The 56,506-nt window shown below is 72.2% G+C and carries 49 protein-coding genes, 1 tRNA gene and 1 pseudogene (2 of these 51 running past the window's edge); 13 read left to right on the top strand and 38 right to left on the bottom strand.

What is annotated here, in order from left to right; genetic code table 11:
* Window positions 1–899 carry the 3' portion of a PTS transporter subunit EIIC gene (locus ACZ6A9_RS21435; protein ID WP_468987676.1) on the top strand. Its footprint begins 352 nt before the window's first position, so 899 of the gene's 1,251 nt are visible here — the last part of the coding sequence; the start codon falls outside the window, past its left edge; it ends in the stop codon at window positions 897–899.
* Between the two features lie 73 nt (window positions 900–972).
* Here ACZ6A9_RS21435 and ACZ6A9_RS21440 read toward each other — a convergent pair whose 3' ends face one another.
* Entirely contained in the window at window positions 973–1,725 is a 753-nt protein-coding gene (locus ACZ6A9_RS21440; protein ID WP_468987677.1) for an MBL fold metallo-hydrolase, read from the bottom strand.
* Between the two features lie 202 nt (window positions 1,726–1,927).
* Here ACZ6A9_RS21440 and ACZ6A9_RS21445 point away from each other — a divergent pair, with 202 nt between their 5' ends.
* Entirely contained in the window at window positions 1,928–2,119 is a 192-nt protein-coding gene (locus tag ACZ6A9_RS21445) for a hypothetical protein (RefSeq protein ID WP_468987679.1), read from the top strand.
* 58 nt (window positions 2,120–2,177) lie between these two features.
* Here the strand turns inward: ACZ6A9_RS21445 and ACZ6A9_RS21450 are convergent, their stop codons facing one another.
* From ACZ6A9_RS21450 to clpS, 7 genes are all read right to left on the bottom strand, one after another.
* The gene (locus tag ACZ6A9_RS21450; protein ID WP_468987680.1) at window positions 2,178–3,128 is read right to left on the bottom strand and encodes a PLP-dependent cysteine synthase family protein; all 951 of its coding nucleotides are present in this window, start codon (window positions 3,126–3,128) and stop codon (window positions 2,178–2,180) included.
* Between the two features lie 6 nt (window positions 3,129–3,134).
* Window positions 3,135–3,467, bottom strand: a complete 333-nt coding sequence (locus ACZ6A9_RS21455; RefSeq protein WP_468987682.1) for a MoaD/ThiS family protein — start codon at window positions 3,465–3,467, stop codon at window positions 3,135–3,137.
* Between the two features lie 103 nt (window positions 3,468–3,570).
* Window positions 3,571–3,666: a putative leader peptide gene (locus ACZ6A9_RS21460; RefSeq protein WP_356079428.1), complete on the bottom strand. Its 96-nt coding sequence runs from the start codon at window positions 3,664–3,666 to the stop codon at window positions 3,571–3,573.
* A gap of 122 nt (window positions 3,667–3,788) precedes the next feature.
* Window positions 3,789–4,211: a M67 family metallopeptidase gene (locus ACZ6A9_RS21465; RefSeq protein WP_468987684.1), complete on the bottom strand. Its 423-nt coding sequence runs from the start codon at window positions 4,209–4,211 to the stop codon at window positions 3,789–3,791.
* Between the two features lie 169 nt (window positions 4,212–4,380).
* The gene (locus ACZ6A9_RS21470; RefSeq protein WP_468987686.1) at window positions 4,381–5,916 is read right to left on the bottom strand and encodes an alanine/glycine:cation symporter family protein; all 1,536 of its coding nucleotides are present in this window, start codon (window positions 5,914–5,916) and stop codon (window positions 4,381–4,383) included.
* A gap of 365 nt (window positions 5,917–6,281) precedes the next feature.
* On the bottom strand, window positions 6,282–6,884 hold the full coding sequence (locus ACZ6A9_RS21475) for a DUF2017 domain-containing protein (RefSeq protein ID WP_468987688.1): 603 nt from the start codon (window positions 6,882–6,884) through the stop codon (window positions 6,282–6,284).
* 55 nt (window positions 6,885–6,939) lie between these two features.
* A complete protein-coding gene (clpS, locus tag ACZ6A9_RS21480; RefSeq protein WP_468987690.1) occupies window positions 6,940–7,248 on the bottom strand; it encodes an ATP-dependent Clp protease adapter ClpS in 309 nt (102 codons plus the stop codon).
* Window positions 7,249–7,354: 106 nt separating this feature from the next.
* Between clpS and ACZ6A9_RS21485 the strand changes: the two genes are divergently transcribed.
* On the top strand, window positions 7,355–8,707 hold the full coding sequence (locus tag ACZ6A9_RS21485) for a nicotinate phosphoribosyltransferase (protein ID WP_468987692.1): 1,353 nt from the start codon (window positions 7,355–7,357) through the stop codon (window positions 8,705–8,707).
* Between the two features lie 122 nt (window positions 8,708–8,829).
* Window positions 8,830–9,423, top strand: a complete 594-nt coding sequence (locus tag ACZ6A9_RS21490) for an isochorismatase family protein (protein WP_468987694.1) — start codon at window positions 8,830–8,832, stop codon at window positions 9,421–9,423.
* An 87-nt stretch (window positions 9,424–9,510) separates the two neighbouring features.
* Here ACZ6A9_RS21490 and ACZ6A9_RS21495 read toward each other — a convergent pair whose 3' ends face one another.
* Both ACZ6A9_RS21495 and ACZ6A9_RS21500 read right to left on the bottom strand, forming a co-directional pair.
* Entirely contained in the window at window positions 9,511–9,843 is a 333-nt protein-coding gene (locus tag ACZ6A9_RS21495) for a hypothetical protein (protein WP_468987696.1), read from the bottom strand.
* A 133-nt stretch (window positions 9,844–9,976) separates the two neighbouring features.
* A complete protein-coding gene (locus tag ACZ6A9_RS21500; RefSeq protein WP_468987697.1) occupies window positions 9,977–12,331 on the bottom strand; it encodes an immune inhibitor A domain-containing protein in 2,355 nt (784 codons plus the stop codon).
* 390 nt (window positions 12,332–12,721) lie between these two features.
* Between ACZ6A9_RS21500 and ACZ6A9_RS21505 the strand changes: the two genes are divergently transcribed.
* Window positions 12,722–13,027 carry a hypothetical protein gene (locus ACZ6A9_RS21505; RefSeq protein ID WP_468987698.1) on the top strand — a complete coding sequence of 102 codons (306 nt, stop codon included), beginning with the start codon at window positions 12,722–12,724 and terminating at the stop codon, window positions 13,025–13,027.
* Between the two features lie 22 nt (window positions 13,028–13,049).
* Here the strand turns inward: ACZ6A9_RS21505 and ACZ6A9_RS21510 are convergent, their stop codons facing one another.
* The 3 genes from ACZ6A9_RS21510 to ACZ6A9_RS21520 form a co-directional block, all read right to left on the bottom strand.
* Complete coding sequence (locus ACZ6A9_RS21510; RefSeq protein WP_468987700.1) at window positions 13,050–13,745, bottom strand: RDD family protein; 696 nt, start codon at window positions 13,743–13,745, stop codon at window positions 13,050–13,052.
* 99 nt (window positions 13,746–13,844) lie between these two features.
* A complete protein-coding gene (locus ACZ6A9_RS21515) occupies window positions 13,845–15,296 on the bottom strand; it encodes an RDD family protein (RefSeq protein ID WP_468987701.1) in 1,452 nt (483 codons plus the stop codon).
* 113 nt (window positions 15,297–15,409) lie between these two features.
* Window positions 15,410–16,828, bottom strand: coding sequence for an FAD-binding oxidoreductase (locus ACZ6A9_RS21520; protein ID WP_468987703.1), 1,419 nt, complete (start codon window positions 16,826–16,828; stop codon window positions 15,410–15,412).
* Window positions 16,829–16,932: 104 nt separating this feature from the next.
* Here ACZ6A9_RS21520 and ACZ6A9_RS21525 point away from each other — a divergent pair, with 104 nt between their 5' ends.
* On the top strand, window positions 16,933–18,330 hold the full coding sequence (locus tag ACZ6A9_RS21525) for a tetratricopeptide repeat protein (RefSeq protein WP_468987704.1): 1,398 nt from the start codon (window positions 16,933–16,935) through the stop codon (window positions 18,328–18,330).
* 113 nt (window positions 18,331–18,443) lie between these two features.
* Here ACZ6A9_RS21525 and hppD read toward each other — a convergent pair whose 3' ends face one another.
* Complete coding sequence (gene hppD / locus ACZ6A9_RS21530; protein ID WP_468987706.1) at window positions 18,444–19,592, bottom strand: 4-hydroxyphenylpyruvate dioxygenase; 1,149 nt, start codon at window positions 19,590–19,592, stop codon at window positions 18,444–18,446.
* 122 nt (window positions 19,593–19,714) lie between these two features.
* On the opposite strand from hppD, the gene ACZ6A9_RS21535 reads away from it, so the two are divergent.
* Genes ACZ6A9_RS21535 through ACZ6A9_RS21555 form a run of 5 tightly spaced genes read left to right on the top strand, consistent with a single transcriptional unit; the run spans window position 19,715 to window position 23,964 of the window.
* Window positions 19,715–20,185 carry an Lrp/AsnC family transcriptional regulator gene (locus ACZ6A9_RS21535; RefSeq protein ID WP_189561365.1) on the top strand — a complete coding sequence of 157 codons (471 nt, stop codon included), beginning with the start codon at window positions 19,715–19,717 and terminating at the stop codon, window positions 20,183–20,185.
* Window positions 20,186–20,215: 30 nt separating this feature from the next.
* Window positions 20,216–20,863, top strand: a complete 648-nt coding sequence (locus ACZ6A9_RS21540; RefSeq protein ID WP_468987709.1) for an ABC transporter permease — start codon at window positions 20,216–20,218, stop codon at window positions 20,861–20,863.
* Window positions 20,856–22,127 carry a betaine/proline/choline family ABC transporter ATP-binding protein gene (locus ACZ6A9_RS21545; RefSeq protein WP_468987711.1) on the top strand — a complete coding sequence of 424 codons (1,272 nt, stop codon included), beginning with the start codon at window positions 20,856–20,858 and terminating at the stop codon, window positions 22,125–22,127. The genes ACZ6A9_RS21540 and ACZ6A9_RS21545 overlap by 8 nt, the downstream gene beginning before the upstream one ends.
* Window positions 22,124–22,990 carry an ABC transporter permease gene (locus ACZ6A9_RS21550; protein WP_468987713.1) on the top strand — a complete coding sequence of 289 codons (867 nt, stop codon included), beginning with the start codon at window positions 22,124–22,126 and terminating at the stop codon, window positions 22,988–22,990. Before ACZ6A9_RS21545 ends, ACZ6A9_RS21550 begins: the two co-directional genes overlap by 4 nt.
* Window positions 22,987–23,964: a glycine betaine ABC transporter substrate-binding protein gene (locus tag ACZ6A9_RS21555; RefSeq protein WP_468987715.1), complete on the top strand. Its 978-nt coding sequence runs from the start codon at window positions 22,987–22,989 to the stop codon at window positions 23,962–23,964. Before ACZ6A9_RS21550 ends, ACZ6A9_RS21555 begins: the two co-directional genes overlap by 4 nt.
* Window positions 23,965–23,975: 11 nt before the next feature.
* On the opposite strand, the gene ACZ6A9_RS21560 is transcribed toward ACZ6A9_RS21555, so the two are convergent.
* From ACZ6A9_RS21560 to ACZ6A9_RS21585, 6 genes and pseudogenes are all read right to left on the bottom strand, one after another.
* Window positions 23,976–24,767, bottom strand: coding sequence for a S16 family serine protease (locus tag ACZ6A9_RS21560; protein ID WP_468987717.1), 792 nt, complete (start codon window positions 24,765–24,767; stop codon window positions 23,976–23,978).
* Window positions 24,768–24,821: 54 nt separating this feature from the next.
* The gene (locus ACZ6A9_RS21565) at window positions 24,822–25,463 is read right to left on the bottom strand and encodes a helix-turn-helix domain-containing protein (RefSeq protein ID WP_228970148.1); all 642 of its coding nucleotides are present in this window, start codon (window positions 25,461–25,463) and stop codon (window positions 24,822–24,824) included.
* Between the two features lie 280 nt (window positions 25,464–25,743).
* Window positions 25,744–27,546 carry a DEAD/DEAH box helicase gene (locus tag ACZ6A9_RS21570; RefSeq protein ID WP_468987826.1) on the bottom strand — a complete coding sequence of 601 codons (1,803 nt, stop codon included), beginning with the start codon at window positions 27,544–27,546 and terminating at the stop codon, window positions 25,744–25,746.
* 124 nt (window positions 27,547–27,670) lie between these two features.
* Window positions 27,671–28,038 (bottom strand): annotated as a pseudogene (locus ACZ6A9_RS21575) (type II toxin-antitoxin system death-on-curing family toxin).
* Complete coding sequence (locus ACZ6A9_RS21580; protein ID WP_215207059.1) at window positions 28,038–28,235, bottom strand: hypothetical protein; 198 nt, start codon at window positions 28,233–28,235, stop codon at window positions 28,038–28,040. The pseudogene ACZ6A9_RS21575 and the gene ACZ6A9_RS21580 overlap by 1 nt, the downstream one beginning before the upstream one ends.
* Before the next feature lie 33 nt (window positions 28,236–28,268).
* Window positions 28,269–29,729 carry an MFS transporter gene (locus ACZ6A9_RS21585; protein WP_468987719.1) on the bottom strand — a complete coding sequence of 487 codons (1,461 nt, stop codon included), beginning with the start codon at window positions 29,727–29,729 and terminating at the stop codon, window positions 28,269–28,271.
* Window positions 29,730–29,973: 244 nt separating this feature from the next.
* Between ACZ6A9_RS21585 and ACZ6A9_RS21590 the strand changes: the two genes are divergently transcribed.
* Window positions 29,974–30,045 (top strand) — tRNA-Cys (locus ACZ6A9_RS21590).
* A gap of 43 nt (window positions 30,046–30,088) precedes the next feature.
* Here the strand turns inward: ACZ6A9_RS21590 and ACZ6A9_RS21595 are convergent.
* The 7 genes from ACZ6A9_RS21595 to ACZ6A9_RS21625 all read right to left on the bottom strand — a co-directional run bounded on the left by ACZ6A9_RS21595 (window position 30,089) and on the right by ACZ6A9_RS21625 (window position 40,285).
* On the bottom strand, window positions 30,089–31,273 hold the full coding sequence (locus tag ACZ6A9_RS21595) for an SUKH-4 family immunity protein (protein WP_468987720.1): 1,185 nt from the start codon (window positions 31,271–31,273) through the stop codon (window positions 30,089–30,091).
* 232 nt (window positions 31,274–31,505) lie between these two features.
* Window positions 31,506–33,812, bottom strand: a complete 2,307-nt coding sequence (locus tag ACZ6A9_RS21600; RefSeq protein ID WP_468987722.1) for a xanthine dehydrogenase family protein molybdopterin-binding subunit — start codon at window positions 33,810–33,812, stop codon at window positions 31,506–31,508.
* The gene (locus ACZ6A9_RS21605; protein WP_468987724.1) at window positions 33,809–35,740 is read right to left on the bottom strand and encodes a (2Fe-2S)-binding protein; all 1,932 of its coding nucleotides are present in this window, start codon (window positions 35,738–35,740) and stop codon (window positions 33,809–33,811) included. The genes ACZ6A9_RS21600 and ACZ6A9_RS21605 overlap by 4 nt, the downstream gene beginning before the upstream one ends.
* The gene (locus ACZ6A9_RS21610) at window positions 35,737–36,630 is read right to left on the bottom strand and encodes an FAD binding domain-containing protein (protein WP_468987726.1); all 894 of its coding nucleotides are present in this window, start codon (window positions 36,628–36,630) and stop codon (window positions 35,737–35,739) included. The genes ACZ6A9_RS21605 and ACZ6A9_RS21610 overlap by 4 nt, the downstream gene beginning before the upstream one ends.
* Window positions 36,631–36,950: 320 nt before the next feature.
* Window positions 36,951–38,612, bottom strand: a complete 1,662-nt coding sequence (locus ACZ6A9_RS21615) for a beta-N-acetylhexosaminidase (protein ID WP_468987728.1) — start codon at window positions 38,610–38,612, stop codon at window positions 36,951–36,953.
* A gap of 782 nt (window positions 38,613–39,394) precedes the next feature.
* Window positions 39,395–39,682, bottom strand: coding sequence for a DUF3039 domain-containing protein (locus tag ACZ6A9_RS21620; RefSeq protein WP_468987729.1), 288 nt, complete (start codon window positions 39,680–39,682; stop codon window positions 39,395–39,397).
* Window positions 39,683–39,712: 30 nt separating this feature from the next.
* Complete coding sequence (locus ACZ6A9_RS21625) at window positions 39,713–40,285, bottom strand: YqgE/AlgH family protein (RefSeq protein ID WP_468987733.1); 573 nt, start codon at window positions 40,283–40,285, stop codon at window positions 39,713–39,715.
* A 256-nt stretch (window positions 40,286–40,541) separates the two neighbouring features.
* Here ACZ6A9_RS21625 and murA point away from each other — a divergent pair, with 256 nt between their 5' ends.
* Window positions 40,542–41,888: a UDP-N-acetylglucosamine 1-carboxyvinyltransferase gene (gene murA, locus ACZ6A9_RS21630; protein WP_468987735.1), complete on the top strand. Its 1,347-nt coding sequence runs from the start codon at window positions 40,542–40,544 to the stop codon at window positions 41,886–41,888.
* A 166-nt stretch (window positions 41,889–42,054) separates the two neighbouring features.
* Here murA and ACZ6A9_RS21635 read toward each other — a convergent pair whose 3' ends face one another.
* From ACZ6A9_RS21635 to ACZ6A9_RS21685, 11 genes are all read right to left on the bottom strand, one after another.
* Window positions 42,055–42,336, bottom strand: a complete 282-nt coding sequence (locus ACZ6A9_RS21635) for an HU family DNA-binding protein (protein ID WP_345623372.1) — start codon at window positions 42,334–42,336, stop codon at window positions 42,055–42,057.
* Window positions 42,337–42,734: 398 nt separating this feature from the next.
* Window positions 42,735–44,144: an NAD-dependent malic enzyme gene (locus ACZ6A9_RS21640; protein ID WP_468987737.1), complete on the bottom strand. Its 1,410-nt coding sequence runs from the start codon at window positions 44,142–44,144 to the stop codon at window positions 42,735–42,737.
* A 381-nt stretch (window positions 44,145–44,525) separates the two neighbouring features.
* Complete coding sequence (locus ACZ6A9_RS21645; RefSeq protein ID WP_468987739.1) at window positions 44,526–46,823, bottom strand: HelD family protein; 2,298 nt, start codon at window positions 46,821–46,823, stop codon at window positions 44,526–44,528.
* Between the two features lie 60 nt (window positions 46,824–46,883).
* Window positions 46,884–47,645, bottom strand: coding sequence for an anti-sigma factor family protein (locus tag ACZ6A9_RS21650; RefSeq protein WP_468987741.1), 762 nt, complete (start codon window positions 47,643–47,645; stop codon window positions 46,884–46,886).
* A gap of 74 nt (window positions 47,646–47,719) precedes the next feature.
* A complete protein-coding gene (locus tag ACZ6A9_RS21655) occupies window positions 47,720–48,304 on the bottom strand; it encodes a sigma-70 family RNA polymerase sigma factor (protein ID WP_004930798.1) in 585 nt (194 codons plus the stop codon).
* Between the two features lie 293 nt (window positions 48,305–48,597).
* Entirely contained in the window at window positions 48,598–49,191 is a 594-nt protein-coding gene (locus ACZ6A9_RS21660; protein ID WP_468987743.1) for a CGNR zinc finger domain-containing protein, read from the bottom strand.
* A gap of 107 nt (window positions 49,192–49,298) precedes the next feature.
* Window positions 49,299–50,453, bottom strand: a complete 1,155-nt coding sequence (locus ACZ6A9_RS21665) for a uroporphyrinogen-III synthase (RefSeq protein ID WP_468987745.1) — start codon at window positions 50,451–50,453, stop codon at window positions 49,299–49,301.
* Window positions 50,454–50,583: 130 nt separating this feature from the next.
* A complete protein-coding gene (locus tag ACZ6A9_RS21670) occupies window positions 50,584–51,942 on the bottom strand; it encodes a nitrate/nitrite transporter (RefSeq protein WP_468987747.1) in 1,359 nt (452 codons plus the stop codon).
* A gap of 176 nt (window positions 51,943–52,118) precedes the next feature.
* Window positions 52,119–53,000 (bottom strand): hypothetical protein, encoded by an 882-nt coding sequence (locus tag ACZ6A9_RS21675; protein ID WP_468987749.1) that lies wholly within the window; start codon window positions 52,998–53,000, stop codon window positions 52,119–52,121.
* A 93-nt stretch (window positions 53,001–53,093) separates the two neighbouring features.
* Window positions 53,094–54,341 carry an acyltransferase family protein gene (locus tag ACZ6A9_RS21680; RefSeq protein WP_468987751.1) on the bottom strand — a complete coding sequence of 416 codons (1,248 nt, stop codon included), beginning with the start codon at window positions 54,339–54,341 and terminating at the stop codon, window positions 53,094–53,096.
* A gap of 75 nt (window positions 54,342–54,416) precedes the next feature.
* A protein-coding gene (locus tag ACZ6A9_RS21685) for a polysaccharide deacetylase family protein (RefSeq protein WP_468987752.1) crosses the window boundary here: on the bottom strand, window positions 54,417–56,506 show its 3' portion. It continues 58 nt past the right edge of the window; only the last 2,090 of its 2,148 coding nucleotides appear in the window; the start codon falls outside the window, past its right edge; it ends in the stop codon at window positions 54,417–54,419.

Raw genomic sequence — 56,506 nt, forward strand, 5'->3', positions numbered from 1 at the left:
AGGCGAAGGTGCAGGCCGGCGAAGACATAGCCGCGACCTACAACAACCCCGGTGTGCTCGGCGGCATCCTGATGGGTCTGCTGGCGGCAGTGCTGTGGCAGCGCTACCACCGCAAGAAGCTGGTCGACTGGCTGGGCTTCTTCAACGGCCGCCGGCTCGTCCCGATCATCATGGCCTTCGTCGGCACCCTCATGGGTGTGTTCTTCGGCCTGGTCTGGGAGCCCATCGGCGAGGTCATCTCCGACGCGGGCGAGTGGATCACCGGTCTCGGTGCCGCCGGTGCGGGCCTGTTCGGTCTGATCAACCGTGCGCTGATCCCCATCGGCATGCACCAGTTCGTGAACACCGTGTCCTGGTTCCAGATCGGTGACTTCACCAACGCCGCGGGCGAGGTCGTCCACGGTGACCTGAACCGGTTCTTCGCCGGTGACCCGGACGCCGGTATGTTCATGTCTGGCTTCTTCCCGATCATGATGTTCGGTCTGCCGGCCGCCGCGATCGCCATCGCGCACGCCGCCCGCCCGGAGCGCCGCAAGGCCGTGATGGGCATGATGGTCTCGCTCGCGCTGACGTCCTTCGTGACCGGTGTGACGGAGCCGATCGAGTTCGCGTTCATGTTCATCGCCCCGGCGCTGTACGTGATCCACGCGGTGCTGACCGCCCTCTCCATGGCGATCACCTGGGCGCTCGGGGTGCACGCGGGCTTCACCTTCTCCGCGGGCTTCATCGACTACGCCCTGAACTGGAACCTGGCGACCAAGCCGTGGCTGATCATCCCGATCGGTCTGGTGTTCGCGGTGATCTACTACGTGGTCTTCCGCTTCGCCATCGCCAAGTTCAACCTGCCGACCCCGGGCCGTGAGCCCGAGGAGGAGGTCGAGGACCTCACCAAGGCGTGAGCGGTCCCCGCACCGCGTGAGGGCCCCGGAACCGGTTCGGTTCCGGGGCCCTCGTCGTGCACGGCCGGCGTGCTCAGATCTCGTACGTCGCCCCGCGCGAGGCCAGGCCCACCGGGCCGGAGTACACCGCGCGGGCGTCGGTGAGGTTGATCTGCGGGTCGGTCCACGGGGCGATGTGGGTGAGGATCAGGCGGCGGGCGCCCGCGCGGGCGGCCGTCTCACCCGCCTCGCGGCCGTTGAGGTGCAGGTCCGGGATGTTCTCCTTGCCGTGCGTGAAGGCGGCCTCGCACAGGAAGAGGTCGGCGTCGCGGGCGAGGTCGTCGAGCGCGGGGGTCACGCCCGTGTCACCGGAGTAGGTCAGCGTCTTCCCGCCGTGCTCGATGCGGATGCCGTACGCCTCGACCGGGTGCGCGACGCGCTCGGTGTGGACGAGGAACGGGCCGATCTCGAAGGTGGACGGCTTGACCGTGTGGAAGTCGAAGACCTCGCTCATGGAGGAGGCCGAGGGGGTGTCGGCGTAGGCGGTGGTCAGCCGGTGTTCGGTGCCCTCGGGTCCGTAGACCGGGAGGGGCTCGCAGCGGCCTCCGTCGTGCCGGTAGTAGCGCGCGACGAAGTAGCCGCACATGTCGATGCAGTGGTCGGGGTGCAGGTGGCTGAGGAAGATCGCGTCGAGGTCGTAGAGACCGCAGTGGCGCTGCAGCTCGCCCAGGGCGCCGTTGCCCATGTCGAGGAGCAGCCGGAAGCCGTCGGCCTCGACGAGGTAGCTCGAGCAGGCCGATTCCGCGGACGGGAAGGACCCCGAGCAGCCGACGACGGTGAGCTTCATGAAGCAGAAACCTCCGCTGGCGGGTGTGGAGAGACGGGGGTCGTGCGGTTCGTCGAGCGTAAGGCGCGAAACCTGCGGTCGCTCCTCCACCAGGGGCTGTTGTGGGCGAACTCACCTGTGCTGTCACCGGTTCGGCTGGAAGCGGTGCACGCCGGTGACGGGAAAGGGGGGCGGGGCCGGCCCGCGCCGGTACGGTCTGGGCATGGACACGGCTTGGTGGCTCGCGCTCGTCGCGGTGGTGCTGCTCGCGTTCGTCACGGCGCTCGTCGACGGGTGGGGGCGGGGGCACCGGCCCCGGCGGCGGCGCGGGGCCTGGAGCCGTGGCGGGTCCGGCGGCCGCGGTGGGCGGGACTACGGCTCCCGCGGGCGCGACCACGGTTCCGAGGACGGGTGAGGGGCCGGAGGCGATGGTCTCCGGCCCCTGGTGACGCGTGAGGTGACACGCCGTGGTGTCACGCCCAGAGCTGGCCCTGGAGGGTGTCGATGGCCTCTTCGGTGGTGGCGGCCGTGTAGACGCCGGTCGAGAGGTACTTCCAGCCGCCGTCGGCGACGACGAAGACGACGTCGGCGCTCTCCCCCGCCTTGAGCGCCTTGTTGGCGACGCCGATCGCCGCGTGCAGGGCGGCGCCGGTGGAGACGCCGGCGAAGATGCCCTCCTGCTGGAGGAGTTCCCGGGTGCGGGTGACGGCGTCGGCGGAGCCGACGGAGTAGCGGGTGGTGAGGACGGAGGCGTCGTAGAGCTCGGGGACGAAGCCCTCGTCGAGGTTGCGCAGGCCGTAGACGAGGTCGTCGTAGCGCGGCTCGGCGGCGACGATCTTGACGTCGGGCTTGTTCTCGCGCAGGTAGCGGCCGACGCCCATGAGGGTGCCGGTGGTGCCGAGGCCGGCCACGAAGTGGGTGAGGGACGGCAGGTCGGCGAGGATCTCGGGGCCGGTGGTGGCGTAGTGAGCGCCGGCGTTGTCCGGGTTGCCGTACTGGTAGAGCATCACCCAGTCGGGGTGTTCGGCGGAGAGTTCCTTGGCGACGCGCACGGCGGTGTTGGAGCCGCCGGCGGCCGGGGAGGAGATGATCTCCGCGCCCCACATGGCGAGCAGGTCACGGCGTTCCTGAGAGGTGTTCTCGGGCATGACGCAGACGATGCGGTAGCCCTTGAGCTTGGCCGCCATGGCGAGGGAGATGCCGGTGTTGCCGCTGGTCGGTTCGAGGATGGTGCAGCCGGGGGTGAGCCGGCCGTCCTTCTCCGCCTGCTCGATCATGAACAGGGCGGGGCGGTCCTTGATGGAGCCGGTGGGGTTGCGGTCCTCGAGCTTCGCCCAGATGCGGACGTCGGCGGACGGCGAGAGCCGCGGCAGGCGCACCAGGGGGGTGTTGCCCACCGCGGCCAGCGGGGAGTCGTAGCGCATCGGCTATCAGGCCGTTCCCACCCGTCGCCCGGCCGCCACCCCGACCGGACGCGGCTCCGCCGCGGCAGCGCCTCCCGCGACGGCCGGCAGGATCGTCACGCTGTCGCCGTCGGACAGCTTGGTGTTGATGCCGTCGAGGAAGCGGACGTCCTCGTCGTTGAGGTAGACGTTGACGAAGCGGCGCAGCTGCTCGCCGTCGACGATGCGGGCGTGGATGCCCGTGTGCCGGGTCTCGAGGTCGGTGAAGAGCTCGGCGATGGTGCTCCCGTTGCCTTCCACCGCCTTCTGTCCGTCGGTGTATTGGCGGAGGATGGTCGGGATGCGGACCTCGATGGCCATGGCTGAGGGCTCCTGTCGGATGTGTCTGTCGTGGGTTCGGGAAGGGCGCGCGGCGGCACGCCGCAGCCCGCCGCGGCTCTCGGCCGTACGGCGGCGGCGGGGATCAACAGATGGCGCTGTTCAGCCGGCACAGGTCGATGTGCAGCCGCGCCACGAGCAGCGTGCCCGGCGCCGTGTCACTCACATCGAGAAGAACCATGGGGTCATCGTATCGATTCCCGGGCGGGCTTCCGGAGTGTGATCTCACTGTGCGGACACCTCGCTTCCGTGATACGGGACGGGCTGGGGGTTGCGCTGTGGGGACCGGGGCCCGGGCGGGGGTCAGTAGGACTCGACGACCTTGACCTCCTCCTCGGTGATCTCGCCCTCGACGATGCGGAACGAGCGGAACTGGAACTCGCCGGCGTCGTCGGTGTCGGCGGTGGAGACGAGGACGTAGTGGGCGCCTGGCTCGCCCGCGTAGGTGACGTCGGTGCGGGAGGGGTAGGCCTCGGTCGCGGTGTGGGAGTGGTAGATGACCACGGGTTCCTCGTCGCGGTCGTCCATGTCCCGGTACAGCTTCAGCAGGTCCTGGGAGTCGAACTCGTAGAAGGTGGGTGAGCGGGCGGCGTTCAGCATGGGGATGAAGCGCTCGGGGCGGCCGGAGCCCACCGGGCCCGCCACCACGCCGCACGCCTCGTCGGGGTGGTCCTCGCGGGCGTGGGCCACGATCTGGTCGTACAGGGCCTGGGTGATGGTCAGCATGGGGCCCAGGATAGGCAACGGGCCGTTCCGTACCGAGGGGTGGTACGGAACGGCCCGTATGCCGGACGCCTTGAGCGGATGGCCGCGGTGAGCACCACGAGTGCTCCCCGCGGCCGGCGTCCTGGGGTGGGGGGTCGGCCCCCCGGCTCCTCGGGTCCGGACGGTGCCGCTAGGGCGCGTCGGTGACCTTGACCTCGGCCTTCTCCGCCTCGGCGCCGGCTCCGGTCCCGCGGGTCCGGACGAACTCCAGGAAGGAGTTGAGCTCGCGCTTGACCACGGGGGCCAGCAGGTAGAGGCCGATGATGTTGAACACCGCGAGCAGGAAGAGCGCGGAGTCGGCGAGGCTGATCAGCGAGTCGAGGGAGAGCAGGGAGCCCGCGATCACGAACACGCTCCAGGTCGCCTTGAAGGTCATCTCGCTGGCCTTGCTCCGGCCGAAGAGGTACGTCCAGGCCTTGAGGCCGTAGTAACCCCAGGTGAGGATCGTGGAGAAGGCGAACAGCAGCACCGCGACGGTCAGCAGGTGCGGGAACCAGGGCAGGACGGTGGCGAAGGCGTCGGAGGTGATGGTGACGCCGCCGATGTTCTCGCCCTCGCGGGCCTCGCCCCAGCTGGCGGGGTTGGCGATGACGATGGTCAGGGCGGTCATGGTGCAGACGATGACCGTGTCGATGAAGGGCTCGAGCAGGGCGACCAGGCCCTCGCTGGCGGGGTGCTTGGTCTTGACCGCGGAGTGGGCGATGGGCGCGGAGCCGATGCCGGCCTCGTTGGAGAAGGCGGCGCGCTGGAAGCCGACGATCAGGGCGCCGATGATGCCGCCCGCGACGCCGTCCGCCTCGAAGGCGCCCTGGAGGATGCTGCCGATCGCGTCGGGCACGGCGGTGACGTTCGTCAGGATGACGACCAGGCAGGCCAGGACGTACATGATCGCCATGGCGGGGACCAGACGGCTGGTGACGGAGGCGATGGAGCGGATGCCGCCGAGCAGCACGAGGCCGACCAGGGTGGCCACCACGAGACCGAAGAGCACGGCGCCCGCGGAGCTGGCCAGGAAACCGTCGTCGCCGCCGAAGGTGGAGGAGATCTGCGCGTAGCTCTGGTTGGTCTGGAAGAGGTTGCCGCCGAACAGACCGAAGAAGAGGATCATGGCGGAGGCCAGGACGGCGAGCACCTTGCCGAGCTTGGCGCCGCCGCGGCCGAAGCGCTCGGCGAGGCCCTTGGGCAGGTAGTGCATGGGGCCGCCGGAGACGGTGCCGTCGGCGTGCTCCTCGCGGTACTTCACACCGAGGGTGACCTCGACGAACTTGGTGGCCATGCCGAGCAGGCCGCACAGGATCATCCAGAAGGTGGCTCCCGGGCCGCCGATGGAGACGGCGACGGCGACACCGGCGATGTTGCCGAGGCCGACGGTGCCGGAGACCGCGGCCGTCAGCGCCTGGAAGTGGCTGACCTCGCCGGGCGCGTCCTTCTCGTCGTACTTGCCGCGGACGACGTCGAGGGCGAGTTTCAGTTTGCGGGCCTGGACGAGACCGAACCAGCCGGTGAAGACCAGGCCGGCGATCACGAGCCAGGCGACGATGAGCGGAAGATCGGCGTCACCGACCGGGACGGTGTAGAAGACGATGTCGCCGACGGTGGTCGCGACGGGGTCGAAGAAATCACTTACGGCGTCGTCGATTTTTTGCGTGATGGAGTCGAGTGACATCGAACTTCCTCAGATGGCGCGGGGACGTGCTGGCGTGCGCAGCAGAGCGGGTGACGGTGGGCGGGGCCCACGTCCCGTTCGGCGACGGCGGCGGGCGGCGGGCCCGGTGGACCGGGGCCGTCGACCTCTTGTCGTGCTGGTTCCTCCACGCCGGCGGTGGCCGGCTTTCTTGCTCACAGCTGGGGGTGGGCCGCAAGCGAGTTGCCGATTCTTACCACGCTGTTTACCTCGTTGCGAGTGACGCAGATCACGCGAAAACGCCCCTGCGCGGTAAATACGCAAGGGCGGTGGCGGGATCGTTATCCGGACTTGAGGTTCCTCTGAGCGAACGGATCAGGGGATTTTTATGGATGTATGGGGCATGTTTATGGCATGAGCGTCGAGACGAGCGTCTCCTGCAGTCCCCCCAGCCACAGGTAGGCCATCACCATCGGCTTGCGCGGGTCCTCGTCGGGCAGGCGGAAGAGGAGGTCGCTGTCGTCCTCGTCGCTGATCTCCAGCCGGGAGCCGATCGCCAGGCGCAGGTCGTTCAGCGCGCCGAGCCACTGGCGGGACTCGTCGGCGGACAGCTTGAGCACCGCGCCGTCCCGGCCCGCCGGGGTGAGCGCGTCCAGGGAGCGGACCACCGCGAGGGCGTTGTCGCGCTTGCCGGCCCGCAGGTCGTTCTCGGTGTAGCGGCGGAACTCGGCGGAGTGCGCCCGCTGCTCCTCGGCCTCCGCCGGCTGCGGGGTGCCCCCGGGGTCGCTGTAGGCGTCGGGGAAGAGGCGGCGCAGCACGGGGTCGGAGGGCGGTTCGCTCGGGCCGTCGGCGAAGAGGTCGGCGAGCGGGTCGCCGGAGGCCTCACCGGCGGTCCCGGGGCCGATGAGCTCCATCATCTGCACGGCCAGCGAGCGGATGATGGAGATCTCGACGTCGTCGAGGGCGACGGCCGCGCCGCCGCCGGGGAGCGGTTCGAAGGTTCCTGGCATGGCGGCGATCGCTACTTCCGGTCCTGCGGGCGGGGTCGGGTCATGTCCGGCTCGGTCACTTCCGGTCGTGCTGCAGGGTGGCCCACAGTCCGTAGCCGTGCATGGCCTGCACGTCGCGTTCCATCTCCTCGCGCGTACCGCTGGAGACGACCGCCCGGCCCTTGTGGTGGACGTCCATCATCAGCTTGGTGGCCTTGTCCTTGGAGTAGCCGAAGTACGACTGGAAGACGTACGTCACGTAACTCATGAGGTTGACCGGGTCGTTGTGGACGATGGTGACCCACGGGAGGTCGGGCTCGGGTACGGCGAAGACCTCCTCCGCCGACTCGGTGCGTTCGATCTCCAGGGGTGCGGGTGACGTCACATCCCCATGCTGCCACCGCAGGGGGGTGGTCGCACAAACCGGCCCGCTGTTCCGGCCCCCGGAACCTAAATCGTCAAACTGACGAAATGGGGGTAGCATTCCCGCCATGACCACAGCAGACCTTGGGCGTGGCCGACGGGTGGGCGTGCCCTCGACGGCGCTTTTCACGGACCAGTACGAGCTGACGATGCTGCAGGCGGCGCTGAAGGCCGGTACGGCCGGACGGCGCAGCGTGTTCGAGGTCTTCACCCGGCGGCTGCCGAACGGGCGCCGCTACGGCGTGGTGGCCGGCACCGGGCGGGTGCTGGACGCGGTGGAGAACTTCCGCTTCGAGCCGGACGTCCTCGCGTTCCTGCGCGAGAAGGACATCGTCGACGGGGCGACCCTGGACTGGCTGGCCGGCTACCGCTTCTCCGGTGACATCTGGGGCTACCCGGAGGGGGAGGTGTACTTCCCGGGCTCGCCGATCCTGCGGGTCGAGGGCAGCTTCGCGGAGTGCGTGCTCCTGGAGACGGTGATCCTGTCGATCCTCAACCACGACTCGGCGATCGCGGCCGCGGCGTCCCGGATGGCGTCGGCCGCCGGCGACCGGCCGCTGATCGAGATGGGCGCCCGGCGCACCCACGAGCTGGCGGCGGTGGCGGCCTCCCGGGCCGCCTACATCGGCGGTTTCTCCTCCACCTCCGACCTGGCGGCCGGGTTCCGCTACGACATCCCGACCGTGGGCACCTCCGCGCACGCCTTCACCCTGCTGCACGACAGCGAGCGGGACGCCTTCCGCGCCCAGGTGGACTCCCTCGGCGGCGGTACGACACTCCTGGTGGACACCTACGACGTGGCCGAGGCGGTCCGTACGGCCGTCGAGATCGCGGGGCCGGATCTCGGCGCCGTGCGCATCGACTCCGGGGACCTGCTGCTGGTGGCGCACCGGGTGCGGCAGCAGCTCGACGAGCTGGGCGCCACCGGTACGAAGATCACCGTGACCTCGGACCTGGACGAGTACGCCATCGCCTCGCTGGCGGCGGCGCCGGTGGACGCGTACGGGGTGGGGACGCAGCTCGTGACCGGCTCGGGGCACCCGACCGCCTCCATGGTCTACAAGCTGGTCGCCCGCGCCGAGTCCGCCGATCCCGCGGCGCCGCTGGTGCCGGTGGCGAAGAAGTCCACCGGCGGCAAGACCTCCGTCGGCGGCCGCAAGTGGGCGGCACGGCGGCTGGACGAGCACGGCGTCGCCGAGGCGGAGGTCGTCGGCACCGGCGAGGTCCCCGGGGAGCTGGCCGGACAGGCGTTGCTGGTGCCGCTGGTCGAGGGCGGCGAGGTGCTCGTCCGCGAGCCGCTGGACGTGGTCCGCGACCGGCACGCCGCCGCGCGTGCGGGACTGCCGCTGTCCGCGACGCAGTTGTCCCGGGGGGAACCCGTGCTTCCGACGGAGTACGCGCACGGGCCGTCGGGTAGCTAGAAGCGGTGCCCCTCACCGCGCCCCTGTCCGTGTCGTCCCCCGTTGCCTAGGCTCAGAAGCAGATCCGGGCGGGCCCCCTCCCCCACCCCACCCGACCGACCCCCTCATCGAAGGACACCGCCATGCGCCGCGCACTGATCGTCGTCGACGTGCAGAACGACTTCTGCGAGGGCGGCAGCCTCGCCGTGACCGGCGGGGCGGATGTGGCCGCCGCCATCACCGAGCTGATCGGCCAGGCCGCTTCGGCCGGCGGCTACCAGCACGTGGTCGCCACCCGCGACCACCACATCGCGCCCGGCGGGCACTTCGCCGACAACCCCGACTACGAGCGGTCCTGGCCCGCGCACTGTGTCGCCGGGACGGAGGGGGTCGGGTTCCACCCGAACTTCGCTCCCGCGGTGACGTCCGGGGCGATCGACGCGGTGTTCGACAAGGGCGCGTACGCGGCCGCCTACAGCGGGTTCGAGGGGACGGACGAGAACGGGACGCCGCTCGCTCGATGGCTGCGGGAGCGGGAGGTCGAGGAGGTGGACGTGGTGGGGATCGCCACGGACCACTGCGTGCGGGCCACCGCTCTGGACGCGGCGCGGGAGGGGTTCCGGACGCAGGTGCTGCTGGATCTGACGGCGGGGGTCGCGGCGGGGACGACCGAGCGGGCGCTGGAGGAGCTGCGCTCGGCGGGGGTGGAGCTGACCGGGAAGCCCGTCGTGCAGTGAGCACCGGCCCGGCCGGTGCGGTGAGCACCGGCCCGGCGCCGCGGGCCGCAACGCCCCCGGCCCACCCCCGCTCCGGGTGCGGACCGGTTATGCCTGGGCCCCCGTGGGGCGTCTCAGCAGGGCCTTGATCGGGTGCCAGAGTTCCACCGTCAGGGGGTCGGCTTCCGGTGCCGTGCGCCATATGAGGCCGTCGGGGTGGTGCAGGACCGCGGTGATCTCGTCGGGCGTCGGCGGGGCCGCGTTGCCCCGCAGGTAGATCGCCCGCAGGCCCAGGTTGCGCAGCCTGGTCAGGGCTCGGGCGCGGTTCTGGGCGTGGACGAGGACGCGGACCCCGGCGGGCGCGTCGGCGGCGGGGCTGGGCAGGTTCAGCGCCACGACCACCGTGCCGTTCGGCAGCTTGCAGAAACCTCCTGCGGCCATGCGGTCACACCCCCGTGTCAGCCGGTGTCGGGACAGGTGTCAATAAGAGAGTCACAGGAGGCACCTAAACACGGATCGGCGGTGACCCGCCAGGGGTCACCGCCGATCATGTTCTGACCTGCGAGGATGCTATTTACCTGCCGGCCGGTCCGACCTCGAGCTCGATCGTGGAGCCGTTCTTGGCCTCCTTGACGATCTTGATCTTGGTGTTGGTGTCAGTGACCTTGACACCGGCGGTCGGGTTCGACTCGTCGTAGTAGGTGTGGGTGCGGTCGTTGAAGACCGGCACACCCTTCGACGAGGGGATCCACGTCGCCACGCCCGCCTTGTGCAGCGTCAGCGAGTCGGTGCGGTACGTGCTGAACGGCGCGTCGTAGGTCTGGATGCGGTTGCGCATCAGCGTCCCGTCGGACCACTTCAGCTGGGCCGGGTGCGAGTCGATCGGCAGGAGCAGACCGGTACCCGGGTGCACGCTGGTGTTGTTGTCCTGCTGGGAGGTGTCCCACTTCCAGATCAGCAGACCGTTCTGGTACGGGAAGTGCTCCACCCAGTCCGGACGGCTGTTGGCGAACCCGAAGTTGTACGGGCCGACCTTCAGCGTCTTGTCGTACGACTCGTACTGCCGGTTCTCGGCGATGTAGTACTGCGCGTAGTCCTTGGTGAAGGAGCCGCCGATGCGGGAGAAGCCCTTCGCCGTCCAGGCGTCGTCGGCGGTCTCGGCGTTGTCCGTGAAGAGCGCGGTGCCGTCCGCCGTCACCGTGATCCGGTCGGCCGCGAAGCCCTTGAGGGCCACACCGCCGTCGGTCTGGTAGCGGAAGCGCAGGTCGATCTTCTTGCCCGCGTAGGCGTCCAGGGAGTACGCCAGCGGCTTGAAGCCGTCGACCGTGCCGTGCAGGGCCGGCTTGTCGCTGCCGTCGCGCGGGATCGGCTGACCGTCGACCGTGCCGTCCAGGGCGGTCCAGTTGGCACCGCCGTCGGTCGACGCCTCGGCGTAGAGGAAGTCGTAGTCGGCCTCGATCTCGTACCAGCCGTCGAGGGTCAGCTCGGCCGACGCCTTGCCGGTCAGGTCGACGCTGCGCGTCAGCGTGTTCCGCAGGTCGTCACCGCTGCCGCTCCACCACTGGGTCCGGCCCTCGGCCGGGGCGACCACCTCGGTGGTGACGGCCTTCTTCGGGAGCTGGACGACCAGCGCCTGCTTGTGCTTGGTGTTGTACTCGGCGAGGCCCAGCTTGTGCCAGGAGTTGACGCCGGCCTTGGCCGTGTCGTAGTTCAGCCAGCCGAGCTGCAGCTTGTCCCAGGCGGTCATGTCGCCCGGCAGGTCGCCGATCTCGTTCTTGCCTGTGCCCAGCCAGGAACCCGAGGACATCAGCGTCCAGAACCCGGTGGAGTTCTCGCCGCCCTGGGTGTCGTAGTGGTCCGGCAGGCCGAGGTCGTGGCCGTACTCGTGGGCGAAGACGCCGAGTCCGCCGTTCTCCGGCTGGATGGTGTAGTCGCCGACCCAGATGCCGGTGTCGCCGATCTGGGTGCCGCCGAGCTTGTTGTTCTCGGGGCCGGTGGCGCCGGCGTCGGTGCCGAAGGCGTACCAGCGGTGGGCCCAGATGGCGTCCTCGCCCTGGGCGCCGCCGCCCGCGGACTCGTCCTCGCCGGCGTGCACGATCTGGAAGTGGTCGATGTAGCCGTCGGGCTCGTTGAAGTCGCCGTCGCCGTCGAAGTCGTAGCGGTCCCACTCGTCGTACTGGGAGAGCCGGGCCTTGATCTGGGCGTCGCTCTGGCCGGCGGCCTTCTGCTCCGCGGCCCAGGCGGTCACGCCGTCCTGCACCGCGTACCAGGCGCAGTTGTCGGGCACGCACTTGTTGGAGCCGTAACGAGCCTCGTTGTAGGGCACCTTGACCCAGTCGGAGACCTCGCCGTCGACCGAGTAGCGGCCGGAGGACTGCTTCTCGAAGTACGTCTTGACCGAGTCGACGCCCTTGCCGGAACCGAAGTACAGGTCCTCGAAGTGCTGCTGGTCGTAGTCCTCCTGCCAGGCCGTGGAGTTGTCCACCTTGCGGTCCGGCTTGGCGATCTGGTTGTGCAGCGGGCCCGGGGTGCCGCCGTAGCGGCTGTCGATCTGGTCACCGAACTCGACCAGGATCGTGAAGATCTTGTCCGTCTTCTCGCGGCCGAGTTCGACGTACTTGGAGTCGCCCTTCTTGCCCTTGAGCTGGACGACCTTCGAACCCTCGCGGTCCTTGACCGAGGCTTTACCGGATATGACCTGGTTGAGGGCTTCCTCTCGCTGGGCCGCCTGCGTCTTGGAGAGCGGCCCCTCGAGGTCGTGCTCGACGTGGTGGCGCTCGGCCGGGTCGTGCCGTTCCACGGCGCCGGGCCGGTCGGCCTGGTCAGCCGTGTCGGCCTGTGCCACGGTGAACGCAGAGCAGGTGGCGGTGACCGCCGCGAGTGCCACGCCTGTCGCGGCCGCTCTGAACGTCCAGGGTCTACTGGTCACTTGAGATCCCCTCCCGCGTGCGTACGCGCGGCCGTAGGAGGTTCCGTCTGTGGAAGGTCCCGCACGCACGTGATCAACGCGTGTAGTCAAGTGACGACATTTGACTAGAGGTTCGGCAGAAAAAACAGACCTTGACTTGAACAAGTCAAGTGCACTATGCGGAGGCCCGGTTCGCTTACCGGACACGTCCGCGCGCACCCGGGCGGGCGCGTACGACCGTCCACGTGGTGGACGTCATGACTCCGTGCGCCCCCTGTGCACCGGCCCTGTCGGTCAGGTCACGCTTACCGCGCTTTCCGCTCGGGCACCCTCGCGGTTAGAGTCGCTTGGCGCAACGCCCTTGAACCGGCGGAAAAGCCAGGCCGACAGCCCCCGACTCCCGAGGACACGATGGCCATGCCCCGTCCTACTGTGGCTCAGTTCGCTTACGGCTCGTGCACCGTGATCTTCTCCACCCTCGCCATGCTGCTGTTGTCCGGCGCCAGTTCGGGCGCGGGCGTCGCGGTGGTCGCCGTGTCGGCACTCGCCCTGGGACTGCTGGTCGCCGTGACCGCCCCGCTGCCGGTGCCCCGGCGCTCCGCGGCGGTGGTACGGCCCGCGGCCCCGGCGCCGGTACGGGCCACCGTCCCCGCTCCGGCCCGCGGCCCGGTACGGGAGTCGGTGCGCGAGCCGGTGCGGGAGCGGGCCGCGTCCTGACCGGTTCTCCCGGCCGCCGGCGTCATCCGGTGCTGACCACCACGGTCTTGGCCGCCTTGTCGTGCAGGCCCTGCTTGTAGGGCCGGTCGAAGTAGCTCCAGCCGCCCGCGATGATGGTCCAGACGCAGGCGCAGCAGAACGCGAACGGCAGCCACAGCACGGCGGCCCGCATCAGCGAGGTCTGCACGGACGGGTTGGAACCGTCGGAGAGGTCGGCCACCCGCAGGTGCATCAGCCTCTTGCCCAGCGTCTGGCCGGTACGGGCGGTCAGGACGGTGTCGTAGGCGATGTAGAGCGCGGCGGCGACGGCGGACTGCACGAAGCCGTTGCCGACGTTGACGTTGTTGCCGTCGACGTTGTACTCGTTGACGCCGAACGGCCAGGTGAGCAGGAAGACGACGATGCCCACGAGGATCATGTCGATGATCCGGGCGAGCGTGCGCTTGGCGCTGTCGGCGAGCGGGGGCATGCCGGCCAGGGGGTCGGAGGGGCCTCCGGGGGCGCCCCCGTAGGGGCTGCCTCCGCCGAACGGGCCGCCTCCCGGAGGGCCGCCGTACGGGGAACCGCCACCGCCGTAGGGGTCGCCGCCGCCCGCGGGGCCGCCGCCGTACGGGGAGCCGCCGTACGGGGAGCCGGGGCCGCCCGGCGGGGGGTGCTTCTTGAACGGGTCGTCGTCCGGCGGCTGCTGACCGGAGCCGGGGGGCGGTTCGGTGGTCATGCACCCGAGTCGACCGCGAACCCCGCCGCCTCGCATCCGGCGAGCCGCCGTCCGGAGTACCGGACGTGGCGCGCGCCTCCCGGCGGACCGGTCCGCGGATCAGCCGGCGACGAACGTGTGCGCGGCCTTGTCGTGCCAGCACTGCCGCCACGGCTTGTCGAACAGGCACCACAGGACGCCGACGACACCGATGACGAGCAGCCCGGGAACGCTGTAGACGAGCCAGCGGCGCAGGGCCGCGCCGAAGCCGGGGGCATCGTGGCCCTCGATGTCCCGCACGTCCAGGCCCAGCAGCTTCTTGCCCAGGGTGCGCCCCCACTTGACGGTGGGCAGCACCTCGTAGAGGACCCCGGTGAGCAGGAGGACGGCGAGGACGATGCCGAGGTGGACCGAGGTCGTGCCGTCGAGGAGCCAGACCCTGACCGTCTCGCCGGACAGCTTGGCCGCCTCGATCTTCGCGTCGATGTGGTCCATCGCGGCCATGCCGAGCGGCACGGCGGCCGCGGCGGTGACGGCGCCGACGACGAGTGTGTCCAGCAGCCGGGCGGCCAGCCGCTTGCCGAGCGCGGCGGGGCGGGCCTCGGCCTGGCGGCGGGCGGCGGCCTGGAACGGGTCGTCCACCGGCGGCTTCCACGGCGTGACCGGCGGATCCTCGCCCCCGGCGAGCCGGTGCACCTGCTGCGCCCAGGAGGACTGACCGCCGCCGGAGCCGCTCGTCAGGGGCGCGGAGCCGGACGCGGGGGCAGGGGCGGCGGGGGTGGGAGCGGGGCCTGCGGGAGCGGCTGCGGCGGGAGCCGCCGTCTGCGGGGGGACGGCCGGTGCGGTGGCCCGCTGCGGTCCGGAGTGGGCCGGGGCGGCCGGGGCGGCGGCGCGGGCGGCCGCGGCCTTGCCGGCACCGAAGCCGGGGCGTGCGGAGGCGGTGCCCTGTCCGCTGCCCCGCCCCTGGTTCCGCTCGCCCGCGCGCGGGGCGACGGCCCGGAAGGTCATCGTGCCCTCGTCCTCGGCACCGGCGCCGGCCGCCTGCCGGTCGCCCGCACCGGGCCTGCGGAACACGAAGGTGCCCGCGCCGGACGGTCCCGTGCCCGGGTCCGGGGTGTCCGCGGCCGGGGCTTGCGGGGCGGACGGCGCGGCCGGGTGCGGCACGCGCGGGTCGGCGCCCCAGGAGACCCTGCGGTCCTGGTCACCGCCGAAGCCGGACTGGTGGGAGCGGTCCGCGCCCCAGGCCGAGGCGGGTTCGGGCCGGCTGCCGTGCTGCGCCTCGGCCGGGGACGCGGCGGCGGGCGGGAACGGAGCGGCGGCGGGCGACGGGTGCGCCGGTTCGTCCACCGGGTCCTCGTCGAAGAAGTGCGGGCCGGTCTCCTCGACGGAGGGCGGCACCGGGGCCGCGCCGGAGGGCGCCGCGAGCGGCTCGCCGTCCTCGGGCGCCGGGCGGCTGGTGCCGGGGACCCAGGAGGCGCCGTTCCAGTACCGGACATATCCGGGGATGGAAGGGTCCGGGTAGTACCCTTCGCGGGGCCTGTCGTCACCGGGGGCCGGGGTTGGGGCACTCATTCCGTCGTCCCGTATCTGCTCGATGGGGTGGGTCGGGGGGACCACATCTATCAGACGGGCGGCGCCCTGACCGCCCGTCCGGCCGGACCCCACCCCTTTCGGGCACCTTCGGGTCAGAAGAGCTTGCCCGGGTTCAGAATGTCGAGCGGATCGAAGACCTTCTTGACGGCCCGCTGCATCTCCACGCCCACCGGGCCGAGTTCACGCGCCAGCCACTCCTTCTTGAGCACGCCCACGCCGTGCTCGCCGGTGATGGTGCCGCCGAGTTCCAGACCGAGCGCCATGATCTCGTCGAAGGACTCCCGGGCCCGGCGCGACTCCTGCGCGTCGGTGGCGTCGAAGCAGACCGTCGGGTGCGTGTTGCCGTCGCCCGCGTGCGCGACGACGCCGATGGTCAGCCGGTACTTCTCGGAGATCCGCTCCACGCCGTCGATGAGTTCGCCGAGCTTCGAGCGGGGCACGCACACGTCGTCGATCATCGTGGTGCCCTTGACCGCCTCCAGCGCGACCAGCGACATCCGCCGTGCCTGGAGGAGCAGTTCGGACTCGGCGGCGTCCTCGGCCGGGACGACCCGGGCGGCCCCGGCCGCCTCGCACAGGGCGCCGACGGCGGCGAGGTCCGCCGCGGGGTCGGTGGTGTCGAAGGCGGCCAGCAGCAGCGCCTCGGTGGACTCCGGCAGGCCCATGCGGGCCATGTCGTTGACCGCCTTGACCGTCGTGCGGTCCATGAGCTCGAGGAGTGAGGGCACGTGGCCGCCCGCCATGATGCGGCACACGGCGTCGCAGGCGGCGGCGCCGGAGGAGAACTCGGCGGCCAGCACCAGCCGTGCGGGCGGCTTGGGCCGCAGGGCGAGGACCGCGCGGACGACGATGCCGAGGGAGCCCTCGGAGCCGACGAACAGACGGGTCAGGTCGTACCCGGCGACGCCCTTGGCGGTGCGGCGGCCGGTGGACATCAGGCGGCCGTCGGCGAGGACGACGTCCAGGCCGAGGACGTACTCCGCCGTCACGCCGTACTTCACGCAGCACAGCCCGCCCGACGCGGTGCCGATGTTGCCGCCGATCGTGCAGGTCTCCCAACTGGAGGGGTCCGGCGGGTAGTACAGGCCGTGCTCGCCGACGGCGCGGGCGAGGGCGGCGTTGACCACGCCGGGTTCGACGACGGCGATCCGGTCGACCGGGCTGATCTCCAGGATGCGGTCCATCCGGGTCAGGGAGAGCACGACGCAGCCGTCGGTGGCGTTGGCGGCGCCGGACAGTCCGGTGCGGGCGCCCTGCGGGACGACCGGGACGCGCAGTTCGGTGGCGGTGCGCATGACGTGCTGGACCTGTTCGACCGTGCGCGGCAGCACGACCGCCGCGGGGCTGCCGGCCGGGCAGAAGCTCGCCATGTCGTGGGCGTAGGAGGCCGTGACGTCGGGGTCGGTGAGGACGGCGTCCGCGGGCAGTCCGCCGAGCAGCCGGTCGACGAGGGGGCTGCCGGCCGTCACCGTGTCTGCATCGCTTCGCGCTTCGATACGGCTCATGATCACAGCGTGGCACCCGGGGCCATCGGTGTGAACCCCGTGTACGGCAGCCGCGTCACCTCGGGGTGTGATCATCGTACGTACGCGGGGTGTGACGCACAGTGTGCTCCATGGACGACAAGCCGTGTGAGCCCCGCCGGCGGGCGCGCCGCCGGGCACTGCTCGCCTCCGCCGCAGGATGTGCCGCGCTGGGCGGGGTGCTGGTGCTGCTGCCGTGGGGCGGGACCACGCCGCCCGAGCAGACCCCCGAGGCGCGGGCGCTGGCCGCGGTGAACAGCGGGGTACCGGCCGCTCTGGCGGACCTGGAGGCGCTGGCCGGGGACCGGGAGCGGCGCCTGAAGCGGCACCCCGGGGACGCCGCGGCCTGGGCGGAGCTCGGCTCGGCCCGGGTGGCACAGGGACTGCGGCGGGCGGACCCGGCGTACTGGTCACGCGCCGAGAAGGCGCTGCGCACCTCACTGGAACTGCGGCCGGAGGGCAACGCCCCGGCGCTGCGGGGGCTCGCGGCGCTGGCGAACGCGCGGCGGGACCACGCCGGGGCGCGCACGTGGGGCGAGGCGGCGCGGAAGCTGGAGCCGGCGCGGTGGACGACGTACCCGCTGCTCATCGAGGCGTCGGCGGGACTCGGGGACGACGAGGAGACGGGGAAGCTGCTGGAGCGGCTCACCGGGCTGCGCACCGGTCCCGCGGTGATGGCGCGGGCGGCGGCCGTCTACCGGGACCGGGGCTGGCGGGAGGACGCGGCGGCGAAGCTCGCGGACGCGGCCTCGGCCGCCGGGGAGCCGGCCGAGCGGGCGGCGTACCTGGAGCGGGCCGGGCAGCTCGCCTGGGAGCGCGGCGACCGGGAGGACGCGCTGCGGCACTTCCGGGAGGCGGTGCGGACCGACCCCGACCAGCGGGCGGCGCAGGCCGGCCAGGGCAGGGCACTGGCGTCACTGGGGCGGATGTCGGAGGCGCTGAGCGCCTACCGGACGGCGCTGGCGAAACAGCCGCGACCGGAGTACGCGCTGGAACTGGGCGAGCTGTACGAGTCGCTGGGGCTGAAGCAGGCGGCCCAGGTGCAGTACCGGGTGCTGCGGGAGCGGGTGCGGGCGGCAGCGGCGCACGGGGCGGACGAGTCGCTGGTGCTGGGGCGGTTCGAGGCGGACCACGGGGACGCGGCGGGTGCCGTGCGGCGGCTGCGTGCGGCGTGGGAGCGGGGGCCGTCGACGGAGGTGGCGGACGCGCTGGGGTGGGCGCTGCACCGCGCCGGGGAGCACGAGGAGGCGCTGCCGTTCGCCGTGCGGGCGACCGAGGGGACTCAGGGCGGGGGCGTGCGCAGTGCGCTGTACGTGTTCCACCGGGGGATGATCGAGCGGTCGCTGGAGCGGTACGGGGCGGCGCGGCGGCATCTGAAGGAGGCCCTGCAGATCAACCCGTGGTTCTCCCCGCTGGGCGCGCCCCGGGCGGAAGCCGCGCTGGCCCGCCTGGGCGAACCCGCCCTGCAGGCGGGACCCGAGTCCTCCTGACCCCCGCGGCCCGAGCGAAGCCGAGCGGGGGCGGGCGCGACGCCGCCTTGTGAGCGCCGAGCCGCGCAGCACCCCCGACGGTGTCGCCGGGGGTGGGTGGCGCAGGGGTGGGGTTACAGGTTGCCGCGCTTGGCCTGTTCGCGTTCGATCGCTTCGAACAGGGCCTTGAAGTTGCCCTTGCCGAAGCCCATGGAGCCGTGGCGTTCGATGAGTTCGAAGAAGACCGTCGGACGGTCCTGGACCGGCTTGGTGAAGATCTGCAGCAGGTACCCGTCCTCGTCGCGGTCGACGAGGATCTTCAGCTCGCGCAGCGTCTCCACCGGCACCCGCGTCTCCCCCGCCCACTCGCCGAGGGTGTCGTAGTACGAGTCGGGGGTGTCCAGGAACCGGACGCCGGCCGCGCGCATCTGGCGGACGGTCTGCACGATGTCGTTGGTGTTCAGCGCGATGTGCTGGACGCCCGCGCCGCCGTAGAACTCCAGGTACTCGTCGATCTGGGACTTCTTCTTGGCGATGGCGGGCTCGTTGATCGGGAACTTGACCTTGAGCGTGCCGTCGGCGACCACCTTCGACATCAGCGCGCTGTACTCGGTGGCGATGTCGTCCCCCACGAACTCCTTCATGTTCGTGAAGCCCATGACCTTGTTGTAGAACTCCACCCACTCGTTCATCCGGCCGAGCTCGACGTTGCCGACGCAGTGGTCGACGGCCTGGAAGGAGCGCTGGGCCGGCGGCTCGACGATCGGGTCGGCGGCCACGTAACCGGGCAGGTAGGGGCCGTCGTAACCGGAGCGGTCGACCAGCGTGTGGCGGGTCTCGCCGTACGTGGCGATCGCGGCCAGGACGACGGTGCCGTGCTCGTCCTTCAGCTCGTACGGCTCGGCCACCGAGCGGGCGCCGTGCTCGACGGCGTAGGCGTAGGCGGCGCGCGCGTCCGGGACCTCGATGGCGAGGTCGACCACGCCGTCGCCGTGCGCCGCCACGTGGCCGGCGAGGAAGGCGCCCCACTCGGTGGACTGCTTGATCACCGAGGTGAGGACGAAGCGGGCGGAGCCGCTCTCGAGGACGTAGGAGGCGGTCTCGCGGCTGCCGTTCTCCGGTCCGGAGTAGGCGACCAGCTTCATGCCGAAGGCGGTGGAGTAGTAGTGCGCCGCCTGCTTGGCGTTGCCCACGGCGAAGACGACCGCGTCCATTCCCTTGACCGGGAAGGGGTCGGCCTGCCGGGCGGTCGCTGCGGGAGTGTGGTCTGTGGTCTGCGTCATAGGTGCAGGGTGGGCCAGCCCTGCAAGGTGCGCAATAGTTTGCCTGTTCGCTGGGCAATGTGTTCAGCCGTACGCCCGCCCGTGCGGGCTTTCTGTACAGGATGACCATCGGGGAGGCCGGTATGGCGATCGATCATCTGGACGGGCGGATCATCCTGCTGCTGGCGCGGGAGCCGCGGATCGGGGTGCTGGAGATGTCCCGCCGGCTGGGGGTGGCGCGCGGCACGGTGCAGGCCCGCCTGGACCGGCTTCAGTCGAACGGAGTCATCCGCGGATTCGGCCCCGAGGTGGATCCCGCGGCCCTCGGCTACCCGGTCACGGCGTTCGCCACGCTGCAGATCCGGCAGGGTCAAGGAGCCGACGTACGGGCCCACTTGGCGGGCGTTCCGGAGGTGCTGGAGCTGCACACCACGACCGGCACCGGGGACATGATGTGCCGGCTGGTGGCCCGCTCCAACGCCGATCTCCAGCGGGTGATCGACCGCGTGGTCGGCTTTGATGGCATCGTCCGGGCCTCCACGGCGATCGTCATGGAGAACCCCGTTCCGCTGCGGATCATCCCGCTGGTGGAGCAGGCCGCGCTCGGCGAGTGACCCGACCTGGCCGAGCTGGGGTGAGCCGTTGTGAACTTCTGGCAGTACCTGGGGAGCCGGCATCAGCAGATCCTCGTCGACGCCTACCAGCACGCCAGCGTCGTCTTCCAGTGCATGGTGGTGGCGACGCTGCTCGGCGTGGTGATCGGGGTGGTCACCTACCGCAGCGAGTGGGCGGGCAACCTCGCCACGGTCACCACCGCCACCCTGCTGACCATCCCGGCGCTGGCCATGATCGGTCTGCTGATCCCGATCGTGGGGCTCGGGGTGCCGCCGACGGTGATCGCGCTGACGCTGTACGGACTGCTGCCGATCGTGCGGAACGCGATCGTGGGCCTGCGCGGGGTCGACCCGTCGCTGGTGGACGCGGCGAAGGGGATCGGGATGTCGCGCGCGGCCCGGCTGACGCGGGTGGAACTGCCGCTGGCGTGGCCGCCGATCCTGACCGGGATCCGGGTCTCCACCCAGATGCTGATGGGCATCGCGGCCATCGCCGCCTACGCCTCCGGTCCCGGCCTGGGCAACCTGATCTTCCGCGGGATCGCCTCGCTGGGCAGCTCCAACGCGCTGAACCAGGTGCTCGCCGGCACCCTCGGGATCATCGTCCTTGCCCTGCTGTTCGACGCCGCGTACGTCCTGATCGGGCGGCTGACCATTCCCAGGGGGATCCGTGCCTGATCCCGTAGCCGGCCCCGCGACGCCGGAGGCGGAGCGCCGCTCCGTCGGGGCGACCATCGAGCTGGAGGGTCTGACCAAGCGGTATCCGGGCAGTGCGCTGCCGGCCGTGGACAACGTCAGCATGGACTTCAGGGAGGGCGAGACGGTGATCCTCGTCGGCCCGTCGGGCTGCGGGAAGTCCACCCTCCTGAAGATGATCAACCGGCTGATCGAGCCGACGTCCGGCCGGATCCGCATCGGCGGCGAGGACGTCACCGACATGGACCCGGTGCGGCTGCGCCGCAAGATCGGGTACGCGATCCAGGCCAGCGGGCTGTTCCCGCACATGACGGTGGCGCAGAACATCGCCCTGGTGCCGAGGATGCTGCGCTGGCCGGCGGCCCGGGTGCGGGCGCGGGTGGAGGAGATGCTGGACCTGGTCGGCCTGGACCCGGGCGAGTTCCACGGCCGCTATCCGCGTCAGCTCTCCGGCGGACAGCAGCAGCGGGTGGGCGTGGCGCGGGCGCTGGCGGCGGACCCGCCGGTGCTGCTGATGGACGAGCCGTTCGGCGCGGTGGACCCGATCACCCGGGACCACCTCCAGGACGAGCTGATCCGGCTCCAGCGGGAGCTGCACAAGACGATCGTGTTCGTCACCCACGACTTCGACGAGGCGATCAAGCTCGGCGACCGGATCGCGGTGCTGCGCGAACGCTCCCACATCGCGCAGTTCGACACCCCGGAGGCGATCCTCACCCACCCCGCCGACGACTTCGTGTCCGGCTTCGTCGGCGCGGGAGCGGCCCTGAAGCGGCTCAACCTGACCCGGGTGCGGGACGTGGGGATCACCGACTGTCCGACGGTGAGCGTCGACGACCCGCTCCAGGACATCGTCGACAGGCTCCGCTCCGCCGGCACCAACGAGGTGCTGGTGCTCGACAAGCGGGGCCGCCCCTACAAGTGGCTGCGGCGCGGCGACATGACGCGCGCCGAGGGCTCCCTGGCCCGGGCCGGCACGCTGGTGGGCGACACGGTGACGCAGGACGCGACCCTGCGGGACGCACTGGAGGCGGTGCTCACCGACAACACGGGCCGGGTCCCGGTCACCGGCCGGCGCGGCGCGTACGAGGGTGTCGTGGACGTGGAGACGCTGATGAACTCCGTGCACGAACTGCTGGAGGCGGACCGGCTGGAGGCGCGGGAGGCGCAGGCCGGCCTGCAGGACCAGCAGGCCTCGCAGACGCACGCCGAGCAGGAGGGCTCCGAAGGGGAGGCGAAGGCGTGAGTACCTCTGCCGGGCGGTGGCCCGAGGGCGGGCACGCCACGAAGGACCCGGTCCCGCGCGACGGGGACGACGGGACGTCCGGCGACGGCACCGGGGCCGCTCCCCGCCCCGCGGGCGTCCGGCGCCCCCGGGTGACCTGGCGGAAGCTGACGTTCCTGCCGGCGGTGCTGATCGCCGTACTGCTCGCGACCTGGCTGTGGTTCGAGCAGGCGGACCTCGACGCGCTCACCCGGAACGCGCTGTCCGACGGGCGGGTGTCCAAGGCCCTGTGGCAGCACATCGAACTCACCGTGATCTCCACGTTCTTCGTGCTGATCATCGCGATCCCGCTGGGCATCCTGCTGACCCGTCCGCTGTTCCGCAGGGCCTCCCCGGCCGCGATGGCGCTCGCCAACATGGGCCAGGCGACCCCGGCGATCGGTCTGCTGGCGCTGCTGGTGATCTGGCTGGGCATCGGCCGCAGGGCCGCCCTGATCGGCATCATCGCCTACGCCGTGCTGCCCGTGCTGTCGAACACCATCACCGGCCTGAAGGCCAACGACCCGACGCTGCTGGAGGCGGCGCGCGGCATCGGCATGTCCCCCCTGGGCGTGCTCGCGCGGGTGGAGCTGCCGCTGGCCGTCCCGCTCATCCTCGCCGGTGTGCGCACGGCACTCGTGTTGAACGTCGGCACGGCGACGCTCGCCACGTTCGGCGGCGGTGGAGGGCTCGGCGTGCTGATCACCACCGGGATCACCAGTCAGCGGATGCCGGTGCTGGTGGTGGGCTCGATCCTCACCGTGGCGCTCGCGCTGCTGGTGGACTGGCTGGCCTCGCTGGTGGAACTGCTGCTGCGGCCGCGGGGACTGGAGGCGGGGCCATGAGGAGCGCACGTACCGGTGTCCGCCTGTTCCTGGCCGGGGTGCTGCTGGCGATGGCCCCGGCGTGCGGGCTGACCAGCGGCTCGCCGATGGTCGACGACGTGGAACCCGGTTCGGTCGGTGCGGGCAAGCCGCTGGAGGGTGCGAAACTCACCGTCACCTCCAAGGAGTTCACCGAGCAGCTGATCCTCGGCGCGATCATGGGCATCGCCTTCCAGGCGGCCGGCGCGGAGGTGATCGACCGGACCGGCATCCAGGGGTCGGTGGGCTCCCGGGAGGCCGTCGTCAACGGCGACGCGGACGCCGGGTTCGAGTACACGGGCACCGCGTGGATCACGTACCAGGGCAACAGCAAGCCGATCCCCGATCCGCGCGAGCAGTGGCTGGCGGTGCGGGACGCGGACGTGAAGGAAGGCGTGACCTGGCTGGAGCCGTCGGAGCTCAACAACACCTACGCGCTGGCCATGAACCAGGCGAACTTCGAGAGGTACGGCACCCGGACCCTCTCCGAGGTGGCCGAGCTGGCGAAGTCCGACCCGGGTGCGGTGACGCTGTGCGTGGAGGGCGAGTTCGCCAACCGGGCGGACGGCCTGCCGGGCATGGAGAAGGCGTACGGCATGAGCATCCCGGCGGGCAACGTCACGCAGATGGACACCGGGATCATCTACACCCAGACCGCCGACGGCGCCTGCACCTACGGGGAGGTCTTCACCACCGACGGGCGCATCAAGTCCATGAACCTGGTGGTGATGGAGGACGACCGGAAGTTCTTCCCCAACTACAACGCGGCACCGACGGTCAACTCCGGCACGTTCGAGAAGTGGCCGGCCATCGCCGAGGTCCTCGCCCCCGTCACCGAGAGGCTGGACAACGACGTGGCGCAGACGCTGAACGCGAAGGTGGACGTCGACGGGGAGGACCCGCACCAGGTGGCGCTGGACTGGATGGTGGCGGAAGGGTTCGTCAAGGAGGGCTAGGACCGGCGGCTCTAGCAGCTCGGCACCTCGCCGGTGCCCTTCTCCAGGTCGACCAGCGCCTGCACGGCGCCCTTGAGGGTGGTGACGGGGATCAGGCGCAGGCCCTCGGGGAGTTCCGTGCGCGCGTCGGCGCACTCGGCCTTCGGGACCAGGAAGACGGTGGCGCCGTCACGCCGGGCCGCCTGGGTCTTCAGGGGGACGCCGCCGACCGCGCCGACGGTGCCCCTCTCGTCGATCGTGCCGGTCCCGGCGACGACCCGGCCGCCGGTGAGGTCGCCGCCGCTGCCGTCGCCGTTCAGCTTGTCGACGATGCCGAGGGAGAACAGCAGGCCGGCGCTGGGGCCGCCGACGTCGGCGAGCTTCAGGGTGACGTCGATGTTCTCGCCGGCGCGGTTCAGGTAGTTCAGCGCGGCCCGGGTCGCCTCGTCCTGGGACTGCTCCATCTGCTCCCGGTTGTACCGCTCGATCTCCTCGACGTCGTCGCCGCTGGGGTAGACCGAGTCACGGGGCATGACGGCCTGGTCGGTGCTGAACCAGCTGTCGATCACGTCCGGGAGGCCGACGCGGGTGTCCGGGGAGGTCGCCTCGATGGTCGTCATCCGCAGCTGACCGCTGGTCTCCCGCACGGGCGCGCCGGAGATGGTGATGACCTGCGCCCCCTTGTTCTCGCCGAGCACGTCCGCGGTCATGCCGGGCTGCGCGACGGAGAAGGGCAGAGGCGCGAAGGCGGCGGTGGCCAGCAGGGCCGCCGCGGGGACGGCCAGGGCGGCCACTGTCTGGGGACGCGTGAGGCGGGAGAGCACGAAGTCATCGTAGCCGCGGGCGGCCCGGGCCCGACGGCCCGCGGTCCGCCCACCTCAGCGCAGGGCCTCGGCGACCTCCCGCGCCGCGTCCATCACCCGCGTGCCGACCCGCTCCGGTACGACGTCCGCCAGCATGACGACGCCCACGCTGCCCTCGACACCCGTGACCCCCAGCAGCGGCGCCGCGGCCCCGCACGCGCCCGCCTCCAGCTCGCCGTGCGTCAGCGTGTACCCGGGGTCGTCCGCCGACTGCTGCCGGGCGGACAGGATCGCCTTGCCCGCGGCCCCCCGCTCCAGCGGATGCCGGAAGCCGGCCCGGTAGGCCACGTGGTAGTCCGTCCACGACGGCTCCACCACCGCCACCGCCAGCGCCTCCGCCCCGTCCACCAGGGTCAGGTGCGCGGTCGCGCCGATGTCCTCCGCCAGCGACCGCAGCGCCGGCATCGCGGCCTCCCGCACCAGCGGGTGCACCTGCCGGCCGAGCCTGAGCACACCGAGTCCGACCCGGGCCCGCCCGCCCAGGTCACGGCGTACCAGCGCGTGCTGCTCCAGCGTGGCGAGCAGCCGGTACACGACGGTGCGGTTCACGCCCAGTTTGTGGGACAGCTCGGTGACGGTCAGCCCGTGGTCCGTGTCGGCGAGCAGTTTGAGGACCCGTAGTCCCCTGTCGAGCGTCTGAGAGGTCTCCGCGGTCACGACGCCCACTCCTTCAGTGGTGAGGTCGGCGGTCCTCGCGCGGCGGATGCGTCACCGAGTCCCGTCGGTCACGCGCCTCAGAGGCCGCCGATCGGCCGGCGGCCCGGCGGGTGTCCCCGGGCACGGTCGCTTCACGGCTGCGCTCCGCGGCGGCGCTGCCACGGGGCGTGTGCGTTGCGGGGACAGTAGCGAGCCGGTCCGGTGAGCGGAAGCCTCCGTCCAGAATCCGGGCATCCCGAACCGGAAGTGGTTCCGTTTGTCCTCATACGTCCACGCGGTGTCATCGCATGCGTGTGGCCCACTCCTGCACCTTTTCGATCCGCTGGCGCAGCTGTCCCGCGGTGGCCTCGGCGGAGGGCGGGCCACCGCAGACCCGGCGCAGCTCGGTGTGGATGACGCCGTGCGGTTTGCCGCTCTGGTGGACGTAGGCGCCGACGAGGTTGTTGAGCCGCTTGCGCAGCTCCATCATCTCCTTGTGGGAGACCACCGGGCGCCGCTCGGCGGGCATCTCGAGGAGGTCCGCCTCCTCGGCGGGCTTCTTGCGGCTGTGCGCGATCTGCCGGGCCTGCCGCTTCTGCAGCAGCAGCTGCACCTGGTCGGGTTCGAGGAGTCCGGGAATGCCGAGGTAGTCCTGCTCCTCCTCGCTGCCGGGGTGGGCCTGCATGCCGAACTCGGCGCCGTTGTACATCACCCGGTCGAAGACGGCGTCGGACTCCAGCGCCTCGAAGGGCAGCATGTCCTGCTCGCCGGTGTCCTCGTCCTGCTCCCGGTTCGCCTCCTCCATCTCCTTCTCGGATTCGGCGTACGGGTCCTCCTCACCGTCCTTCTTCGGCTTGTCGAGGACGTGGTCGCGCTCGCGCTCCATCTCATTGGCGAAGCCGAGCAGGTCCGGGATGGTCGGCAGGAAGACGGACGCGGTCTCGCCGCGCCGCCGCGACCGTACGAAACGGCCGACGGCCTGGGCGAAGAACAGGGGGGTGGAGATGGTGGTGGCGTACACGCCGACCGCGAGGCGCGGGACGTCGACACCCTCGGACACCATGCGGACGGCGACCATCCAGCGGTCGTCGCCGCCGCTGAAGTCGTCGATCCGCTTCGAGGCGCCGGTGTCGTCGGACAGCACGAGGGTGGCCTTGTGGCCGGTGATGTCGCGGATCAGCTTGGCGTAGGCGCGGGCGGACTCCTGGTCGGAGGCGATGACGAGGGCGCCGGCGTCCGGGATGGCCTTGCGGACCTCGGTGAGCCGCTGGTCGGCGGCGCGCAGCACGGACGGCATCCACTCGCCGCGCGGGTCGAGCGCGGTGCGCCAGGCCTGGCTCACCGCGTCCTTGGTCATGGGCTCGCCGAGGCGGGCGGCGATCTCGTCACCGGCCTTGGTGCGCCAGCGCATGGTGCCGCTGTACGACATGAAGATGACCGGGCGGACGACGTTGTCGGCGAGGGCGGAACCGTAGCCGTAGGTGTAGTCGGCGGACGAGCGCCGGATCCCGTCGTCGCCCTCCTCGTACGTCACGAACGGGATGGGGTTGGTGTCGGAGCGGAACGGCGTACCGGTCAGCGCGAGCCGCCGGGTGGCCGGCTCGAACGCCTCCAGGCAGGCCTCGCCCCAGGACTTGGAGTCACCGGCGTGGTGGATCTCGTCGAGGATGACGAGGGTCTTGCGCTGCTCGACCCGGTTGCGGTGCAGCATGGGGCGCACACCGACACCGGCGTAGGTGACGGCGACGCCGTCGTACTCCTTGCCGAGCGGGCCCGCGCTGTACTCGGGGTCGAGCTTGATGCCTATCCGCGCGGCGGCCTCGGCCCACTGCTTCTTCAGGTGCTCGGTCGGCGCGACGACGGTGACCTGCTGCACGACGTGGTGGTGCAGCAGCCAGGAGGCCAGGGTCAGCGCGAAGGTCGTCTTGCCGGCGCCGGGCGTGGCGACCGCCAGGAAGTCCCGGGGCTGTGCCTGGATGTACTTGTCCATCGCCCCCTGCTGCCAGGCCCGCAGCTTGCCGGCGGTGCCCCAGGGGGCACGGCCGGGGAAGGCCGGGGAGAGGTGGTGCGAGTGGGACGCGGTGCCGGCGGTGGTAGTCACGATCTCCGTGGGGGGTGGTTCGGGGACGGCGCATCTGCCGAGGACGACCGGGCCACCCTACCGATGGCCCGGCACCGTCAACGCCGGTACCGGGTCGCGCCACCCGGGGGTGGGACCGAGGTCACAGTCAGCGCGCGAAGCCCGGCAACGTGACGCGATCTTGGGGACCTCCAGCGCGCCCTGACAGACATCCAGCACGAAGCGCTCTGCCTCGTCCACGTCGAAGTCCGCGTCCAGTGGATGTCCGCTCATGTGGAGAAAGACCCAGGTCCCGTACCAGGCGAGACGCTTGTTCCCGTCAACGAGGGCGTGATTGCGAGCGAGGGACTCCATGAGCGCCGCGGCCTTGTGCCACACGTCCGGATACGCATCCTGCCCGAACACGCTCGACTGAGGCCGTGCCAGCGCCGAGTCCAACAGCCCGTAATCGCGTACCTCGTCCGCCCCGAGCCGCTTCGCGAGGTTCAGCAGCTCGGGCAACGTGAGGTAGTGCATCAGGCGAGCCTCCGGTTCAGCTCCGCACTGGCCTTCAGCACATGGTCGGCCGCCTCGTTGAACAGACGCGAATGTTCGTTTATGGCCGAGATCACGGCATCGTGGGCGAAGGCCTGCATGCTGCGCCCTTCCGCTGTGGCGCGCTCGCGCAGGGCGTCGAGTTCTTCCTCGGTAAACCGCAGGTTCAGTCCAGCCATGACGTCGACGGTACTACGTGGTACCACGCGGTGTCATGTCGTCGCGGGACGCACCCGCGTCGCCACCCACACCCCCGCCAGGGCCACCGCCGCCATCGGCAGGAAGACGGCGACGAAGGCGGCCGGGTGGGAGCCGGTGGCCCCCGTGGCCACGTGGCTGACCGTGCCGCCGCCGAGGGCCGCGAAGGCGGCGCCGCCCGCGGCGAGGAGGACGACGTTGGAGAGGCCGTCGGAGATCTGGAGGGCCGCGGAGTTGGTGCCGGCCTCGGCGGGGGCGGAGAGCTGGAGCAGCAGGACGCTGGTGGAGGAGATCACCAGGCCCATGCCGAGACAGCCGAAGGCCCAGGCGACCGCCAGCGTCCAGGCGGGCACCGCCTCGATCAGCACGGTCGGGGCCGCCGCGATGGCCGCCGCCACCAGGAGCATGCCGAGGGCCATCAGGCGTTCCCGGTACGGCTCCAGCCGGGGCCGGGACTGGATCCAGGAACCCAGCGCCCAGGTGCCGCCGCCCGCCGCGAGGGAGAAGCCCGCCATCGTCGGGCTGAGGCCCCGCTGGGTGACCAGCATCAGCGGGACGAAGGACTCGGCCGCGATGAAGGAACCGGCGGCCACACCGCGCAGCAGCACCACCGACGGCAGTCCGCGCGCCGCCCGGTAGGTGCCGCGCGGGAGCAGACCCAGCACGGCCGGGACGAGCAGGGCCGCGCCGAGCGCGCCCGGCAGGAGGGACAGCCAGCGCAGGTCCTGGGCGGCGTACTGGAGGAGCCCGGCGCCGAAGGAGATCGCCAGGGCCAGGCGGATGCGGCGGCCGTCGAAGGAGGCCGGGGCGTCGGCGGGCTCGCCCACCGGGCCGGAGGCGAGGCGGCGTATCTGCGGCAGGGCGAGCGCCAGCGGGAACACCACGAGGACCGGTATGCCGAGGAACACCCACCGCCAGCCGATGTGCTCCGTCACGGCGCCGGAGGCGAGGGGGCCGACGATCGAGGGGACGACCCAGCTCGCCGCGAACGCGGCCATGATCGCCGGACGCAGCCGTTCCGGGTAGGCGCGTCCGACGATGACGTACAGCGCGACGATCACCAGGCCGCCGCCGAGCCCCTGCACGGCCCGCCCCAGGATGAACAGCCACATCGCCCCGGCCGTCCCGGCGAGCAGCAGGCCGGCCGCGAAGGAGGAGATGCCCCAGGTCAGCGGGGCGAGCGGGCCGCGCCGGTCGGACCACTGGCCGGACAGCACCATGCCGAACAGGCTCGTGGTGAAGTACCCCGAGAACGCGAACGCGTAGAGCGACACCCCGTCCAGCTCGCGCGCCGCGACCGGCATCGCCGTACCCACCGCCGTCGCCTCGAAGGCGATCAGCAGCACGACGGAGACGACCCCGATGCTCAGCGCCCGGTAGGGGCGGCTCAGCACGGTGTCGTCGGGGGCGGGGGCCGGTGCGAGGGCGTCGGCGGGCTCGGCGACATCGGTGTCGCGCGGGTTCGGGGCGGTCATGACCGCCAGAGTAAGGTGCACGCGCCGCTTTGACGCCTGTCGGGGGTCGGGACCGGCACCGGGACCTTGGTCGTAGGACCGGGGCCGCGCGCTCGTCGGACCGGGGCCGCGCCCGTTCATGAACGGCGTGTGGCAGTCCCGTTGCGGCACCCGGTTTTCCCTTGAGCACCGCTTCCGTCCCGCCGTACGGTCGTCACACCGGTTCGGAACGGCGGGGCGCCGCAGGGCGCTTCGCCCCCGACACGGCCGTGTGCCCGAGTGGCCCAGGGACTCGCCTGCAAAGCGAGGTACGCGGGTTCGATTCCCGCCACGGCCTCCCACGCGGCGGGGCGCTCCCCGGAGCGCCCCGCCCTCCCGCCTCAGAGCACGCCGCCCGCCTCGTCCTGGAAGAGCTGCGTCCAGTAGTGCCAGTCCGTGTCGGGGGTGGTGCCGGTGGGGTCGATGGAGGACAGGACCTGGATCATCGTCAGCGCGAGCTGGTCGTAGGTGTCGCTGGTCAGGGCGTGGCCCGACGCCTCGTCGAGGGAGCGCTCCCGGTGCAGGAGCCAGAGCGTGAAGGCGAGCGTGGAGATGTCCGTGTTGAGGGGGCGGAGGACCTCCTCCGCCTCGCTCCAGCTGAGGACCGCGCCCGTGGTGCCGTCGACGACCAGGCCGTGGTCCTCGACCAGGTGGCCGAGCCGGACCAGCCGCGCGGCGCGGGCGTGGGGAAGGGCGGCGGGGAGCTCGCCCCGGCAGTCGTCGGCGTAGTACTCCGCCAGCGTGCGCAGCGGCAGGTCGGTGTCCAGGGAGAACAGGAAGCCGTCCTCCGGCAGGCCCGTCTCGCGCAGGAAGCGGCGGGTCGGCTCGTGCGTGAGCGTCGACGGGAAGTCGACCTCCTCGAAGCGGACGACGCCGCCCCGGCCGAACTCCTCGTCCAGCAGGCGCAGGGGCAGGTCCAGGGCCAGGCCGGATGCCGTCCCGGGTCCCGCCACCAGGGCCAGGGGCCGGATCAGGGCGGCCATCCGCCAGAACGGGGCCGGCTCGCCGCCGTCCGCGCCCTCCTCGAAGACCGCCAGCAGCTGCCGGGAGGCCTCCGCGACCGCCTTGGTGCCGTACCGGCCGGCGTAGGCGGCGAACTGGCCGCGCAGTCCCGCCAGTTCGTCCGTCGCGGCGGCGAAGCGCACCAGCGTCGGCAGGGACGGGGCGAGCGGACGGCAGTCCATCAGGTCCGGGCGGTCGTGGAAGAAGTACGCCGTGGAGACCTCACCGGTCGCGCCGTCGAGCAGCACCGACTCCGTCTCCAGGCCGGCCGGACCCGCCAGCCCGCCTATGACCAACTGGTCCCGCAGCCGGGCCGGCAGCCGGTCGCCGGGGTCGGCCGTCGAGTCGGCCACGGTGTGCGGGCCGCCCCGCCGGGCCAGCTCGGCGAAGCTGAACAGGCCGCTGTCCGTGGGCAGTCCGGGTCCGGTCAGCCAGCGGCGGGTGGACGCGTGGGTGATGAAGGGATCGAGGTCGGCGTCGGTGAGTGTGATCGCCGTGGCGACAACGGTGTCGGTCGTGCTCATGATTCCCCCGCGATACGTGTGCTCGGTCCCGGGTCCGCGAATGTCCCGCCCGGGCAGGACGGCAGGGGCCCTTCCGGGCCCGGCGGCCGTCCCCCACTGATCGCCACACTACGCGGCACCACTGACAACGGCCCCGATCCCGGGGCGCACCGAACGCGACGCCCCGTCACCTCTCAGGACGCGCGGGCGACCGCTCGCGTTGCCTCGCCGCCGAAAACACCCGGGGCGGCCCTCAGTTCGCGGTGACCACCGCGGCCTGCGGGCGGATCGGCAGCCGGTTGACCGGGCGTCCGGTGGCGGCCCGTACCGCGGAGGCGATGGCCGCCGGGGAGGTCACCACCGGTACCGCGCTGACCGCCTTCGCGCCGAACGGCGCGACCACGTCCCGCTCCTCGACCAGCTTCACGATGTGGATGTCCGGCGCGTCCAGCGCGGTCGGCAGGGCGTAGCCGGTGAGGTCGGGGTGGCGGACCAGTCCGCGCGGGGTGCGCAGGTTCTCGGTGAGCGCCGCGCCCAGGCCCTGGGTCACGCCCGCCTCGATGCGCGCGGCGAGTTGCGCCGGGTTCAGCACCCGGCCCACGTCCTGGGCGACCGCCAGTTCCACGACCCGTACCGAGCCGATCTCGATGTCGACGTCGACCACCGCGCGGATCGCGCAGAAGGCCATGCCGACGAAGGCGTCGCCCTGGCCCGCCTCGTCCAGCGGCTCCGTCGGGTGCGGACGGCACTGGGCGGTGGCCCACAGTTCCTTGCCGTCCAGCGCCTCGGTGACGGTCGTGGACAGTACGCCGTCGTACGAGGTGATCTTGCCGTCGGTGATCTGGAGCAGCTCGGTGGACATGCCGAACTGATGCGCGAGCGGCTGGAGGAGCTGGGTGCGGACCATCTTCGCCGCGCGTTCGACGGCGCCGCCCGACACCCAGGTGTGCCGGCCGCGGCAGCCGGGCCCGGCCGGGGGCTGGTCGGTGTCGACGGGCACCACGTGCACCTCGTCGACGCCGAGCGTCTCCTGGACGATCTGCCGGGCCAGGGTGGAGAAGCCCTGGCCGGTCTCGACGGCCGCGCACAGCACGGTCGCCACGCCGTCCTGGACCCGCACGGTGGCGGTGGACACCTCGTCGGTGCCCTCCGCGCCGAGCATGTGCACCATGCCCAGGCCGTAGCCGACGCCCCGGCGCACCGCTCCCGGCTCCCCCGCGCCCTCGGGTCCGCCGGGCAGCAGCCACTCGTCCTCGGGGGTGTCCTTGGGCAGCGGCGGCAGCGGGAAGTCGCGCACCGCCTCGAGGAGTTCGGCGACGGGGGCCGGGCAGGTCACGGTCTGGCCGGTGGGCAGGACGTCGCCGGTGGCCATGACGTTGCGCATGCGCAGGTCCGCCGGGTCGACGCCGAGCTTCTTGGCGAGCTTGTCCATCTGCGCCTCGTAGGCGGCGCACACCTGCATCGCGCCCTCGCCGCGCACGTGGCCGGAGGGCGGGTTGTTGGTGCGGACGGCCCAGCCCTCGATGAAGGCGTTCGGTACGACGTAGGGGCCGCAGGCGAAGGCGACGGCGGCGGCCAGGGCGTCGGAGGAGGTGTCGGCGTAGGCGCCCGCGTCGAGCAGGATCTGCGCCTCGACCTTGACCAGCCTGCCCTCGGCGTCCGCGTGGTGGCGGTAGCGCAGGAGGGTCGGGTGGCGGTGGGTGTGGCCGAGGAAGGACTCCTCGCGGGTGGCGGTGAGCTTCACCGGGCAGCCGGTCTTCAGCGCGAGCAGGCCGAGCGGGAGCTGGAAGCCGCGGTCCTCGCGGTCGGCGGTGGCTCCGGGCACCCCGGTGACGACGACCTTCACCCGGTCGGGTTCCAGGCCGAAGGCCGCGGCGGCGGTGTCCCGGTCGCCGTGCGGGTCGGTGGACGCCAGGTACAGTTCGACGCCGCCGTCCGGGCGGGGCACGGCGAGGCCGGCCTCGGCCCCGATCGGGGCGGGGTCCTGGCGGCCGATCCGGTACAGGCCCTCGACGACGACGTCACCGGCCGCGTCGGGGTCGCCGTGGCGCAGCGGGATGTGCCGGATCAGATTGCCGTCGGGGTGCAGCGGTTCGGCCTCGAAGGCCTGCTCGGGGTCGGTGACCGGATCGAGCACCTCGTACTCGACGATCACCGCGGCGGCGGCCATCCGCGCGGTGTCGGGGTGGTCGGCGGCGACGGCGGCGAGCGGCTCGCCGTGGTGGCGTACCACGTCGGAGGCGAAGACGGGGCGGTCGGCCGTGCCGCGGCCGTGCAGCGCGGCGCCGGGGACGTCCTCGTGGGTGACGACCGCGCGGACACCGGGCATCTCCCGCGCGTGCGTGGTGTCGATGGACACGATGCGGGCGTGCGGGTGCGGGGAGCGCAGCACGGCCGCCCACAGCAGGCCCTCGGCCCACAGGTCGGCGGCGTACGGGAAGGTGCCCTCGGTCTTGGCGCGGGCGTCGGCGGCCGGGAGGGAGACGCCGAGTCCGTGCGGGACCGGTTCCGGCTCCGGGGCGGCCTCGGCGGCCTGCGCGGTGACGGTCTCGCTGCTCACGGCTGGCCTCCGTCCTGGCCGTAGGGCCGGTCGTGGGGCGGTTCCTGGGGATGCTCGTGGGGTCCGGCGGTGCCGAACGCCGAGGGGTTGACGCCGCCGGCGCCGGGGCCCGCCTGGTGCGGGATGCGGGGCGTGTCGGGTGCGCCGTCGGAGTCGGACGCGGAGGACTCGGCGTGCGCCTCGCGCTCGGCGACGACCTCCTTGACGGCGTTCACCACGCCCCGGTAGCCGGAGCAGCGGCACAGGTTGCCGCACAGGGCCTGGCGGGTCTCCAGTTCGGTGGGCGCGGGGTTGCCCTCGAGGAGGTCGTGCAGGGTCATCGCCATGCCGGGGACGCAGAAGCCGCACTGCACGGCGCCGCACCGGGCGAGGGCGCGCTGCACGTCGGAGGGCCGGCCGTCCTGGGCGAGGCCCTCGACGGTGCGGACCTCGCTGCCGGCCGCGGTGACGGCGGGGACGAGGCAGGACGCCACGAGCCGCCCGTCGACCTGCACGTTGCAGGCGCCGCACTCGCCCTGCGAGCAGCCGTCCTTGGCGCCGGCCAGGCCGAGCCGCTCGCGCAGCACGTAGAGCAGCGACTCGCCGATCCAGGCGTCGCCGACGGGCCGGTCGGTGCCGTTGACGCGGAGCACGTAGGAGGCGAGGGGGTGGTCGTCGTGGGGCGCGACCGTGATGCCCGGATCGCCGTCCGGTTCACCGGAGTCGGCCGGGTCGGCCGGTGTCGTGGAACCGTCCGGGGCGCCGGGTGCGGGTGCGTCGTCCGGGGTGCCGGCGGTGGCGGGTTCTGCCGGGGCGCCGGTGGTGTCGTGGGCGCCCTCGGGGGCCTCCGGGGTTCCCGCGGGTCCGGGCAGGGGCTCCGCGGCGCCCTGGGCGCCGGGGTGCGGGTGCTCCCGGATTTCGGCCGGGGCGCCGTCGGTGCCCTCCGGGCCGGTCCGCCACCGCGGCTCCGCGACGCCGTCGGCGGGCGGCTGGGGCGTGCCCGACGAGCGGGGGCCGTCGTGGGCGGCCTGCTCGGGTGCGTCGTGGGCGGCCTGACCGGGGTACTCGTCCGGGGACGGCCGCCCCGGCTCGGGCGCGTGGCCGGCGGGCCGGTGTCCGTCGTGCGCGGGCTGCTCGCCGTACTCGCCCGGGCCGGACGCCGGGTGGGGCGCGTGGTGCTCGTCCCGGCCGGGCTCGTCCGGGGACGGCCGCCCGGGCTCCGACCGGTGGCCGGCGGGCCGGGGTGCGTCGTGGGCGGGCTGCTCGGGCGTGTCGTGGGCGGACTGCCCGCCGTACTCGCCCGGGCCGGACGGCTGGTGGCCCGGTTCGCCGTCGTGCTGCCCGGTGTCCTGGGGGACGCCCGGGACACCGGGGCCCCACGGGCTGCCGATGGACTCGGTGGTGACCCAGGGGGCGGGTGCGCCGCCCGGCAGGGTGGCCGGGGGGGTGCCGCCGCCCCAGTGCTCGACCAGGGAGGAGGTGGTGAACTCGCCCGACTCGTCCGGCAGGTCACCGCCCGCGACGGGGATCGACCACTGGCCGGTGACGTCCTGGCCCGGCGGGGGGTTCTGCGCGGACGGCTCCTCGTAGGCCCACTGCCCGGTGGCACCGGGGTCGTACGCGAACCGGTCCGGCGCCGGGTCCGTCTCGGCGGCCTGCGGGTCGTGCCACTGGGCGCCGTCGGCGGGCGCGCCGGGCACGGCCCAGGTTCCGGTGCCCGCCGGGTCGGTGCCCGCCGTCGTCGCGGGCGTGACCGTTATCTGCGGCGGCACGAAGCCGTGGCCGGGCGCGGCCAGGGGGGTCTCCATGGCGTCCAGGAGCGCGTCGATGCCCCCCTCGGGGAGGTTGACGAAGGCGGTGGCGCCGTCGTCGTAGTCGCCCTGGGGCAGCGGGTCCCAGCGGCCGCCGCCCGGGGGCGTGCCCCCTCCGTCGTGCTGGTCGTCGGTCACGACAGCGCCCTCCCCAGTGCTCGTCGGGCCAGCGCGGCGACGGTGCGCCGCAGGTGCAGTACCGCGGGCGGAAGCGGTGGGACGGTGCCGTCCTCGCCGGGGGCGGCGTCGGGAATGCAGGCCGCGGCGACGTACTCCCCGAACGCGCTCAGTGCCTCGGGCACGATCGCGCGGTTGTTGTCCCAGTCGATGAGCTGCGCGACCCACTGCTCGGCCTCCAGGGGCCGCAGCGGCATCGGCGCGATGGCGCCCACCGCGCAGCGCACCCCGCGGCGGGCGGGGTCGAGCACGAGGGCGACGGAGGCGACCGCGCGGCCGGGGCCGGTGCGGCCGGTGGCCTTGAGGAAGACCTGGGGGGCGTGCAGCAGCGGTACGCGCACGTAGCCGATGAGTTCACCGGGGCGCAGCAGGTCCATGCCGGCCAGCAGGTGCGACACCGGGACCTCGCGGCGGGCTCCGTCCGGGCCGGCGACGACCAGCGTCGCCTCCAGGGCGGCCAGTACGGGCAGCGCGTCCCCGGTGGGGGCGGCGGAGGCGATGTTGCCGCCGAGGGTGCCGGCGTTGCGGATGTGCGGGGGTCCCGCGGCCCGCGCGGAGGCGGCGAGCGCGGGGATGAGGGCGGCGAAGTCGGGGCGTCCCATCCGGGCGTGGGTGAGACCGGCGCCGAGCAGCGCGTGTCCGTCCAGGTACTGCCAGCCGCGGATCTCGCTGATCTTGCCGAGGCCGACCAGCGCGGCGGGCCTGAGCTGCCCGGAGTTGACGGCGGCCATCAGGTCGGTGCCGCCCGCGACGGGCACGGCGGCGGGCACGGCCGTGAGCGCCGCCACGGCCTCGTCCAGGGTCGTGGGCAGCGTCACGGCCTGCGCCGCCTGCGGTGCGTGCGTGCTCAAAACCGGCTGCCCCTTCCCGCGGCCCCACCTGGTCCACCTGGTCCGCCTGTGCGCCGTACGGTACGTGCTCACAGGGCGGACGAGGCAACTCTGGCACATCTTGGCAGCCGCCGAAGACGGGGGTCCGCTAGGTGGCATTCGCCCACCTCACCCCGGACATGGACGATTTGGCCGGTCATCGCCGGTGCGGCACACAGGGGCCCGCTTCGGCCGCTCTCGTGCCCGTATCGCCCGACCCGTTCGGCCGGGAGCGAACGCCTGCGCGGCATCCGTCCGGTGCCCCGGAACGGGCGGGCACCCCGGGGCCGGGGAGCGACGGGCTACCGGTGGGGCGGCGGGCCGTCGACCGGGCGTCCCAGCACGCCCGGGCGCCGCTGCCAGGGCAGCGGTCCGGTGGGTGGCCGGTAGGCGACGCCGAGGGCGTCCAGGCGCCGGTAGTGGGCCTCCATCCGCCGTTCGAAGCCGGCGAAGTCCCGGTCGGCGGGGGCGGGCAGGTCGCTCCAGGCGACCTCGGCGAGCGCGGCGAGCCGGGGGAAGGTCTGGTAGTCGACGCGCCCCTGGTCCTCCATCACCTCGGTCCACACGTTGGCCTGGGTGCCCAGGATCCGCGCGGTCTCCTCCGGCGTCAGCTCCGCCGGTACGGGCTCGAACCGGTAGACGTCCTCCAGCGTGCGCACATACCCGATGGGCACCGGCTCGTCGGGGCCCGCGTCCTGACGGTGGTCCAGGTAGACCTGCTGCTCGGGGCACATGACCACGTCGTGTCCCGCGCGGGCGGCCGTCACACCGGCCGCGTAGCCGCGCCAGGAGGACACCGCGGCGCCGGGTGCCAGGCCGCCCTCCAGGATCTCGTCCCAGCCGATCAGCCTGCGCCCCCGTGCGGTGAGCCACCGGTCGAAGTGTCCGGTGAACCAGGCCTGGAGCGCCTCCTCGTCCGCGAGTCGGAGGGCGCGGATGCGCTGCTGCGCGGTCTTTGAGGCGCGCCACTGGTCCTTGACGCATTCGTCGCCGCCGATGTGCACGAACGACGAGAACGGTCCGGCGTCCGCGGGGAACAGTTCCAGGACTTCTGCGAGGACGCCTTCGTAGAAGCGCAGGGTGGTGTCGGTGGGGGCGAGGACGTTCGGATTGATCCCCCAGGTGTCCCAGACGGTCAGGGAGGCGGTGTCGACGACATCGGAGTTGCCGAGTTCCGGATATGCGGCGATCGCGGCCTGCGAGTGTCCGGGCACGTCGATTTCGGGGACGACTCCGATATGCCGTTCGGCGGCGTAGGCGACGATCTCGCGGATGTCGTCCCGCGTGTAGTGACCGCCGTGCGGCCTGTCGTCCCACAACGGTGAGGCGCGGTGGCCGATTTTCGTGCGGGCGCGCCAGGAGCCGACTTCGGTGAGCTTCGGGTACCGCTGGATCTCGATGCGCCAGCCCTGGTCGTCCGTCAGGTGGAGGTGCAGGACGTTGAGTTTGTGCGCCGCCATCAGATCGAGATAGCGCAGCACGCCTTCCTTGGGCATGAAGTGCCGGGCGACGTCCAGCATCAGGCCGCGCCAGCGCAGGCGGGGGGCGTCCTCGATGATCTGGTGCGGGATCGCGCGGGTGCGGCCGGGCCGTACGGGCGCCCTGCGGAAGGCGTCCGGTCCGAGCAGCTGGCGCAGCGTCTGGGCACCCCAGAAGACTCCGGCCGCGCTGCCGCCGGTGATCTCGATCCCCCGGTCGGCGACGACGGCTAGGCGGTACGCCTCGGGTGCGAGGGCCGCGTCGACGCGCAGCCGCAGGCTGTCGCGGGCGTCCTCGGGGCCGGGCCGCAGCGGCAGGCCCAGGGCCGGGCCGAGCGTGGCGCGCAGCCAGCGTTCGGTGGTCCCCGTGCCGGGGCCGGCCCACAGCGTGGTGCCGGGGGTCAGCTCGGCACCGCCCCGCCCCGGCCCCCGAACGACGCGGGGTGCGGGGACGAGGTCATCCGTGGTGGAGGTCACGTCGGTCATGTCGGTCCTTTACCGCGCCGCCCGGTCCGGAGGCCGGACGCCGCTGCACGAGTTCGGAGAAGACCGGTGGCGGAATCGTCATCGCGGTGGACGCCGCCATGAGCCCGCCCCGGTCCGGGTCATCGGGTGTGCGGAAGGCGAGCGGGCGCCATCGGCGGGGTGGACCGCGAGATGTCGCTGAGGTCGGACGACGCGGCGGACAGGAAGGCGTTCCGGGCGGAGACGGAGGAAGACCGGGCCGGTCGCCGCGGGGCCCGGCGGGGCCAGGGGAAAAAGGAGCTGCCGGAGAAGGCGCGCGCGGCCCGCCCCGCCGGTGTGGGCGGCCGGGTTCCTGCCGCCCGGACGCCCGCCGGCAGGGGACCACGTCGGCGACCAGCGGCTCCGCGCTCTCGGCGGGCCGTCCCGGACGCCGTGCGAACCGGTGCACAAGATTCACCGGGGCCCCCCGTCCTGGCGCACGAGGCTCACGGTTCCTCCCCCTGGCGGCGCGGATCTCCTCGGCGGCGGGGATCGACTCGGCCCGGGCCCGCGGGGCGTCGGGGCCGAGTTCACCGTCCCCCTACACCGCCAGGGCGAGTTGCAGCATGTGCAATGACGATTCCGCTGTGCACAACACATGCGAGGCTAGTGACTCGGGGGACCACGCCACAAGAGGTCTCCACCACTCGTGGCCGGCGGGCGCACCCGCGCCACGCAGGGGCAGCACGAAGGCCCCCGCGGCGCGCACCGCGCACCTGGGGGCCTCGGAAAGTCAGGACCGGCGAAGGCGGGAGCCGAGGAGGCTACTTGTCGCCCTTGCCCTTGCCCTTGTCGTCGCCGCCGGCGCCCATGGACTCGTAGATGTCCTTGCACATGGGGCAGACCGGGTACTTCTTCGGGTCACGGCCGGGCACCCAGACCTTGCCGCACAGCGCCACGACGGGCGTGCCGTCGAGGGCGCTCGCCATGATCTTGTCCTTCTGGACGTAATGGGCGAAGCGCTCGTGGTCGCCGTCACCGTGGGACGTCTGCGGCGTCGGCTCGACGAGGGTCCCCGTACCAGTCCCGCGCTCGGGCTCAAGAGTGCTCATAACTGCCAAGGGTACTGAAGCCGACGGGCATCAGTTGAGCGAAGGGTCGTCCGGATAGGTGGCCACCATCGCCAGCTCACTGCGCTGGCGGCGCAGCACCTCGCGCCAGAGCCGCTCGGGGAACGGGGAGGACACGTCACCGGGCTCCGACTCCACGACGTACCAGGCGCCGTCCACCAGCTCGTCCTCCAGCTGGCCGGGCCCCCATCCGGCGTATCCGGCGAAGATCCGCAGGGAGCCGAGGACGGAGGCGAGCAGCTCCGGCGGCGCCTCCAGGTCGACCAGCCCGATCGCGCCGTGCACCCGGCGCCAGCCCAGGGGCGCGGCCTTGGCCGTCGTCCCGCCCGGGACGACGGCGACACCGAGGGCCGAGTCCAGCGACACCGGCCCGCCCTGGAAGACGACCCCGGGCTCGCCGGCCAGATCGGCCCAGCCCTCGAGGATGTCGCCGACGTCCACCGGCGTCGGACGGTTGAGGACGACGCCGAGCGAGCCCTCCTCGTCGTGGTCGAGGAGGAGCACCACCGCGCGGTCGAAATTCGGGTCCGCCAGAGCGGGAGTGGCCACGAGCAGCCGCCCTGTGAGCGAGGACACCTCGGTCATGCCAGACATGATCCCGCATTCGCCCTTCGCGCGGGGAGGCAACGGGGGTACGGGAGTGAACGCAGCTCAGGGCAGACGGGGGCACGCCCGGCGCACACGGGCCCGCGGTGACCGCTCGTGGCCGCCCCCGAACGGGGCGTGTTGTGACAGAGCCATGACGCCTTCGGTCCGTCCACGGGCTTACAGAGAGGGGGCCCGGGGCGATTACCCTGTGGCATTCAGGCCCTGCCCCCCCTCCCCACGGAACGCGAGATTCATGACCGTCAACGACGTCGATGACGTACTGCTTGTCCACGGCGGCACCCCGCTGGAGGGCGAGATCCGTGTCCGCGGCGCGAAGAACCTCGTGCCGAAGGCCATGGTCGCCGCGCTGCTCGGCAGCGCACCCAGCCGCCTGCGCAACGTCCCGGACATCCGTGACGTCCGGGTGGTACGGGGTCTCCTGCAACTGCACGGCGTGACGGTACTCCCGGGGGACGAACCGGGCGAACTGGTGCTCGACCCCACGCGGGTGGAGAGCGCCAACGTCGCTGACATCGATGCCCACGCCGGCTCCTCGCGGATCCCGATCCTGTTGTGCGGTCCGCTGCTGCACCGGCTCGGGCACGCGTTCATCCCGGGCCTGGGCGGCTGCGACATCGGCGGACGGCCCATCGACTTCCACTTCGACGTGCTGCGCCAGTTCGGCGCGACCATCGAGAAGCGGGCGGACGGCCAGTACCTGGAGGCCCCGCAGCGGCTGCGCGGCACCAAGATCCGGCTGCCGTACCCGTCCGTCGGCGCGACCGAGCAGGTGCTGCTGACGGCGGTGCTCGCGGAGGGTGTCACCGAGCTGTCCAACGCGGCGGTGGAGCCGGAGATCGAGGACCTGATCTGCGTCCTGCAGAAGATGGGCGCGATCATCGCGATGGACACCGACCGGACGATCCGCATCACCGGTGTGGACCGACTCGGCGGCTACACCCACCGGGCCCTCTCCGACCGCCTGGAGGCCGCCTCGTGGGCGTCCGCCGCGCTGGCCACCGAGGGCAACATCTACGTCCACGGCGCCCAGCAGCGCTCGATGATGACGTTCCTGAACACCTACCGCAAGGTCGGCGGCGCCTTCGAGATCGACGACGAGGGCATCCGTTTCTGGCACCCCGGCGGGCAGTTGAAGTCCATCGCGCTCGAGACGGACGTGCACCCGGGTTTCCAGACCGACTGGCAGCAGCCGCTGGTGGTCGCGCTGACCCAGGCGACGGGCCTGTCGATCATCCACGAGACGGTCTACGAGTCCCGCCTCGGATTCACCTCCGCGCTCAACCAGATGGGCGCGCACATCCAGCTGTACCGCGAGTGCCTGGGCGGCTCGAACTGCCGCTTCGGCCAGCGCAACTTCCTGCACTCGGCGGTCGTCTCGGGACCGACCCGCCTCCAGGGCGCCGACCTGGTCATCCCCGACCTGCGCGGCGGCTTCTCCTACCTCATCGCCGCCCTCGCCGCCCAGGGCACCTCCCGCGTCCACGGCATCGGCCTGATCAACCGCGGCTACGAGAACTTCATGGACAAGCTCATGGAACTCGGCGCGAAGGTCGAACTCCCCGGCAAGGCCCTCGGCTGACGCCACCCGCCCGCACACGCCGCTGGGGCGGTCACCCATTCCGGGTGACCGCCCCAGCGGCGTATGTGCGAGCGCCCCACAGGGGCGCGGGGAACTGCGCGATCAGCCACGGACTGCCCGCAGCCGCCCACGGCGCCCGGCCTGGACGGCGCTCAGGCACCCTCGCTTACTTGCCCTTGGCCGCTTCCTTGAGCTTCGAGCCCGCGGAGACCTTCACGCTGTAGCCGGCCGGAATCTGGATCGGCTCACCGGTCTGCGGGTTGCGCGCGGTACGAGCGGCCCGGTGGGTGCGCTCGAAGGTCAGGAAGCCGGGGACGGTGACCTTCTCGTCGCCCTTGGAGACGATCTCGCCGACGACCTCGGCGAACGCGGCCAGCACGGCGTCGGCGTCCTTGCGGGTCACCTCGGCGCGGTCGGCCAGCGCGGCCACCAGCTCACTGCGGTTCATGTTCTTACTCCCGTGTTCTTCTTGCCGTTGAGGCGTGCCACGCGGCGGAGCCGCATGCAGGGCACGGCGAAGCCGATGCTGCCAGGTTCCTCGGTGAGTCCCCGGACCCGGGTCCGTCGTCAGACCCTCGCGCCCAGGGACGCATCCTGCCCCTACCTGCGGCGGTAATGCCAATCCGGCACCCGCAGGAAGGCGTGAGAACACCCGAGGGAGTCACACGAGAAGCGCCACGGGCGGCGTGCGGTGACGCTCCGTCCACTTCCGGCGGCGGACAGCGAAGGGCCGCCACAGCCCGGATCCGGCCGCCCACGATAGAGGGCGGCCGAGCACTACGGGTTCCACGCCACGCCGTTTCGAAACGCCGTGGCGATCCTCACAGGCCGTCCCCCGCCCGGTGTCTAGGCCCCCGCGGCCTTCGCCGCGTCGCGCACCGCACCGGCGACCGCGCCCGCGACCTTGTCGTTGAACACGCTGGGGATGATGTAGTTGGGGTTCAGTTCGTCCTCGGTCACCACATCCGCCAGCGCCTTGGCGGCGGCCAGCATCATCTCCGTGTTGACGGTGCGGGACTGGGCGTCCAGCAGACCGCGGAACACTCCCGGGAACACCAGCACGTTGTTGATCTGGTTGGGGAAGTCGGAGCGGCCGGTGGCCACAACGGCCGCCGTCTGACGGGCGATTGCCGGGTCGACCTCGGGATCGGGGTTCGCGAGCGCGAACACGACGGCACCGTCGGCCATCGCCGCGACGTCCTCGCCGTCGAGGACGTTGGGGGCGGAGACGCCGATGAAGACGTCCGCACCGCGCACGGCCTCCTTCAGCGTGCCGGTGAGGTTCTCGGGGTTGGTGTTGTCGGCGATCCAGCACAGGGCGGAGCCGGGGGCGGCGTCCACCAGGTCCTCGCGGCCCGCGTGGACGACTCCGTGGATGTCGGCCACCACGGCGTTCTTCACGCCGGCGGCGAGCAGCAGCTTCAGGATGGCCGTGCCGGCCGCGCCGGCGCCGGACATCACGACGCGGATGCCGTCGATCGACTTGCCGGTGACGCGCAGCGCGTTGGTGAGCGCGGACAGGACGACGATCGCGGTGCCGTGCTGGTCGTCGTGGAAGACGGGGATGTCGAGCGCCTCGCGCAGCCGGGCCTCGATCTCGAAGCAGCGGGGTGCGGAGATGTCCTCGAGGTTGATGCCGGCGAAGCCCGGGGCGATGGCCTTGACGATCTCGACGATCGCGTCGGTGTCCTGGGTGTCCAGGCAGATCGGCCAGGCGTCGATGCCGGCGAACCGCTTGAAGAGGGCCGCCTTGCCCTCCATGACCGGCAGCGCGGCCTTGGGGCCGATGTTGCCCAGGCCCAGCACCGCGGAGCCGTCCGTCACGACCGCAACGGAGTTGCGCTTGATGGTGAGGCGGCGGGCGTCCTCGGGGTTCTCGGCGATCGCCATGCACACCCGGGCCACGCCCGGGGTGTACACCATGGAGAGGTCGTCACGGTTGCGGATGGGGTGCTTCGACGCCATCTCGATCTTGCCGCCGAGGTGCATCAGGAACGTACGGTCGGAGACCTTGCCCAGGGTGACGCCCTCGATGCCGCGCAACTGTTCGACGATCTCGTCGGCGTGGGCGGTGGAGGTGGCGGCGATGGTGACGTCGATGCGGAGCCGTTCGTGGCCGGACGCCGTCACGTCGAGGCCGGTCACCGAGCCTCCGTGGGACTCGACTGCCCCGGTGAGCTGGGAGACCGCGGTTCCACCCGCGGGCACCTCCAGCCGGATGGTCATCGAGTAGGAGACGCTGGGCGCCGTTGCCATGGCCGACTTCCTCTGCTTTTACCGTGTCGCGAATGTGCTGTCCGATCGTCGCACCTACCACTGAGTACGCGGTAGCCGCCTGGGATTGCGGACGTTTTGTTCACGGCGCCTACCGTATGACGGAATACAATTTCCACGGAATGAGAGGTGCGGGGGCGACACGGCAAAGAGGTCCACGTCTTGTGACGTGGACCTCTGGATGCTTGTGACACCGACCCGCCATGCTCGCCTCGCGGCAAGTGGTCGCTCGTAGCGACGAAGGTTGGGCCCGGGGGCTTGGATCGGGCCGGTGCCACGTCCAGGCTAACAAACGGATGCCGTAAGACCATTCCCGTGGCACAACCGCTTTTCCGACGGCGCCCGGCACCGCGCCCGGCGCCGTCAGTCCCTCAGCAGATCGGGCACCCCGTCGGCATCGGGTTCGTCGCGGCCCGTCGAGACCACCGTGAGCTGCTGCGTGGCCCGGGTGAGGGCGACGTACAGCACGCGCAGGCCCGCGGGGGACTCGTCGGCGATCTCCGCGGGGGAGACGACGATCGAGGCGTCGTACTCCAGGCCCTTGGCCTCCAGGCTGCCGAGCGCCACCACGCGGTCGCCGAGCCCTTCCAGCCAGCGGGCGGCCTCCTCGCGGCGCTGCATGGCGACGACCACGCCGACGGTGCCGTCCACACGCTCCAGCAGCCGGGCCGCCTCCGCGCGCACGGTCTCCCCCAGCGACTCCGCCGCCACGGCGAACCGCGGCAGCACCCCCGTCGACCGCACGGCCCGCGGCGACGCGGAGCCGGGCATGGCGAGGGCGAGCACCCTGGACGCCAGCCCGGCGATCTCCGCGGGGTTGCGGTAGTTCACCGTGAGCTCGAAGCGGCGGCGCGGGCGGCTGCCGAGGGCCTCGTCGCGGGCCTGGGCGGCCTCGTCGGGGTCGGACCAGGACGACTGGGCCGGGTCGCCGACGACCGTCCAGGTGGCGTGCCGGCCGCGGCGGCCGACCATGCGCCACTGCATCGGCGTGAGGTCCTGCGCCTCGTCCACGATGACGTGCGCGTACTCGACGCGCTCCTGGGCCAGCCGCTCGGCCCGCTCACGCTGGGACTCCTCGCGCACCGGCATCAGCTCCTCCAGGCCGGTGAGCTGGTCCAGCGGGTCGAGCTCACGCTTCCTGCGGGGGCGCGCGGGGGCGCCGAGGAGCGCCTGGAGTTCGTCGAGCATCGCGATGTCGTGGACGGAGCGCCCCTCCCGCTTCAGCGAGCGGGCGACCCTGCGGACCTCGCCCGGGTTGAGGATCCGCCGGGCCCAGCGGCCGAGGCTCCGCTCGTCGGCCATGGCGTCCAGCACGGCGGCCGGGGTCAGCTCGGGCCACCAGGCGTCGAGGAAGGCGGTGAAGTCGTCCTCGGAGGTGATGTCCTCGTCGAAGGAGGAGCGCAGCTCGGCGGCCAGCTCCGGGTCGGTGTGCCGGCCCGCGGCGCCGGATCGCTCCCACAGGGCGTCCAGGAGCAGCTTGCGGGCGCGGGGGCGCAGCAGGTTGACGGGGGCGGTGCCGCCGAGGGCGGTGCGGCGGACGGCGTCCAGTTCCTCCGCCTCCAGCTCCAGGCGGCGGCCGAAGGCGACGACCCGCAGCCGCCGCGGCGGATCGTTTCGTTCCAGCGTTCCGCGGGCGGCCTTCCGCAGCACCTTGAGCATCCGGTACGAGCCCTTGGCGCGGGCCACCGGCGGGGAGTCGTACAGCGTCGCCTCGGCGCCGTCGACGAGGGAGCCGATGGCGCGGATGGCGACCTGGCCCTCCTCGCCGAGGGAAGGCAGCACGCCTTCGGTGTAGGCGACGAGGAGCGGGGTGGGCGAGACGATCAGGATGCCGCCCGCGTACCGGCGCCGGTCCTGGTAGAGGAGGTAGGCCGCGCGGTGCAGGGCGACGGCGGTCTTGCCGGTGCCGGGGCCGCCCTCGACGTACGTCACGGAGGCGGCGGGGGCGCGGATGACCAGGTCCTGTTCGGCCTGGATGGACGCGACGATGTCGCGCATGGTGTGCGTACGGGCCTGGCCGAGCGCGGCCATCAGGGCGCCGTCGCCGATCACCGGCAGCTCGCGGCCGTCCAGGGACGCCTTCAGCTCGGGGCGCATCAGGTCGTCCTCGACGCTGCGCACCCGGCGGCCCTTGGAGCGGATCACGCGGCGCCGCACGACGCGGCCGGGGTCGACCGGGGTGGAGCGGTAGAACGGGGCGGCCGCGGGGGCCCGCCAGTCGATGACCAGCGGGGCGTAGTCCTCGTCGAGGACACCGATCCGGCCGATGTGCAGGGTCTCGGCGATGTCGGCGGTGTTGTCGTCCCTGATGGCCCCGTCGGCGGGCTCGACGGCGGTGTACGCGCCGTCCGGGCCCTTCTTGCCGTCCTTGCCGGGCAGCAGGTCGATCCGGCCGAAGAGGAAGTCCTCGTACTCGTTGTTCAGCCGGTTGAGGTGGATGCCGGCCCGGAAGACCTGGGCGTCCCGTTCGGCGAGGGCGCCGGGCGTACCGACGTGGCCGCGCCGGGCGGCGTCGGCCATGAGGAACTCCGCCTCGTGAATTTTCTCCTCGAGGCGCCGGTACACCCGGTCCAGGTGTTCCTGTTCGACTCGGATCTCGCGGTCCCGAACGGAGTCGTGAACCGTTTCGACCGCGGTTTCCTGTTGAGCCTGAGCGGCCACCGGGCCCCCTTCTGACGTGCTGGGCAGCCGTCAACCGTACGCGAAGGGGGCACCGGACGGCTACGCGTCGACCTCGACCAGCACGTCGCCGTCGAAGGACATGACCTCGAAGTGGTCGATGTCGTTCGGGTCGAAGGCCGCGCCGCCCTCGATGTAGAGCGGCTGCCTGCCCTTGTCGGACGTGGCGTCCGGCATGCCGTAGCCCCACTCCGGGACGGACCAGGAGGTGACGGTCTCCCGCTCGCCGTTCTTGCCGACGGCGATCAGCGAGCACTTCAGCGGCCCGGTGACGTTCTTCAGCTCCAGCACCGTGCCGGTGCCCCAGGTCTTCTCCTCCAGCGCCACGGTCGCGGTGACCTTGGTGCCGGGGTCGGTCGCGGAGATCTTGTCGGAGATGCCGTCGAAGGCGTCCTTGGCCGAGTCGGCCGCCAGCGTCCGGCTGGTGCCGCTCCCGCCTCCGCCCTCGCCGTCCCCGCCGCTCGCGGCGACGGCCACGAACGGACCGCTGACGATCAGCGCGCCCGCGGCGGCCACCATGTAGAAGTTGCGGCGGCGCTTCCTCGCGCGGCGCTCGGCGACCTCGTCCACCAGCTTCTCCACCACGCGGGGCGAGGGCTTCGCGGACAGGGACTCGCCCAGCGCGGGCGTGCCGGTACCGGGCAGGTCCGCGAGCGCGGCCAGCATCGGTTCCATACCGGCGAGTTCGTCGAGCTGCTGGGCGCACCACTCGCAGGAGGCGAGGTGGGCCTCGAAGGCGGTGGCTTCGGCGTCGTCGAGGATGCCGAGGGCGTAGGCGCCGACGGTCTCGTGCTCGTTCGGCACCGGTGATCCCTCCATGGCACCAGACATACCCGTACCGCCCGTGCCGAATCCCTGGTTTCCCCCGTACACACTCATCACGCCGTCACCCCCCGCTCCTCCAGAGCCAGCTTCATCGACCGCAGGGCGTAGAACACACGGGAACGGACGGTGCCGCTCGGTATGCCGAGTGTCTGTGCCGCCTCATTGACGGTACGCCCTTTGAAGTAGGTCTCGACGAGGACCTCCCGGTGAGCCGGGGTCAGGTCGTCGAGCGCGTCCGACAGCGTCATCAGCCACAGCGCCTTGTCGATCTCGTCCTCCGCGGGGATGACCTCCAGCGGCGACGGATCGACCTCCTGCGGCCGGGCCTGCCGGCTGCGGTGGCCGTCGATGACGATGCGCCGGGCGACCGTCACCAGCCAGGGGCGTACCGAACCGGTCGCCCGATTGAGCTGACCGGCGTTCTTCCAGGCACGGATGAGCGTTTCCTGCACGACGTCCTCGGCGCGCTGCCGGTCTCCGGCGACCAGCCGCAGGACGTAGGCCAGCAACGGCCCGGCGTGCTCGCGGTACAGCGCACGCATCAGCTCCTCGTCAGGTTCCGAGGGCTGTGAGGACATGCGATGTCGGGCCCTCGCTCCACGTTCATTGGCCACGGCCGCATCCTTGCGCACGCCCACCTCCGGTGTCCGGGGGATCCCCCAGTCGGTCGCTCGACAACCGGTACGGACGGCGGGGGTGGGGTGTTCAAAGAAAGACGGCGGTTTTCTGCGGGCCGGCGCCCCGACCGGGACATGAACCCACAATTCCCCCGCCGCCTCTTCACATTTCCGACACAGCGGCCGGAGCGATGCCGCGAGGCGGGCGGCGGCCGGAGCGAACGGAGGTGTAACGGACGTCACTTCGGCTGCTGTCCGCTCGGCCCGGTGGACGGAACCGCATGTGCGGCACAGGAGTTGAGGCGGACATTCCGTCAGGCGCGGGCGAGGGCCGCGCGGCGGCGGTGGCGGGCCACGCGTTCCCGGTTCCCGCAGACCTCGCTGGAGCACCAGCGCCGCCTGCGCCCACGGGAGGTGTCGACGTAGACGATGGGGCAGTTGTCGCCCTCGCACTGCCGCAGGCGCGCCCGGGCGGCGGGGTCGGTGAGCAGGTCCACCGCGTCCCGCGCGAGGGCCGCGAGCAGCGCGGCCCGGCCGGGCGGCCCGGCCAGGCGGCGCACCAGGGTGCCGTCCTCCGCGGGCACGGCGCGGGGTGCCGGGGGCGCGGCACGGGCGAGTTCGTTCACCCGGGCCAGCGCGAGGTCGTACGAGGGGACACCGGGCGCGGGCCGGCCGTGCATCAACGGGACGAGCAGCCCGCGCAGTTCACGGAACGCCGACAGCCAGGAGGTGTCCGCGTGGGCCAGCGTGGTGTCCTCGGGCACGAGTCCGGACCCGGCGATCCAGGCGCGCAGTGCCGCAGGGGAGTCGAGCCGTTCCTCGGGATGGGTGGTCGCGAGCAGATCCAGGCAGACCCGCCCGGTGTCGAACCTCAGCTCGTGGGGCGCCGTGACCGTACCCAGTGCCATGTTCCTGCCACCGCCTAGGTGGGCCCCGCACGGGGCCGGTGAGCGATCCGGGAAACCGTTCTCCTCCCACAGTGCCCGCCCGCCACGGCCCCCGGAACCCCCCGCGCTCAGCCGTCCCCGTACTTGGTGTCCGCCGCCGGGTCCAGGGCGAGGCGGTAGCCGCGTTTGACGACCGTCTGGATCAGCTTCGGGGCGCCGAGGGCGGAGCGCAGGCGGGCCATGGCGGTCTCCACCGCGTGCTCGTCGCGGCCCGCGCCCGGCAGGGCGCGCAGCAGCTCGGCGCGGGAGACGACCCAGCCGGGCCGGTGGGACAGCGCCCGCAGCAGGGACATCCCGGCCGGCGGTACCGGTCTGAGCGCGCCGTCCACCAGGACCGCGTGCCCGCGGATCTCGATCCGGTGCCCGGCCACGGGCAGGGCGCGCGCCCGCGCGGGCAGTTCCCGGCAGAGCAACTGGACCAGCGGGCCGAGCCGGAAGCGTTCGGGCTGCACGGTGTCGACGCCGCGGGCCTGCAGGGGCAGCGCGGTGACCGGGCCGACGCAGGCGGACAGCACGTCGTGGCCGAGGGCGGCCAGCAGGTCGTCGAGCAGCCCGCGCTCCTCGGCCCGGGACAGCAGGGACGCGGCGGCGGGCGCGCTGGTGAAGGTGACGGCGTCCAGGGCGCGGGCGAGGACGGCGTCGACGAGACGGTCCACCGGGCCGAGGTCCTCCGGCGGAAGCCACCGGTAGACCGGCACCCCGACCACCTCCGCTCCCGCGGCCCGCAGCGACTCCACGAAACCGGGCAGCGGCTCGCCGTGCAGCTGGACGGCGATCCGCAGCCCGTCGACGCCCTCCTCCAGCAGCCGGTCGAGCACCTCGGCCAGGGACTCCGACGCCGGCGACCACTCCTCGGTCAGACCCGCCGCCCGGATCGCGCCCTTCACCTTCGGCCCGCGCGCCAGGATCCGCACCCCGCGCAGCCGTGCCAGCAGGTCCTCGCCGAGCCCCCAGCCGTCGGCGGCCTCCACCCAGCCCCGGAAGCCGATGGCGGTGGTGGCGACCGCGATGTGCGGGACCTGCCCGATGATGTCCTCGGTGGCGGCCAGCAGTTCGCTGTCGTCGGCGAGCGGCACGATCCGCAGGGCCGGGGCGTGCAGCACGGCGGCCCCGCGCCGCGCCAGCAGCGCGCCCAGCTCGTCGGCTCGGCGCGCCGCGGTCACCCCCACGGTGAATCCCGCGAGAGGACCGTGCTCCGGTGGCTGCTCTTGTTCGTCGTCCATGGTTCTCGTCCCGCGCTCGAGTCGGCGTACCGCAGGGAGGTGCGGCTCCACCTCCCTGCCGGCCGAGCCTGTCAACGATCCGTGACGGGCCCGGTTCGGCTGCATGTCACCAGTGTTACGTCACGTCGCGTCACACGTCGGCGTAGCTGAGCTGCGGCTTCTCCTCGGGAGCCGGGCTCGTGCCACCCGCGCGGGCCGCCGGGCGGCGAAGGTATACCGCCCAGGTGACCGCGAAGCAGACGGCGTAGCAGGCGAGGAACGCGACGAACGCGCCGGTGCCGGAGCCGTAGGAGAGGAAGGACTGGCGGAACGCCAGGTTGATGCCGACCCCGCCGAGCGCGCCGACCGCGCCGATCAGTCCCATGGCCGCCCCGGACAGCCGCCGCCCGTACGCGTCCGCCGCCTCGCCCCGCAGCCCGAGGGCGTGCGCCTTCGCCTGGAAGATGCCGGGGATCATCTTGTACGTCGACCCGTTGCCGAGGCCGGTCAGCACGAACAGCACCACGAAGGCCACGGTGAACAGCGCGAGCGACTTCTGCATGGAGGCGACGATCAGCACCGCCGTCGCCGCGCCCATGGCGACGAAGTTCACCAGCGTGATCCGCGCACCGCCGTACCGGTCGGCGAGCCTGCCGCCCACCGGGCGGATCAGGGAGCCGAGCAGCGGGCCGACGAAGGTCACGTAGGCGGCTTCGAGCGGGGTGCGGTCGAACTGGTTCTGCAGCACCTGCCCGAAGGCGAAGCTGTAGCCGATGAACGAGCCGAAGGTGCCGATGTAGAGGAAGGACATGATCCAGGTGTGCGCGTCGCGCGCGGCGTCCTTGGCGGCGCCGGTGTCGTTGCGCACCGAGGCGAGGTTGTCCATGTACAGCGCGGCGAGCACGGCGGCGAGGACGATCAGCGGGATGTAGAGGCCGAGCAGCACCCTCGGCCCGCCGCTCGCCCCGATGATCGCGAGCGCGACGAGCTGGATCACCGGGACGCCGATGTTGCCGCCGCCGGCGTTCAGACCGAGCGCCCAGCCCTTCTTCCGCAGCGGGAAGAAGGCGTTGATGTTGGTCATGGAGGAGGCGAAGTTGCCGCCGCCGATGCCGGCCAGCAGGCCGACCAGCAGGAACGTGGAGAAGGAGGTGCCCGGCTCCATCACGGCGAACGCGGCGACGGTGGGCACCAGCAGCAGCGCGGCGCTGATCACCGTCCAGTTCCGTCCGCCGAACACCGCGACGGCGAAGGTGTACGGGACCCGGACCACGGCACCGACCAGGGTGACCACCGACGTCAGCAGGAACTTGTCGGCCGGGGTGAGCCCGTACTCGGGGCCCATGAAGAGCACCAGCACGGACCACATCGTCCAGACCGAGAAGCCGATGTGCTCGGACAGCACGGAGAAGAGGAGATTGCGGCGGGCGATCCGCTCTCCGGTGCGGTCCCAGAAGGTCTCGTCCTCCGGGTCCCACTGCTCGATCCAGCGGCCGCTGGGGGCTGTCATGGGGCCTCCACTGTGCTCCGGGGCGCGGACGGGTGCCGCGAGGGGATGGTCCCGAAGGTAGGGAGGGAGCGTTTCCGCGCTGTGGCCCGCGGTGACCGGCAGGGAACGTTGCTCTCACCCGCGGCGGGGGCGGGGTGAGAGGTGTCCGACGGCGGGCGCGGGCGACGCGGTGAGGATCAAGGGCGCGGGGGCTGCCAGTGGGGGTTCTGCTGGGGGTGGGGCGGCGGGGCGGGCTGGGCGTACGGGGTCTGCGGCTGTCCGTACGGGGCGGGCTGGGCGTACGGGCTCTGCGGCTGTCCGTACGGGCCGGGAGCCTGGGCCGGGGCGCCGTAAGCGGCGGGGGCGGGAGGCGCGTACGGCGCGGGCGGCTGCCCGTACGGCATCGGCGGCTGCTGGGGCTGGTGTCCGTGGTGGGGGGCCGGAGCGCCGTACGGGCCGCCGCCGAAGGGGTTTCCGTGGCCCGCGAGGCCGCCCGGGGGCAGGTAGCGGACCCGGCCGGTCCCGTCCGTCACCGGGGCGAAACCGGCGGCCTGGAGCCGGGCCGCGAACTTGGCGTTGCGCCTGCGGGTGACGACCAGGCCGAGGCCGAGGACGGCCATGAGGAGCAGCCAGATCACGGCGGCGATTGCGATGTCCTCGGACGCGCCCCCGAGCCGGAAGGCGATGACGGCGCAGCCGAGGGTGACACCGACGGCGGCGTAGCCCATCCGCTTCTGGGCGCTCCTGCCGGTGAGGTCGAAGTTGATGCGCGCCTTGAGCAGTTCGAAGGCGTCCGGGACCAGGGGCGGCACCGACACACCGTCGCCGGCGTTCGGGTACTGCGCCCAGTTCTGCGCGGCACGGGCGCGGGCCTGCGGACCGGGGTCGGGCACGATCAGCATCTTCAGCTGGCTGTTGTTGGCGCCGCCCTGCCGCACGTCGGCGTACTCGTAGCCGAACTGCTGCGCGATGAAGGCGAGTCGGGCGAGTTTCTTCACGGATGCCATCGCACTGGTGAGCTCGACCGGCTCCCCGCTCGCCATCAGCCGCAGCATCTTCTGTGTCTGCCGCTTGCTCATCCGCACCCGCTCCCCCGCGTCAACCGGTCGCCCCGGTTCACCATCGCAACCGGGGCAGTCTCGCACGAGTGCGCACCGGGCGGTACCGGCGGATCAGACGCGCGCCCGCCGCTTCCCGCTCCCGCCGCGGCCCGCCGAGCCGTCCGGCCACAGCCGGGGCCTGCGCCGGGCCGCGAGGTCCTCCGCCCAGCCGAATGCCACTACGCACCCGGAGATGAGGATCCACGCCAGGACCAGCACCGGCCAGGAGCTCTCCAGCAGCCAGGGCACGTGGAGCTCCAGCGTCTCGAAGCCCCACAGCCGGTCGTAGAGGCCGGCCGCGACCAGGATGCACACGTTGTGCCACAGGTAGATCGTCACCGCGCGGGAGTTGAGCAGCGTGATCAGCCGGTCCCAGCGGCGCAGCCGGCCCGGCCACTCGGCCCACGAGGGGCTGATGTGCAGGAGCAGCAGCACGGTCGCGAACGACCACACGGCCTGCGCGAACGGGATCGAGTCGAGGTCGTGACCGCCGCGGAAACCCTCGTGGAAGGCGTACCAGAGGCCGAAGGCGCCGACGACCGGCGCGAGGGACGGCACGACGTACTGCGGGAGGCGCTTGAGCACGCCCTGCTGGTGGGCCATGCCGAGGATCCAGCAGGCTCCGAAGGTGCCGAAGTCGGTGAGTGCCGAGTCGATCCGCTCACCGGGCAGGGAGAGCCAGCCGGACTGCAGGATGCCGGAGAGCACGAGCGGCGCGGCGATCGTCGGCCACGGCAGCACGCGCAGCGCCTTCAGCAGGAGCGGGGAGAGCAGGACGAACCAGAGGTAGGCGCGGATGTACCAGAGCGGGCCCGCGAGTTCCGCCGCCCAGTCCTCGCCGAGCACGCCCGGGATCCCGGCGAGGCCCTCCGCGTGGGGCGGGTCGCTCAGCGGCAGCACCCAGAAGGCCAGGTGGAGGAACCACCAGCCGGGGTGGCCGTCGTCGTCGGGGCTCCAGCCCTGGGCCAGCATGCCGGACACGCCGATCGCGCCGAGCAGCCACAGCGGCGGCAGCAGCCGGCGCATCCTGCCCCGCACGACCTGGACGGCGGGGCGCTTCAGGGAGCGGGCCATGAGGTTGCCGGCCAGGGCGAACATCACGCCCATGGACGGGAAGAGCACGGGCAGCCAGGCCCAGCCCATCAGGTGGTAGAGGACGACGCGGAACAGGGCGACCGCGCGCAGGAGGTCGAAGTAGCGGTCCCGCGCGGGCGGTCCGGCCGGTCCGGACACTGCCGGAGGGGCCGGGTCGTTCGATCCGTCCGCCGGGTCCGTCGTGTCCGACGCGTCCGTGCCGGTGGGGAGGAGAGGTGCGGTCACGTGCGTGGGTCTTCCTGGTGCGTGGCCGGCGGCTCGGCCGCCGGCCAGGCGGAGGGTGGCGAAGAGGGCACGGCCTCAGGCGACGGGGCTGCCGTCCGGGGCCTGCTGGGCCAAGGCTCCCGGCGGAGCGGCGACGCCGCCCTTGCGCCGCAGCTTCTGCCAGCGCAGCCGGCCGCCGGTGAGCGCCGTGATCCAGGACTGGAGCAGCACGACGTACATCAGCTGCCGGTAGAGGATCTGCTGCAGCGGCAGCGACAGGAGCGGGGTGAGTTTCTCCTTGTCGAGGAAGAAGGAGTAGGCGGCGCAGGCGGCCTGGAGGGCGAGGACGGCGAACCAGGCGAGGATCGTGGGGCCGGTCGGGCCGAAGACCAGGCCGTAGATCAGGAACACGTCGATGAGCGGGGCCAGCAGCGGGGCGAGCACCATGAACAGTGAGACCAGCGGCAGTCCGACCCGGCCGAAGCGGCCCGAGGGGCCCCCTTCGATCACCGCGCGGCGGTGCTTCCAGATCGCCTGCATGGTGCCGTAGGACCAGCGGTAGCGCTGGGACCACAGCTGCTGCACCGACTCGGGTGCCTCGGTCCACGCGCGGGCGTTCTCCGCGTAGACGACCTTCCAGCCGTCGCGGTGGATGGCCATGGTGATGTCGGTGTCCTCGGCGAGCGTGTCGTCGCTCATGCCGCCGACCCGCTCCAGCGCGGTGCGGCGGAAGGCGCCGACGGCCCCCGGGATGGTGGGCATGCACCGCAGGACGTCGTACATGCGGCGGTCGAGGTTGAAGCCCATCACGTACTCGATGTGCTGCCAGGCGCCGATCAGCTTGTCCTTGTTGCCGACCTTGGCGTTGCCCGCGACGGCGCCGACACGCGGGTCGCCGAAGGGCTGCACCAGTTCGCGGACGGTGGTCGGCTCGAAGACCGTGTCGCCGTCCATCATCACGATGATGTCGTAGCGGGCGTTGGCCACGCCGCGGTTGAGGGCGGCGGGCTTGCCCGCGTTGAGCTGGCGCACCACCCGGACGCCCGGCAGGCCCAGTGACTCCACGATCCGCGCGGTGCCGTCGCTGGAGCCGTCGTCGACGACGACGACCTCGATGGGGTGGTCGCTCGCCACGAGGGAACGCACCGTGTCCTCGATGCACTTGGCCTCGTTGTAGGCCGGCACCAGCACGGTCACCGGTTCGGTGACCGGCGGCCCCCAGGCGAAGCCCTTGCGGCGCACCTTGCGGGCGTGGACGGCGGACAGGACGAGCATCAGCACGAAGCGTGCGATGACCAGGAATCCGATGACCGCGAGGCCGGCGACGAGGACGGCGGTGATGTTGTCGGAGATCTGGACGAGGAAGACCCAGGCCTTGCCCTTCCACAACTCCACGCCGGCCACCGGGGAGTGCGCGCTGGGCGCGTCGAGGCTCTCGGTGAGGTTGGCGAACGTGTAGCCCTTGTCCTTCAGTTCGGGCAGCATCCGGTCGAGCGCCTTGACGGTCTGGTGGCGTTCACCGCCGGAGTCGTGCATCAGGACGACTCCGCCCTCGCCGTCCTCGGGCGTGGAGCGCCGGATGATCTCGTCGACGCCGGGCTTGCGCCAGTCCTCGCTGTCGTGGGTGTTGACGACGGTGATGTAGCCGCGGTCGCCGATGTACCGGGTGACCGGCCAGGAGGCGTTGTCCATGGCGCCGGCCTGGGAGGAGTACGGCGGCCGGAACAGGGAGGTGCGGATGCCCGCGGCGCCCGTGATGGCGAGCTGGTTCTGGGACAGCTCCCAGTCGATGCGGTCCTTCGACTGGAGGGACAGGTCGGGGTGGTTGAAGGTGTGCAGGCCGATCTCGTGGCCCTCGTCGACGATGCGGCGCACGAGGTCGGGGTAGCGGGAGGCCATCGTCCCGGTGACGAAGAAGACGGCGTGCGCGTCGTGCTCCTTCAGTACGTCGAGGACCTGGGGCGTCCAGACCGGGTCGGGGCCGTCGTCGAAGGTGAGGACGACGTGCCGGTCGGGCACGCGCAGGGTCTCCGCGCGGCCGCCGCGGGTGTCGATGACCGGGCCGCCCTCCAGGACCTTCTCCGGTACCTGGTCGGCGGCGGCGGGGGACTGGACGCGGTGGTCGGCGAGGATCTCGCTGTGCACGTAGCCGCGCAGCATGAGCATCGCCATCAGGGCGACGAGGA

This window comes from Streptomyces sp. NPDC041124 (assembly GCF_055592385.1).

Excerpts from the sequence above, each read along its gene's own strand:
- ACZ6A9_RS21665 (WP_468987745.1), bottom strand. The coding sequence starts at position 50,453 with ATGGACGACGAACAAGAGCAGCCACCGGAGCACGGTCCTCTCGCGGGA.
- ACZ6A9_RS21470 (WP_468987686.1), bottom strand. The coding sequence starts at position 5,916 with ATGTCACTCGACTCCATCACGCAAAAAATCGACGACGCCGTAAGTGAT.
- murA (WP_468987735.1), top strand. The coding sequence starts at position 40,542 with ATGACCGTCAACGACGTCGATGACGTACTGCTTGTCCACGGCGGCACC.
- ACZ6A9_RS21525 (WP_468987704.1), top strand. The coding sequence starts at position 16,933 with ATGGACGACAAGCCGTGTGAGCCCCGCCGGCGGGCGCGCCGCCGGGCA.
- ACZ6A9_RS21490 (WP_468987694.1), top strand. The coding sequence starts at position 8,830 with ATGCGCCGCGCACTGATCGTCGTCGACGTGCAGAACGACTTCTGCGAG.
- ACZ6A9_RS21640 (WP_468987737.1), bottom strand. The coding sequence starts at position 44,144 with ATGGCAACGGCGCCCAGCGTCTCCTACTCGATGACCATCCGGCTGGAG.
- ACZ6A9_RS21440 (WP_468987677.1), bottom strand. The coding sequence starts at position 1,725 with ATGAAGCTCACCGTCGTCGGCTGCTCGGGGTCCTTCCCGTCCGCGGAA.
- ACZ6A9_RS21555 (WP_468987715.1), top strand. The coding sequence starts at position 22,987 with ATGAGGAGCGCACGTACCGGTGTCCGCCTGTTCCTGGCCGGGGTGCTG.
- ACZ6A9_RS21580 (WP_215207059.1), bottom strand. The coding sequence starts at position 28,235 with ATGGCTGGACTGAACCTGCGGTTTACCGAGGAAGAACTCGACGCCCTG.
- ACZ6A9_RS21595 (WP_468987720.1), bottom strand. The coding sequence starts at position 31,273 with ATGAGCACGACCGACACCGTTGTCGCCACGGCGATCACACTCACCGAC.
- ACZ6A9_RS21615 (WP_468987728.1), bottom strand. The coding sequence starts at position 38,612 with ATGACCGACGTGACCTCCACCACGGATGACCTCGTCCCCGCACCCCGC.
- hppD (WP_468987706.1), bottom strand. The coding sequence starts at position 19,592 with ATGACGCAGACCACAGACCACACTCCCGCAGCGACCGCCCGGCAGGCC.
- ACZ6A9_RS21505 (WP_468987698.1), top strand. The coding sequence starts at position 12,722 with ATGGCCATGCCCCGTCCTACTGTGGCTCAGTTCGCTTACGGCTCGTGC.
- ACZ6A9_RS21625 (WP_468987733.1), bottom strand. The coding sequence starts at position 40,285 with ATGACCGAGGTGTCCTCGCTCACAGGGCGGCTGCTCGTGGCCACTCCC.
- ACZ6A9_RS21445 (WP_468987679.1), top strand. The coding sequence starts at position 1,928 with ATGGACACGGCTTGGTGGCTCGCGCTCGTCGCGGTGGTGCTGCTCGCG.
- ACZ6A9_RS21510 (WP_468987700.1), bottom strand. The coding sequence starts at position 13,745 with ATGACCACCGAACCGCCCCCCGGCTCCGGTCAGCAGCCGCCGGACGAC.
- ACZ6A9_RS21585 (WP_468987719.1), bottom strand. The coding sequence starts at position 29,729 with ATGACCGCCCCGAACCCGCGCGACACCGATGTCGCCGAGCCCGCCGAC.
- ACZ6A9_RS21635 (WP_345623372.1), bottom strand. The coding sequence starts at position 42,336 with ATGAACCGCAGTGAGCTGGTGGCCGCGCTGGCCGACCGCGCCGAGGTG.
- ACZ6A9_RS21475 (WP_468987688.1), bottom strand. The coding sequence starts at position 6,884 with ATGCCAGGAACCTTCGAACCGCTCCCCGGCGGCGGCGCGGCCGTCGCC.
- ACZ6A9_RS21495 (WP_468987696.1), bottom strand. The coding sequence starts at position 9,843 with ATGGCCGCAGGAGGTTTCTGCAAGCTGCCGAACGGCACGGTGGTCGTG.
- ACZ6A9_RS21450 (WP_468987680.1), bottom strand. The coding sequence starts at position 3,128 with ATGCGCTACGACTCCCCGCTGGCCGCGGTGGGCAACACCCCCCTGGTG.
- ACZ6A9_RS21535 (WP_189561365.1), top strand. The coding sequence starts at position 19,715 with ATGGCGATCGATCATCTGGACGGGCGGATCATCCTGCTGCTGGCGCGG.
- ACZ6A9_RS21455 (WP_468987682.1), bottom strand. The coding sequence starts at position 3,467 with ATGGCCATCGAGGTCCGCATCCCGACCATCCTCCGCCAATACACCGAC.
- ACZ6A9_RS21660 (WP_468987743.1), bottom strand. The coding sequence starts at position 49,191 with ATGGCACTGGGTACGGTCACGGCGCCCCACGAGCTGAGGTTCGACACC.
- ACZ6A9_RS21485 (WP_468987692.1), top strand. The coding sequence starts at position 7,355 with ATGACCACAGCAGACCTTGGGCGTGGCCGACGGGTGGGCGTGCCCTCG.
- ACZ6A9_RS21670 (WP_468987747.1), bottom strand. The coding sequence starts at position 51,942 with ATGACAGCCCCCAGCGGCCGCTGGATCGAGCAGTGGGACCCGGAGGAC.
- ACZ6A9_RS21465 (WP_468987684.1), bottom strand. The coding sequence starts at position 4,211 with ATGCTGACCATCACCCAGGCCCTGTACGACCAGATCGTGGCCCACGCC.
- ACZ6A9_RS21460 (WP_356079428.1), bottom strand. The coding sequence starts at position 3,666 with ATGGTTCTTCTCGATGTGAGTGACACGGCGCCGGGCACGCTGCTCGTG.
- ACZ6A9_RS21675 (WP_468987749.1), bottom strand. The coding sequence starts at position 53,000 with ATGAGCAAGCGGCAGACACAGAAGATGCTGCGGCTGATGGCGAGCGGG.
- ACZ6A9_RS21515 (WP_468987701.1), bottom strand. The coding sequence starts at position 15,296 with ATGAGTGCCCCAACCCCGGCCCCCGGTGACGACAGGCCCCGCGAAGGG.
- ACZ6A9_RS21620 (WP_468987729.1), bottom strand. The coding sequence starts at position 39,682 with ATGAGCACTCTTGAGCCCGAGCGCGGGACTGGTACGGGGACCCTCGTC.